The organism is Marinobacter panjinensis (assembly GCF_005298175.1).
Taxonomy (GTDB): domain Bacteria; phylum Pseudomonadota; class Gammaproteobacteria; order Pseudomonadales; family Oleiphilaceae; genus Marinobacter; species Marinobacter panjinensis.
Genome location: NZ_SZYH01000001.1, coordinates 519044 through 575825 on the forward strand (window position 1 = coordinate 519044; position 56782 = coordinate 575825).

The following is a 56782-nucleotide window of genomic DNA, read 5'->3' on the forward strand; positions in this document are numbered from 1 at the left end:
TTTGGTGACGACCCCATCACGATGCGGGATCTGCTGAAAGCTCAGGAGGACCTGGACTTCTATGTCTAGAGGTCAGCTAAAGCGATCCAGTGGTAGCATCGGCTTGTTATGGGTGACCACCCCACCCCGCAATCCATTTTGAGCCGATCGCCACATGCTTAACGAAAGTGTCCGCTTATTCTTAAGTGGACACTTTTTTTTGCTAAAAACCCCACTAATGAGGCGAGCTGAGTCTTCTATTCAGCAGGCGCTGAAAAAATGCCTTAGGGTCGGGTTGAGCAACATAGTGCCGGTACGCCTTCACCGCAAAGACTTCCGGGTCCAGCTGTAGGAAAATCCGGTTGATCTGCTTTTCATGCTGGAACGCCTGATTATCGAAACCCTCCAGCAACTGCTGCCGGAGTGTCTCTGGGAGTGTTGCGAGTTGTACGACATAGGCAATGTATTCATGGGCCTCAAGTGACGGCTTCAGCACTCGGAAGTTAGCTTGGGCCACCGCGTGAGCTACCTCGTGTGCCACGAAGCTTTGCCACATTGCACGGCACATGCTCCTCCCGAATGGCGGGTGGCGTTGCGCCATCAATTGCGCCTGGCTAAAACTGGGAACCTCGATATGAAAGCGCCGGGCATCGTAGGTGCCCTTAACTTCCTTCCCATGCAGGCTGAGGGGGCGATCCACCAGATCAAGGGTAAATCGAACATTGACGCGGAAACCCAGGTCACGCATGAATGCCAGTGCTGTACCAACCGCCTGGCACGCCAGTTTGCCGTCGTCCACGCGGTCACTGAACACGGTGACGCCCTGAACAGGGCACGCTACGCGGGTGGCGGAATAACCCGGGGCATTTGCCAGCGATAACAGGGCAACCAACAGCAACCGCATGCTAATTATTCCGTACCGGATGTTATCGACCCCATCGACTTGGCGCAAACGATCTCCTTTCGGTTTTTCTAGAAGGACCATGCTTCTTGGTCTAGATTTACTAATGAGGTAGCAGTATTGGTCAAGGCCTTTGGCAGTAATCTCGAACGATAATTTAATGATCGCACGAAAGGAAGCCGATATGAAAAGGACAATCGTATCAACTGCGCTTGCAAGCTGCCTCTGCCTCGGCTCTGCAATGGCACTGGCAGAATCCCATGGCAAAAGCACTATGCAACTGGCTGAAGAAAAACAGTGTATGGCTTGTCACACCGCCAGTGACGACGTACCTCGTTCGCCCTCTTTCCAGAGCATCGCCCAGAGGTATACAAAGGACGATGCAGACAAGCTTGTTCAGGTCGTTCTGACAGGTGGCGAGGATCACTGGGGTTCAGCAAAGATGCCTGAAATGGATGCTCGTGCTGAAGTCAGCGAGAAGGAGGCAAGAAAGCTGGTGAACTGGATTCTGGATATGCGTTCAGAAACAGAGTGAACCTCCGCAAATTCCAAACCTAATCAGGCCGGTGGCAATTGAATTGCCCCGGCCTGCACTTCCACTCGGCAGATTCGACTGAATTTCAGAAAAACTCGAACTCCAGATCCTGGTAGACCCGCCCCGCATTCTTTGCAGCAAGCTCCTCGAAGGTATCGAGGTAGGACCATTGGGACTGGTCGATGTTATAGGCCTCGTCCAGTCCACCCCCCTGCTCCAGAATTTCCTTAACAGCGTTCCGCAGGAATACGAGATATCCACGGGTTTCTTTGGTAACCACGTCCATGGTGGTCGGCTTACCGTGCCCCGGGATCACAACCTCCGGGTCCAACTGTGCTGTCATCTTGTCGAAAGATTCGACCCATGATCCGGTATCGGTATCCTCGAAAACAGCCAGCAAGCGCTGGTGGAAGCCGAGATCTCCGGTAATCAGCAGTTTTTCCTCTGGCATCCAGAGTGCAAGATCACCGGGTGCATGCCCCGGACCGAAATAATGCAGCTCGATCTTTATGTCACCCATGTCCAGGTCGTACCGGTCCTCAAAGCCGATATCAGGCACCGCAACGTAAGTACCTTCTGCTTTATCCTTGTTTCTGCGCTGCATGGACGCCAGTTTGGCAGCACCCTGGTGTTCGAATTCCTCAATCGCCTCGTTTTGGGCGATGATCGGAACGCCCTGGTCCCGCCAGTAACTGTTGCCCAGCATGGAGTGGCCCTGGGCGTTTTCATTGACCACGTATTTGACGTCTTTGTCGGTGATGCTGCGAATCGAATTGTGAAATGACTTCGCCAGCAGGTAGTTGTCACCGCCATTGAACACCACCACACCCTCCTGCGTGATGATGAAACTGAGATTGTTGTTATGACCGTGGTTTTCGTAAGTGCCCGGAGCGGTCGCACCTATTGCCGAGTAGACCCGATCCGATACCTTGGTGAGTTCCAGTCGGTCCGGAATGTCGCTGCTTGCAGCAACAAAGCCCGGCAGTAACAGTAAAACCAGAAACAGCCCACGAAAGCCCATTGTAATTCTCCTTCTTTCGAACTCACTGGAGCGAATGTCCATGCTATTCCGGGACTCTGAAAACCGCCTCGGATAATGCCGAGTCATCAGGCAGTCCAACGATCTTGCGTACTTCTCCATTCGAGTCTTTGTAAATAACGGATGGCGTTACTGCTACAAACAGACTTTCCATCAGCCGGTTATTGCTTTGGACCAGTTGCCGCAAGTCCTGAGGTATATTTTCTTCCGACTCAAGCCAACCTCCTGGAAACTGACTGTCATGGAATTCAAGCTTCCTGACCGGATCCTCTGCCCCAAGCACGCTGGCCGCTTTAGCCAGGCTGGATGGTTGTATGATACCGACCATGATATGTCGCAACTCGACGCCCCGCTCCAGATAAGGCTGCGCCTTTTGCCGGAACACCACACAGTAGCCGCAGTTGGGGTCTGAAAAGACATAGACAATACGTTTGGCGTCAGTGGGTCCTTCTGATACCCAGGCCGCATCCGCCAGTTCTTGCCAGGCACCGGTCAAATCCGGCTTAGGCAGCCAGTTTCTGAGGTGCGCGGCGCTGAGGTCCTGGCCAAAACCATCCACCATCTTGCCGATAATAACGTGTTCGCCGTCCGGCATAAGGTACAGCGAGATTGAATGTCCGTTTCTGCGGCCAACAAAGCCTTTGACTCCCCCCGGCGCGTCGAAGCTGGCCTCCACCTTGAGACCTTCATCAACCAGTACCTGGACAGCATCCGGATAAGCCGCAAAAGCCATGGAAGGCAACAGTAGAAATGTGGAAACAACTTTAATTACGGAACCTAACATATTGATAACCAGCGATTCCTTAAAAGAGAGATCAAAACGACGCCATTTCCAGATCCATTTCCACTGCAGCAACGCCTGCCAGAGCGCAGTTTTCATCAGTCTCGCCGGAAGGTGCGCCACTCACGCCGACACCACCGATGGTTTCACCGCTAGCCTGGATGGGAACTCCTCCGGCCGAGAGCAATACCTTCTCGACCTTGCCGACGGAAAACGGGCCGGTAAAGCGGTCTTCCAGGGCCGAGGTGGGGCTGGTAAACGTCATGGCGGTATAGGCCTTCCGGTAACTCACTTCCAGGGACAGATCCATAGCAAGTACGTCCCGCAATACCACCTGGGGATGCCCGCCCCGGTCCACCACCGTGACCGAGACCTGCACGCCCTGCTCCCGGCAGGTGTCGATTGCCGTTTTCGCGATGGTCAGGGCGGTATCCATCGAGAGTTTCTTGATCTGGACCATCACCGGCTGGTCACCGTCCTGCGCGCCGGCAATACCAGTGGTAGCAAGGGCTGAGACGAACATAAGGGATTTTGACAGCTTGGTTTTCATGGCACGCGTCCTTTTCAGGGCCAGACGATCATGGGTGAACGAGAACATAGCCTTTCTCGACCTCGTCCAGAATATGGGCAACCCCCACATCGACCGGGATGCTTTCAGGATGGAGAACCGGCCGATTCCCGGTGTCTCTTTCGATGGTATTGATGGTGTTCATGCACACGGTGAACCGGACGCCCTGGGCCATAAGGCTGGTGATTTTTTCCCGCCGGCTGTTGTCTGCATACATCAGGCGCACCCCCGGCCCGAACGTGGTTATCTCGATGTCAATCGTATCCGGGCCGTAGTACTCCAGCAGGTTGGCAGCAACGCTGAGCACCTTGTTCTGCTTTTCAGCCTCACCATCACTCAGTTGAAGGAGCAGGAATTTTTCGGCAAATGGCTTGCTCTCGCTCATCGGTTCGGCATGAAGGGTGCCCGCCGCTGCAAGCAGCACCAGGCCCAGCAGCACTGTTATGGATCCGCCAAAAAACTGTCTGCTCATCACTTATCCTGCGTAGTCTTCAATCCCCGGATTGCCAGCGACATTCTTGAGGGTCGGTGTGTTGAACTTGTCAATCCTGACTGTCTTTTCCGACCTCAGGTAGTCAGCAACCACGTCCCAGATTGGCCGCCCGGGCGCCCGAGAATTCACGGTGGCCCAGCCAGCGACCTTGTAGGATTTGTTGGCTTCGATCCGCTCGCCGTTATCCAGGCGCATGTCCGAGATCCGGCCGCTCATACTGGCTGTCGGGTCACAGGTGTAATCCATGCCACCAACGCGAACCATGTCACCGCCCTGCTGGTAATAAGGATCCTTGTTGAACAGGTTGTCAGCCACGTCCTCCATGATCAGTTTCAGGTCGGCACCCGACATCTCCCGGACATAGGTTTCCGGATAAGTGATGGCCGTGGCGTTCATAACATCCTCCATGGTGATGGAGTCGCCCGGTAGAACACTCGTCCCCCAACGGAATCCCGGTGACAGGGAGATCTGGGCATCAAGGACATGTCTCTGGGCATCACAGATCACCTGGTCCATGGTGCCGTTGAAGTTGCCACGGCGATAAAGCAGGTCGTCAGCGATGGCGAGTTTTTCGCCCAACTTGTCCATGTAAGGCGCCCGCACATCCTTGATAAAGCTGGTCATGGCCGCATCGGGTTTGATCAGGTCGGAAAAGACCGGCAACAGCTTGTATTCATAGCCCCTGACACCGTTATTCCCGATATCCAGGTCCAGTACGGCAACATATTTGCCGTTGGTACCGGCATTGCCTACCAGGGTAGTGCCGCCCGGATTTTTCACTTCAGTGGGCTGCGGCACTGCGTCATGGGTGTGGCCGCCCAGGATGGCGTCGATGCCGGTTACACGGCTTGCCATTTTGAGGTCCACGTCCATGCCATTGTGGGAAAGGACCACGACCGCGTTCACCTTTTCGTTTTCACGAATCTCATTCACCAGCGCCTGCATCTCGCTTTCCCGGATTCCCATGCGCCAATCAGGAATGAAATAGGACGGATTGGCAATGGGTGTATAAGGGAACGCCTGGCCGATGATCGCAACGCGCTTTCCACCAAGCTCGCGGATGGTATAAGGCTTGAAGACCCGTCCACTGGCCTCGTCGTAGGACTCAGCCCCCATGAACATGGCTTCATCGGACAGGAAAACGTTCTGGGCCAGGAATTCTCCCTTGAAGGCACTGAGATTCTTGCGAATCTGCTCTTCGGGATAGGTGAATTCCCAGTGTGCCGTCAGGATATCAATGCCAAGGCGGTTACTGGCTTCCACCATATCCTCGCCATTGGTCCAGAATGCGGTGCCGGAGCCCTGCCAGAGATCGCCACCGTCCAGCAGCAGCGAGTTACCGGCTCCAGCCTGGTCTCTCAGTTGATCAATAAGGGTCTTGAGATGGGCGAATCCGCCCAGTTTGCCGTACTCCTCGGCTGCCTCGGTGTAATCGAGGTAGGTGAACGCGTGGGAGCGTCGGGTACCGGATGGAAGTCCGAAATGATCCAGGAAGTGACTTCCCACCAGGTGCGGCACCTTGCCCTTGCTGGGACCAATTCCCAGATTGACGTTGGGTTCACGGAAACGTACCGGTAACAGTTGGGCATGAATATCGGTGAGATGAAGCAGTCGAACATTGCCGAATTTCGGTGCGTCGTACAGTCCCTCGCCGCCTTTGGCCAAAGCAAGTTTCGGAACGAGCCCGGCAACAGCGGCCGCTTGCATTGCCATCAGGAAGTCTCTGCGGGAAATTGTCACTACACTCTCCTTTCTTGTCGTTATCGGAGCTCGCCGGCTGCCCGGGGTTCCATGCCGGAAAGCCGGTCTTGTCAGGCATACAGGGTCAGTTACCTATGGCGGCGTTACGCCAGACCTCCTGTTGTTTTTTGCGCTGTGCGACGGACTCTTCAGCAAGTTTCAGGGCGTCGTCGGCCATGGCTTTGGCCTGCTCATGCTCACCATTGTCGGCGGCAGACTTTGCTGCCTTCAACCGGGCCGAAGTGACAGTCCACTGGAAGGTACCGGCGTCCTGATGGGTGCTTTGGGCCCTGGAATAGACCTCATTGGAGTCCTCTTTGGGGCCCGCCTGGGCGGCTAGCGGCACAGATAGCGCAAGCGAAATACCGATTGTCAGTAAAAGCCTGTTCATTGCGATTCTCCCTTTCCATTGCTGACTAAGGCCGGGTTGCCGGTCCGACCACGGGCAGACCATTGCTCATATAGGTCAGAAAATACTCGAGATTGCGGTATTCCTCACTTTGTGCCGGCAACGGCTCCGCGCGTACGTTGTTGTTACATCCGGCGAAACGGCGATGCAGCGTACCAAGCTCACCCCACTTCGAGCGGTGTACCGGAAAGTTTGCCGGTTGCCCCAGGGTCGGAGACAGCAGGTCTGCCCTGATCCATTTTCCCGGGTTCTGGACATGGCAACTGGCACAGGAGAAGTTCAGCTGGCCACGGCGGCTGTAATAGAATTCCTTGCCGTCCTGGTAGGCAGCCATCGCATCGGGGTCATCCGGAACCTTGATATTGATGGGTTTGCCCTGGGAGGTGGACGCCATATAAGCGGAAATTGATGCGATAGCCCCCTTCTTCCATCCCAGAGGCTTCTCGCCATTGGCTTCGCGGCAGCGATTTATGGCGAGCTCAAGGGTGATGACTTCATTTTTCCCGGCGTCGAAGTACGGGTAGTTCTGACGAATACCAATGCCGCCATTATCAAAACAGCTGGCGTAGGTCTTGCCATTGGCAAACGGCGTCTCGAACATCTCCTGACCTTCAGCAACGGCAAATTCATAGGGCGGAAAATCCTGCATGGATTCCCATTGGCTGCGGCGGTCTTCGTCCAGAGCGTACTGGCCATTGACGAATTCTTCGATCGCGACGTCCGGGAACATCTGCTTGAAGTATTCAACCGTTTCTTTCCGGTCTTCCTCCGGCGTAGAGCCCGCCAGAGCCTGAGGCACTGCCAGCGCCGCCCCGAGAGCGACCAGAATGATTTTCGCTTTAAGCATGTCCAATCCTCCTATTCGGCGATCCAGAGCTTACCCGGGCGCCGAAAATCTTCAGCCAATCGTTGCGGTGGTTGAATCGCTTTCGCCCTCGTTATCGACCCAGCTGATGGTGACCTCGTCCCCCTTTTTGCCGCCCTTGAATCGAAACTCCAGGAACGGATCTTTGGACACTGCCGGTCCCCAGTTGGCAACAAATACATTTTTGCCTTTATGGGAAACGGTCAGAACCTTGATGAAGTGGGGCGGAATGACATTACCTTCCGAATCCTTTACAAACCCTGAATCCATCGGGTGTCGAACCAGGGCTTTCAGCGATGTGACACCGCCACTTTCTACTGCACGAACTCTGATACTGGACGCCATTGTTGTTCTCCTGTCCGGTTAGCTGTCAGCCGCCGCAGCCGCCAACGGTCACTTTCACGTTCTGGGAGGCCTTGTAAGCCTTGCCGTCAGAAATCACGACGGCGACCACATCCGTCGTCTCCGCCATCTTCAGGCGATTCGACACGAACGGCAGTGCACCCTCCTGAATATCGAAATAGGCCGCCAGGGCGTTCGGGTTCTTGGCTACAAGCAACGCCATGCCGGTCACGTTCGGAAGTGTGGTTTCGACAGTCACCGGCACCACCGCGCCGTTTTGCGCAATGGTTGGTAAATCCATGGTGATCTGATCGGATTCACTCGCTTCCATGCCGTAGAGTTCAGCAATGGATTCATCCACCCCCGGAGTACTGAACGCCTTCTCCGGCCAGCCGGACGCATCGGGGGCGGTAGCCGCCTCGACTCTCAATGGCACGATGCCGGAACCCAGCGCAAAGCCGGCAACCCCTATACCCAGCATCCCCTTCAAAAAGCCTCTTCGCCTTTGGTCAGTCACGGTAACTCCTCCTCCGCATTTAGAGCGTATACAGGTAATCTATGATCCGGTTTATTTCTTGTTTACTCAGGATCATGTGTCGTCCGAATGGCGGCATTACCGTCATCGGGTTGAACTGGGTTTCGTCCCAGACGCGTTTGAATAGCATTTCCCGGTCGGGAAAGCGGGCCTTCATGTCTGCCAGTTCCGGGCCGATGTTGCCGGTCAACTTGCCGTCATCCATCTGGTGGCAGGCCAGGCAGTTACCATCCTTCCGACTGAAAGCGAGTTCCTTCCCCCGGTCAATATCAGCCTGGGTAGGTTCGGCAAACACCGGTGCCGTGGCACTCAGTGCGAGTGTGGTCAAGCACGCGGACATTAACGCTTTTCGCATCACGCATTCCTCCTGGTCAGCCATTATTCTGTTATCCCCTCGTCAAGGGGCCCGGTGGTGCTTGGCGTCAGGTTCTTGCCTTCAGCCGAGTCGGACACCGCTACCTCGTCTATGCAATCCTTCATGCAGCGCTCGTTGTTCACGACCGGCCGCGGGTCTTCCCAGATAAAGCCATCGCGATTGGGCATCTCTACCTTCGGTAGCGTCTCTTTGTTGGCAACAAAGTCCCCGTCCACGATGTAATTGAGATTCAGGACATAGGCGGTCAGCGCATAAACCTGGTCATCTGACAAAGATTGAGGTGCAAAAAACGGCATGGCTCTGTGGATGTAGTCCCAGAGTGTCGAGGCGTAAGGCCAGTAACTTCCCACCGTCTTTTCCGGACGGTCCTCGGCGAGACTGCCGTCGCCGCCTGCAAGCTTGGGGTAGCGGCCCATGCCTTCTCCGAAGGCACCGTGACAAGAGGCGCAATGAGTCTCGTAAACGGCCATGCCTTCATCGACGGTACCGCTGCCCTCGGGCAGCCCCGTGCCATCAGGGCGGATATCGATGTCCCAGGCGGCGATCTGTTCATCGGTCGGGGATTCCCCGTACCCGTAGTACCCGGCCTGCTCTGCAGAACCGGCAACGGGCATTGCTGTCAGAAGGATGCCGCAACAGGTGCTGGCGAGCAGGCGTGGTGTGTTATGAAAGCTGAACATTGACCACGCCTCCGTCGCCGTTGACTTTCCAGGTCTGGATCGAATTCTTGTGATAAATCGAGTTGGTGCCACGAGCCTGCCTGAGCTGGCCCAGTGTCGGTTGCACATACCCGGTTTCATCAATGACCCGTGATTGCAGCAGTGCCGGATTGCCATCCCACTTCCACTCAAGGGAGAACCGGGTCAGCGATTTGGACATAACCGGCTCCCGCAATTGGGCCTGCTGCCAGTTCTGACCACCATCAACCGAAACATCCACAGCTTTCACCTTGCCTCGGCCACTCCATGCCAACCCTTCAATCTGGTGAATGCCCTTGCCGCGCAGTGGCATTTCGGGACACGGCGATGTGATAACCGACTTGGCTTCCATAACCCAGGTGAAGCCATGGGCCGTGCCATCGGGCATCAGATCAGTGTACTTGGACGTTTCCTCGCGCTGCATCCAGGGCTTGTCGCCCACTTCCAGCCGGCGCAGCCATTTCACATGGGTATTACCCTCCCAGCCCGGTACCACCAGACGGATCGGGTAGCCCTGCTCGCGGCGCAGTGCCTCACCGTTCTGGGCATAAGCGACGATGACATCATCCAGGGCTTTCTCGAGTGGAATACTCCGGGTCATGGCGGCTCCGTCTGCGCCCTCGGCCAGCACCCACTTGCCTTGTGTCTTGATGCCAGCGTCCTGCAGCAGTGTGGAGAGCCGAACACCAGTCCATTCGGCACAGCTCACCATGCCGTGGAGGAACTGGAGGGAGTTGAGCTGGGCGCCACGCCATTCCATGCCGCCGTTGGCCGGACACTCTATAAAGTTGATCTGGGAAACGCTGGGGAACCGTTGCAGATCTTCCATGGAGAGAATGATCGGTCGTTCCACAAGACCATGAATCATCAATCGGTGTTGCTGAGGATCGATTTCCGGTCGGCCGGCGTGATGGCGCTCGAAGAAAAGACCATTCGGAGTGATGATGCCTTTCAGGTGCTGGAGTGGGGAAAAGCTGATTGACGAGACTTTGTCGGCGGTCAGCCAGGGTACGTTCCGGCGGATGACCTCCTTTTCAAAGGGAGACGGCACACCATACGGATCGGCAACCACACCTGGCCCGAGAGTTCGGGTCCACGATGGAATCTCTGGCGGATACTGCGTCGCTGCCAGGGCCTTCGGAGCAATGCCTGCAAGGGCACCTCCAACCATGGCACCACCAGCAGTAAACAGGCCATTCCTTAGAAAGCGTCTGCGTTCTGCTGAGGGTAAGCGTTCTGACTCTTCCAGGGCTAGTCTGGATACATCCCGGTCGAGTCGGCGAAGTTTGCCGAACATATTATTTTCTCCTCCTTCGATACCCTCGGGGGGCAGTCGGCCGACACTTCAGTATGGAACTGACGGACGGTCTTGTTGTTTCTGTTATAAGGATATAACTTTTGTTATAGACCCCTCGCGATCAGGTTACAAGTGGTTTTTGAATACGGATTCATTAGACCTTCGTGGGTAAAACCGGGTTCTGGATGCTGTTAATACGACGTGAACCATGGCCAATACAGGCACTTACTAGGTCGCAGAAAAATTGAAGGAGAATCCGAAATGCCTGCAAAAAAAATTAAAATCTTGATCAGTTCCGCCGGTACGGCTGCCGCAATGCTGATCGGTTCAGGAACGCTGGCTGCCGAATCCATGCCGGAATATCCCCCACTCACGATTCCATTTGAGGCAGACCCCGTGAGCGTGGACAACGTTTACTATTTTTCAGGCCACTCCGGGGTGCCGGGAGAGCAGAACGAAGGTTTCACGGCCAATGCCGGATTCGTAATCACCGAAAAGGGTGTGGTGGTGTTCGATGCCCTGGGAACGCCAAGCCTTGGCGCAGCAATGGTCGATAAAATACGCGAAATTACGGAATTACCCATCACTCAAGTGGTGATCAGCCATTATCATGCGGACCACGTATATGGGCTCCAGGCCTTCAGGGAACTGACGGAAGCGGAGGTCATCGCTCAGGAAGCCTCCAGTGTTTATGTCAACAGCTCGGATGCCGGCCAACGCCTCGAACAGCGTCGGAAGGCTCTCTCTCCCTGGGTAGACGATAACACCAGGTTAGTCGCCCCTGATGTCACCTTTCAGGAGGAAATGGTTCTGGAATCCGGTAGTTACCGGTTCCGTATCGTGCATGCAGGGCCCGCCCACTCGCCGGATGACAGCCTGATGATGGTTGAGCCTGCCGGTGTTCTGTTTTCCGGCGATATTATTCAGAATGACCGGGTTCCATACCTCGCCAGCTCCGAGGTGGACACCGGTAACTGGATGAACGCCATTGATAAGGTCAGGGAACTGAATCCCCGAATCCTGATACCGGGCCACGGCAAGGCATCGGAAAATGCCATGGAGGCCCTCAACTTCACCTATGACTATCTGGCGTATGTCCGGGATCGCATGGGGGCTGCGGTTGAGGGGTGGGTTGAGTTCGAAGATGCCTATGAGCAGTCGGACTGGTCCCGCTATGAGAACCTGCCGGCATTCGATGCGTCCAACAAGGCCAACGCCTATCGTGTTTACCTTGAAATGGAAAAAGCTGCGCTGGGTGGCGGCTAGAACAGAAGATCAGCGGACTGCAGTTGCCCGGGTGAATTTGTTCACTGAACTGATTTCCTCGCCGTTCCATATGAACTCATAGTGCGCACTCTGGATGACGCTGCGAACGTGTCTGGGCGTGAACAGTCCCCAGCACGTTGCACCGGGCTTCCTGACTGAGTGATATTGCAGCCCTTCGGAACCTGCCTGGTAAAGTTTGCGCCCGAAATTCCGTGAAGCAGCGTAACTGTCGGTGTCGTAGATAGGATCTTCAAAGGAGATCGTCGTGGCATCGTGGAGCGCCGTCTGCCCTACCTTGCATTTCAGCCCCCTGAAAACCAGTCGGTCGTAGTCCAGGCCATGAACGCCCTGCCAGTAGCGCGACTGGTGATAGGCAACTTCGGCAATGGCGGTATCAATGCTGTCACCCATGTACAAAACACCGTACTGGCCATCACTGAAGCGGCTACCTTCTGGGTTGACATGGGTAAACGGGCCGGTGGCGTAGGAGCATCCGGGGATCCCGAAAGGTATGTCTTCTTTTCGCACCAGGTTGAGATTTCCCAGCTCTGTCTGCAAACGGGGGTTGGTCATCGCCTGGAGTTCATACAGGGCCTCGAATTCGTCCTCATCGGCCACATCGTCAAACAGGCTGATGGGTGGGAATTTCGAGTTGATCAGGCGATACCCGTTCACAGTGTCCAGTCTGATGATGGGCGGCAACTCCTGGCTCACCAGAGGCCTCCGCGCAGAACGTCGATACGTTTGAAGGTTTCATAGAGCGCTGAGAACTGGCCGGTACTGATAACCTCCAGCGGGCTCTTGCCATTGAAATACGGGTTGTCGTTTTTCAGGCCCATAAAGCCGTAAACGTTCTTCGGATTCTCGAAGATCATCCGCAGAGACCCGTGAATGTTCACCAGGTAGCTCAGACGCTCGATCTGGTCGTGGGTCAGGTTGGCCTGCGCCGGGTTCTTACGGTACTTGTAGTACGCCGGTCGTGATATCTGCAGGATTTTCTGTACCTGCTCCGGCGTACAGCCCCAGCGGTCCAGAATCGTGAATACGGTTTTCAGGCCAACACCGGGGGCTCTGCTTTTCTCAACGGGTTCGAGCTTCTGTGCATTTGTCATAGTTGATACCACCCATTTACGCTTCTTCAGCCTGTCCAAGATGGTATCAGTATATACTTTTCGGGAAAATATGTCTATCTGGAGACTTCTGGGCCGGCTCAGTTGAGGTGTTTGTCGGCCAGTTCAGTCAGCGTCTTGTGTTCACACTCTTTTTCCGCGAGGAAGGCTTCTGACGAGTCGATCAGGATATTGTCATCACTCATGAATCGACGCCCCAAAAGCGCCGGATAGGAAAACTTGCCGCGGTCTGTAAGCGAAAACTCGGTGCTGTGCGTGGTGCCGGCAATGCAGAACTCCATATTGACCACGTAACGTCGCTGGGATGACGCACCTTTGCGTTTGATTTTAACGGTACGCTCCACCGGTAAACTGAACTCCAGAATGACTTCCTCCAGATTGGCTCCGTCGGCATTTTCCTGGTCCTGATGGTCAGCCAGCGGCAACTGGAAACTCACCCACTCCTCATCACCTTTTTCAAAGGGTTCGACATTAATCGCATGCAGGGATGACGTTTTTGCTCCAGTGTCCAGGCGAGCTTTCAGGCGCAGGCCGGTTTCTTCCAGTACCACCCACTCTATAAACCCGAGTCGTTCAGGGACGCTGTTTTCTTCATTATGAGCATCAGCCAGGAGTGTTGCAGGGCTCAGGAGCAGCGCTGCGGCAATAAACTTCACGGACTTCGGCAGCATTATGGGTCCTCTTTGGCGAAGTGTCTGAGTTCGGGAAAAAATCGCAAAAAACGGCGCTCCAACTCTTCGTCGTGTTCCTCGATTTCTTCAATAATTCCGCTGAACGCGTTTCTGAACCGGATACGACCGGCCACGCGGTCCAGAGCGTATCCGATATTTTCAAGATCCCTATAAGAGTGGAACCAGTCGTGATGCACAATCTGCCGGGTCACCCGTTGCATGGGTTCCGGCATCAATGAGGAATTGGCATCAAGCTCCCGGTATACCTGGTCAATAAAGGTATCAGATTCCACATGGCTGAAGAGTTTCCAGTTTCTTAACAGATAGTGATCGTAAAGAATATCCAGCGCGACACCGGCAAAACGGCGCCGTTGCGTGGAGAAAAGCCGTTTGCTGGCGAGGACTTCCGGGTGGCCATCGGTGAACGCGTCCACCGCACGGTGATGGTACAGCCCTTCCCTGACCTCGGCCGGCAGCTCCGAGGCAACGACGCCCCGGGCAAAATCTCCGAGCAGGCTGCCAACGCGGGCCTGGGGGCTGTCCGGTGCGAGAAAAAGATGGGCGAGATGATTCAAATGGGCTCCTGGAATTCTGGCTGCAAACAGGTAGCTGCCGCCAGAAAACCAGGCCGGGAATTAACCGGATCAGAAGCTGAAGGTTACCCCGAGACCAAGGCCATCAACGGTAGCGCCGTCTTTGTCATAGTAACGCATGTATTCCAGGTTGCCAGCCACTTCCGGGGTGATGTCGACATTGACGCCGGCACCGTACGAGAAGTCAGTTTCATCTTCGGTTGTTGTTCCCCGGACTGACTGTGCTTCCAGTTCAACGCGAGTGAAGCCGAAAACCAGATAGGGTGTCGCCGGGGATTCGTTCGCCAGGTTAAGAGTAGCGTAACCCCCGAAAAAGTTGTCCAGTGAGTAATCAACGCCACTATGGCGATCGTCATCAACACCGAAGCCGGCACGGGCTTCCAGGCCGAAGAATGGCGATACCAGTCCTCCTACTTTGGCAGAAAGCGCGCCAACGTCCAGTTCGTCACCGCCGTTTTCAATGTCGATAAAGCTGTAGTTCAGGCCTGCATAGAGGCTGCCACCACCAGACTTGTACATGTCAGCGGTCGCAGTCTGGGAAACGCCCAGCGCCGAAACCGAGGCAAGGCCCAACATCAGTGCAATTCGCTTCTTCATGCTCAATACTCCTTTTGGGTTGTATAACCACACTCACTATCGGAAGGTGCACCAGCCAGACGCCAAACACCAGCCGCAGGGTCCCGATTTACGCGGAATTTACAGTGATTTAATTAACCGGTAAGGCCCTGACACTTCGGGGGTTCTGCCTTGCGAAAGCGCTATGCCGCCTGTATTCTGTCGCGATCTCTTTGTTCAGCCGGCTTGAGCATCCTTTGAGAAACCTGAACCCTGTAATCTTCATTATCAGCGTCATGTTTATACTTCTGAGTATGTTCATGGTGTTGCCCGTGCTTCTTCTGGCAAATTCTGAAGCGCCGAATGCGATGGCGTTTGCCGAATCTGCTTCTATCTGTTTCGGGGTCGGCCTGCTGGGGATACTGACGACTTACCGTCAGGCGCGGGATCTCAAGCCCCGCTATATGTTTGTGCTCACCGTTTCCAGCTGGTTTATCATCGCCCTGCTCTCGTCCATTCCGTTCTATCTCAGTGACCTGGGGCTGACACCAGCCGAGGCGGTATTTGAAGGCACCTCCGGCATAACTACCACTGGCGCAACCGTGCTCACCGGCCTCGACACCATGGACCAGGATCTCCTGCTGTGGCGTTCGATACTGCAGTGGATTGGTGGTATCGGAATTATCGGTATGTTCGTTGCCGTGATGCCGTTTCTGCGCGTAGGGGGCATGCGGTTGTTCGCAACAGAGTCGTCCGAATGGACAGACAAGGCTCTGCCTCGAATGAAAACGCTCAGTCGCGGCCTGCTTTTTGTCTACGTCGGGTTTACGGTGATTGCCGTGACCACCTACTCGTTCTCCGGAATGAGCCTTTTTGACGCCTTCAACCATGGCCTGACCAGCATAGCCACCGGGGGGTTCTCCACCTCGGATTTGTCCATGGGCAAGTTTGATTCAAACCTGATCCTGCTGCAGGCAACGCTGTTCATGATGATTGGCAGCCTGCCTTTTTTCCTGTTTGTACGCGAGTTGCACGGCCAGCATGGGGTGCTTTTTCGTGACCAACAGGTACGCCTGTTTCTGACCATTTTGCTGGTTATTCCTGCACTGCTAACCGTTTATCGCTGGTATGTGTCCCCTGCGGAATTTGATCTGATAAACGGCTACGTATCTACCCTGTTCAATGTGACTTCGGTGGTCACAACAACCGGCTATGCTTCCGAGGATTACTCCGCCTGGGGCCCCCTGGCTTTCGTTCTGTTTTTCTTCCTTATGTTTGTGGGCGGGTGTTCCGGATCTACGGCCGGCGGGATGAAGATTTTCCGGTTTCAGCTTTCGCTCATCGTATTGCGGGAACAGCTGATGCGGCTGCTGCACCCCAGGGCCGTATTCACCCGGAACTATAACGGCCGTGCAGTGAGTGATGAAATCATCTCCTCGATGATCGCTTACACATTCATTTTTTTGCTGTGCCTGCTCATTATCACGATCTCTCTGGCAGCGCTGCAGCTCGACTTCATCACCAGCCTGTCAGGAGCCCTGACGGTTCTCACTAACGTGGGGCCCGCCCTCGGTGGCACCATTGGCCCGGCCGGCACGTTCGCGCCACTGCCCGAAGCTGCCAAATGGATTCTGTCTGTGGGTATGCTGATGGGGCGTCTGGAGATTCTCAGTGTGGTGATTGTGCTTTCACCGGCTTTCTGGCGCAGCTGATACTTATTTCAGCCACAGTACGGCAGAATTTTCCAGCGGCAGATTCAGGCGCTCGTCCCTGATCCGCAGGCGCGGGGTGTAGTGCCCGTCAGGGCGTGACGGTACCCTGCACTCATACAGGTAGCTGTGGGCTGATCCGGCGAGAGGGTGCTTCATGGCCATTTCGGTGACCATTCCCGGCCCATATGTGGAAGCCTCCGCCACTAATTCCACGGTAACACGCTGCTCATCAACCCCATCCAGATAGACTTCTACGGTGTAGGTCTGGCTGCCCTCCGACTCACTGGCATTGATGGCACTGAACCTCAGTCTTGGCCAATGCCTGAGGATTTCCCGGTACTCGGACACGATGGCTGCCGCTGTTTCCGGGGTACGCTGCTTCCCCTGCTCCATCATCGGCAAATAGAACCCTTCAACATACTCGCGCACCATCCGGTTGGCCGAATAAGTGGCAGTCAGCTGGTCCATGCTGGCCCGGATTCGCTGCAACCACTGCCGGGGGATGCCCTCGTTGTCGACATCGTAGAAAGCGGGGATTACCTCGTGCTCCAGCAGATCAAAGAGCTCTCCGGCATCTGACAGGTCGTGTTCGCCCGAGCTGCCGAGCTCCTCGAATGTAGCTCCTGGGCGGATGGCCCAGCCTACGTCGCTATTCCATGCCTCGGCCCACCAGCCATCGTACTGGGAAAGGTTAAGCCCGCCGTTTACCAGCACCTTCATACCACTGGTACCACAAGCCTCCCAGGGATGCCGGGGGCAGTTCAGCCACACGTCCACGCCCTGTATCAGTTGGCTGGCAACGCCTAGATCGTAATCTTCGATAAAAACCACCTTGCCTTCGACATCCGGGCGACGGGAAAACGCCTTCCATTGTCGGATCATGTCCTTGCCACGGTGGTCATAGGGGTGAGCCTTGCCGGCCAGCACAATCTGCAAGGGTCTGTCCCGGCTGGCCAGCAATCCCAGCAGCCTTTGCTGGTCTTTAAGCAACAGGCCTGGTCGCTTGTACTCCGTGAATCGTCTGGCGAATCCCAGGGTCAGGGTTTCATTATCCAGTAACAGTCCGCAGGCTGACGCGTGATTATTGCCAGGGCTCTGCTCGCAATGCTGGCTCGCCAGACGACGTCGCAGGTAATGCACCAGACGGCTCCGCTGTAGTCGCCGCATTTGCCAAAGGTCCTCGTCAGAGACATCATTCATCGGGCATGAAATCTGTAACGGGCGCCGCCACCGGTCTTTGCCGCAAGCCCGTGTCCAAAGCGCATCCGATTCCGGAGAATCCCAGCTGGGCGTGTGGACACCGTTGGTGACAAATTCCGCCGGAATATCCTCGGCCGGCCAGCGGGGAAAAAGCGGTTGGAGGATGTTCTGAGAGACTTTCTGATGGATGCGGCTGACGCCGTTGACTCGCCCACTCATGTTCAACGCCAGAAACGCCATATTCAGGCTTTGGTCGCTGTTTTCAGTCCCGGGTGTTGGACTCGACGAGCCAAGCTTTACCAGTTCTTCAACGGTGAGATCTCTGGTTTCGAGCCAGGGGCCCAGGTAAAGCCGAAGGAGAGATTCGGCAAAGTGGTCGAATCCAGAGGCTACCGAGGTGTGGGTAGTGAACAGGTTGGTCGCCCTGATGGCCGTACGGGCAGTCTGAAAATCCGTGTGCTGCTGCTCCTGCCAGCTGAAGGCCCGTTCAATCAGCGCCAGAGCGCAGTGGCCTTCGTTGAGATGACAAAGCGCAGGCTGAATATCCAGTTGCCTGAGCAGGCGCCACCCGCCGATCCCGAGTACCATTTCCTGCTGCAGGCGCTTTTCCGGATCACCGGTATAGAGCTCACTGGTGATCCCCCGGTCCCCGGGTTCGTTTCGCGGGTCGTTACTGTCAAGCAGCAGCAACTGGCACCGGCCCACTTGCGCCTTCCAGGCCCGCAGCCGCAAAGGTCGGCCCGGGAAGGGAACAACCACCCTCACCCACTGGCCGTCCTCGTCCCTCAGCGGCGAAACAGGAAGCATGGTGGGGTCGTTGTACGGATAGAACTCCAGCTGCTCGCCATCGGTGCTGATGGCCTGGCGGAAATACCCTTGCTGATACAGCAATCCAACAGCGGTCACGGGAATGCCGAGGTCACTGGCGGCTTTGAGGTAGTCGCCGGCGAGAACGCCAAGCCCGCCACTATAAAGTGGAAGGGACTCACATAGCCCGTATTCCATGCAGAAATAGGCAATTCCCTGGCCGAGATCACCAGGGCAGTCGTCGGAATACCAGGTGTTGGCGTGAACGAATTCGTGGTGGGCATTGATCTGATCTTCGTAGCTGTTCTGGAACGCCGGGTCCTCGGCCAACTCCTGCAGTCTGTCATCGGAAACACTGTTCAATACCAGCCAGGCGTTGCGGGTAGCTTCCCAGGTATCTTCGTCCAGAGCACGCCACAGCTCATCACTGCCGTGATGCCAGGTCCACCGGAGATCCAGGGCGAGCGTAAATAGCCCGCTCAGGGATTCCGGCAAGGATCGCGGAGTGTAGGCTGCCAGGGGCATAAATGAGGCTCGATCAGGTCTGAGATACTATCAATGAGCGGTGTAACCACCATCTATAACCAGTTCACTGCCAGTCACGAACGTGTCTGCAACCTTGTCCAGGGCCTGTTTGACCTCCTGCTCCTTGCTGACGTCGCAATGCCAGTAGCCGGCCTTCAGGCCACGCTCTGTCAGCTGGGTGTTTCAGTCTGTCCATGGACCTCTTCTCCTTGATGTCTCAGTAGGCTTGCTGGCGAGCGGGAAAGTAGTTCACTGGCCTATGGTGTTTGTTCAGCCATTGAATGAGTGACGATACGGTGAAGCTATCATTTTCAACCCCCTCGAAATCGACACCAATACCCTTGTCTGACTTGCGAACAACATGGACCGTAAGCCGGCGAAACTTTTTTTCGTGTTTATCTGGAAAGCGAAATTCAAGCTCCAGAGGCTGGTTCAACTGAACGTCTGTGTAGTCTGTGGCAATGAAAAGCCCTCGTTTTGAGGCATCCCGGATCTGACCGGTCGCCACGGGCATTCCACGCTTGTAAATCAGCAAGCCAAGCTTTCCGTGTATGCGTTTGCTGAGTCTGTGTTCCATGTCGCCCCCCCGAGTGACTCATAAAGAATGCTGATTGTTGAAACTGCCTGTTACTTATAGCGGAGTGTTGCTTACACCTATTTGATGTTGATCAAAAAACAACCGGACTTTATGGCAGACGGCGATGCTGCTGCACCAGTTCATCAACTTTTCTTGACAGGTCCTGGCTGCAAAGATTCCATTCCAGCTGCCATACCCAGTTGTTCACCACGGTTCCCGGTGTGTTGAACCTGGCCTCTGTTCCAAGCCCCAGAAAATCCTGCATGGGAACAATAGCCAGCGAGCAGACGGACCGGAAAGCGGCTTCAATCACCGACCAGGGCATGTCGTCGCCCGAAACACCCAGATAGGCATTAACGTAGCGCCGTGTGTGATCATCAAGGCTCTGGTACCAGCCAAGCGTGGTGTCATTATCGTGGGTTCCTGTGTAAACAAGATCCCGTGGGTGGTGATTGTGCAACAGGTGCGGGTTATCCGAGCTGCCGTCAAACCCAAATTGCATCACCGTCATCCCCGGCAACCGGAACCGTTTACGCAGCTGTTCCACATCATCGCTGATAATGCCCAGGTTTTCGGCAACCAATGGCAAATCCGGAAAACGGGTGAAACAGGCTTCAAGGAAGTGTTCGGCCGGCCCGGGCACCCAGTAGCCGAACCGCGGTTCCGGTGTCTTTGCCGGGATCTCCCAATAGGCCTGTAGTCCGCGGAAGTGATCGATGCGAATCAGATCGAACAGCTGGCGCTGGCTCTCAAGCCGCTGCAACCACCACCGGTAGCCTTCCAGGGCCATGGCTCCCCAGTTATAAATCGGATTTCCCCAGTGCTGACCATCGGGAGAAAAATAGTCCGGGGGAACCCCGGCGATCACCGTAGACTCGCCTCGGTCGTCAAGCTTGAACAGGTGCCGGTTGGCCCAGACATCCGCGCTGTCGTGAGCCACGAAAATGGGGATGTCGCCAAACAGCAATACGCCTTTTCGTCGGGCATAGTCCCGCAGGGCCTGCCATTGGTGGTGGAATAGAAACTGCTCGAAGCGGATCCTGGCAAGCCGGGACTGGCTTTGGTCAATAAAGTCCTGCAGTGCGCCGACATCACGGTCTCTCAGGGACTCCGGCCACTGAAGCCAGCTCTGAGACGACTGAACTTCGCGAATGCCACAGAAAAGGCAGAAATCGTCCAGCCAGTATCCGTTGGTTTCGCGAAAGCGTTGGTAGCCAGCCTGGTCAAACCCGTTTACCCCCTTCCCTTCATTGTTAAAGAAACGCTGTGCTGCCAGGGTGAATAACTGGTGCCGGGTGTGGGGGGCTGGCAGCACCAGTTCCTCCTCGGTCAGCAGACCCTCGTCCACAAGTTCCGACAGGTCAATAAAGTGCGGATTGCCAGCGTGGGCACTGAGGGACTGGTAGGGAGAGAGATCCGGGTGCGTTGGCCCGATGGGCAGTGTTTGCCAGATGGTTAGGCCGCTGTCGGCGAGAAAGTCGACAAAGGTGCGGGCGCTCGCACCGAGCACGCCCCAGGTACCCGGCAGACAGGTCGGGTGTAACAAAACGCCGGCCCGGCGGATACTGAACAGATCCTCGGCGCTGCTGTAAGTCATGCCGGTTTATCCGCTTCATGCCCGGGCCGCATGGCACCGCCGCGGGCCGGTTCTCCGCTACCCTGGCTCAGCTGCTGAAATACGGACGGCGGTGCCGGATAACCGATCATCTCGTACAGGTTAACCAGGTGTCGGCGGTACAGGTGCTCGAAATCGCTGACAATCTGAGCCGGGTTATAATCCCCGAACCACCAGAACCAGTCTGAGCCCTCGCAGATGGCCAGCTGTTTTTTCGCGGACTCTTTCTGCTCTGCATTGAGGCTGCCGTTATCCATCACCCGGTCGTAATGGATCTTGGCCTCACAGAGCAGGTCCCAGGCGCGATTTTTATCCGGATCACCAATCCAGGTGGAGAAGGTGCCGTAAATCCAGCTGCCGGCCACCAGATGGGGCAAGCGGATCGGTTCGGCTACCGTGTGCCCGATCAGATCGCTGTAGGTGGTCAGTTTCAGCTGCGAGTGGTGCGCAAGTACCCGGTACAGCTCATTCAGAAAATGAAAGCCGTTCTCCGGGTAGTATTCCCAGGCGTTCTCGCCATCCATAATGACGGAAATAACAGGGCTGGACTGACCCCTGGCCTGCCGGGCGATATTCTCCATGTGATGCACCAGGTCGCCAACAGCATCCTCCGCATGCCAGTCCGCGTAGTTAAAGCCGATCAGGTCAGACAGACCATCATCCCGGAAGAACACCGTCACCGGGGATTCACCGAAGGCGTATGGCTGATGGATGCCCGTATCTGGCAGCTCGGGATTCTGCTCCCTGGCCAGATTGAGGCTATTGTAAACCACGGAATCACCGCTGGCGGTCCAGCGGAAGTTGTGTTCACCAAGCAGATCCAGGGTGGCCTGACTGAGTCCTCCTTCGGAAGCCCAGCAGCCAACCGGCCCAATGCCGAAAAATCGATGAAAAACCGCTTTTGCCTGATGCAGCTGCCAGCCAGCTCGTTCGCTTCCGCCGGGGTAATCACTGTGTACGGGTAATATGATCTCCGGCATTGCTTCCCGGGCCGATTCCAGTTCCAGCAGCAACGGCAGCATGGCGTGTGTATAGGGGCTCATGGAGAGCTCCACCTGTCCCTTTTCGGCCAGGCGCCGGTATCTTGGCCCGATGCCGGACAATACATCGAAAATGACATCCAGCAGTGCCCTGCGTTCGTCCATGGTGAAGTTATAGCCTTTCTCCTGAAGGCTCTGAATGCAATGGTTGTCACGGCGGATGGTTTCACCCATCCAGCCCAGGTGGTACCAGACCAGAAGGTCCGACAGGAACCGGCTGGAGATGTACCTCTGCAATTCCGGTTTTTCCCGGTAGACATCGGCCAGCTCTGCCAGTTGCGTGAAAGCCGGATAGCGCCCGATGACCCGGTCGGCATTGGCGCGCAGGCATTTCTCCATCACTCCCAGAAAGGCCGGGGTACCTGGCTGCGGCAGTTCCTCTGCGACCAGAGCGGCCAACAGTGGGTCACCGATGTCCCCCGCGCCGTGGCGCCATCGTTCAATCTGCACCAGGTAGGTTTCGATCTGCTCAAGCAGGATCGGCGCAAAGTTGACCACTGCCCTTGCCTCAGGCTCATGTTCCAGGTGCGCCGCCATGTCGCTGTAATCCTTGATGGTGTGCAGGTACACCCAGGGAAACAGAAACTGACCTGTATGCATGTCCTGATAGGAAGGCTGGTGCATGTGCCAGCACAGCACGACCGGAATTCTGGTATCAGAGGCCATGGGGGTAATCCTGCCCGAGCATCTCGGGCGTGATCAGCACAATACCTTTTGGAGAAACGTGAAACCGCTTTCGGTCTTCTGCTTCATCGAAACCGATACGTGAACCCTTCGGAATGCGGCAGCCACGATCAATCAGAGCATTACGGATATGGCAGTGACGACCAACTTCCACATCCGGGTAAATGACCGAATCTGAGATGTCACTATAAGAATGAACTCTAACCTGTGAGAACAGAAGAGAATGTTTCACAACAGCACCGGAAACAATACAGCCGCCGGCGACCATGGAATCCACCGCCATTCCCCGGCGATTTTCGTCATCAAATATGAACTTGGCAGGGGGCAACTGTTCCTGGTAGGTCCATATCGGCCAGTGGGAATCGTAGAGATTCAGTTCGGGGCTGATGCCGATCAGTTCCAGATTGGCTTGCCAGAGCGCATCAATGGTACCTACATCCCGCCAGTAGGCAGGTTTGTCTTGCACCGGGTCGCGGAACGGGAATGCAACCACCCGCAGGCGCCTGATCACTGAGGGGATAATATCCTTGCCAAAATCGTGGGAAGAGTCGCCAACCGTCTGGTGATCGCGCATCAGTTCATCGAACAGGACCTGGGTGCTGAATACATAGATACCCATCGAAGCCAGTGCCTTATCCGTATGGCCGGGCATGGGCTTCGGGTTCTGAGGCTTTTCAACGAACTCGGTGATTCTCAGCTCGTCGTCTACGGACATGACCCCGAACGCCGAAGCCTCATCAATAGGGACTTCAATGCAGCCAACGGTGATATCGGCTTCGTTCTCGACATGGGCGGCCAGCATGGTGCCATAGTCCATCTTGTAGATATGGTCGCCAGCGAGAATCAGGACATATTCCGGTTTATGGCTGCGGATGATGTCGAGGTTTTGCAGAACCGCATCTGCCGTGCCCTCGTACCAGGAAGTTTCGATGCGCTGCTGTGCCGGTAGGAGTTCGACAAATTCATCAAGCTCACCGCGAAGAAATCCCCAGCCCCGCTGAATGTGCCGAATCAGGGAATGGGATTTGTACTGGGTGATCACCCCTACCTGGCCGATGCCGGAATTGATGCAGTTCGAGAGTGGAAAATCGATGATCCGGAACTTGCCGCCAAAAGGGACTGCCGGCTTGGCACGCCACTTGGTGAGGTCGTGGAGACGTGAACCCCGACCTCCGGCAAGTACCAGTGCGAGAGTTTGACGAGTAAGACGACTGACGAAACGTTTGGCCGTATGCATAGCTGCTTCCCTGAAAAAACCGCGCGCATGAGTTGCACTCGAAACGCGAGGCTCTGCCATGTATTTGACGCCTGTAATCATATTAGAACACTATCATGGAATTATGACGTAAAATTGCTGTGGGTCATTTTTCAAAAAGGCCCTGTGACGTCCAATGGAATTCCACCTGGTCAGGGGAAAGCAAGGTCTATGGACAGCCCAACGCTCAGCGAGTTTGACCTCCATCTGTTTGCCGAAGGCCGGCATTGGCACATCTATAACGTATTGGGCGCCCATGTTTGCAAAAACCGGGGGGTTGAGGGCGTACGATTTGCGGTCTGGGCCCCACACGCCCAGGCAGTCAGCGTCGTAGGAGAGTTCAATCACTGGGATTCCAGCACCCACCCGATGAGCCTGCATGACAGCACGGGTGTCTGGTCCTGTTTTATCCCGGGCATCAGTACCGGAACCCTTTACAAGTTTTCCATCACCACCGAAGACGGCCGCCAGCTGTTAAAAACCGATCCCTACGGCCAGGCCTTCGAATTGAGGCCCGATACCGCAGCCATTGTGGCCGAACGCGGCCATTTCCGCTGGGGTGATGGAGATTGGCTGGCCCGGCGTGCCCAATGGAACTGGCAGGACTCCCCCATTTCAATTTACGAGGTTCACGCGGCTTCCTGGCGCCATCACGGCTCCGGACGATGGCTGACCTATCGCGAGCTGGCCGACCAGCTGATTCCTTACGTGGTGGAACTGGGTTTCACTCACATTGAGCTGTTGCCGGTCACCGAGCACCCGCTGGACGAATCCTGGGGTTATCAGACCACCGGTTACTATGCGCCAACGAGTCGCTTTGGCACACCGGATGACATGCGCTATCTGGTGGACCAGTGCCACCGGAACAACATTGGCGTGCTTCTGGACTGGGTTCCGGGGCACTTCCCCACCGATGAGCACGCCCTCGCGCTGTTCGACGGCAGTGCCCTGTACGAGCATGAGGACCCGCGCCAGGGCCGACACCAGGACTGGGGCACCCTGATCTACAACTACGGTCGGCATGAAGTCCGGAACTTTCTCATTGGCAGTGCCCTGTTCTGGCTGGATGCCTTCCATATTGATGGCTTACGCGTGGATGCCGTGGCCTCAATGCTCTACCTCAACTATTCCCGCAAGGAAGGCGAATGGCTGCCGAACGTTCATGGCGGCCATGAAAATCTCGAGGCGATTGAGTTTTTGCGGGAACTGAACCGTGTCTGCCAGAGCCGATTTCCGGGAACCCTGATATGCGCTGAGGAATCCACCTCCTGGCCGCGGGTTACCCGCCCGCCAGAGATTGGCGGCCTTGGCTTTAACCTGAAATGGAACATGGGCTGGATGCACGACACCCTGGAATACCTTCAACAGGACCCTGTCTACCGCCAATACCACCACGACAAGCTGACCTTCGGCCTGATCTATGCGTTTACAGAAAATTTCCTGCTACCGCTGTCCCACGACGAGGTCGTACACGGTAAAAGCAGCCTGATCAATAAAATGACCGGGGACGAGTGGCAGCAGCGCGCTTCATTACGCTTGCTGCTTACCTACATGTACAGCTATCCCGGCGCCAAGTTGCTGTTCATGGGCGGCGAATTCGGCCAGCGCCGGGAGTGGAGCGAATCCAGGGAACTTGACTGGTCATTGCTCGCCTATCCGGAGCATCAGGGCCTCAAGCGCCTGGTGCAGGACCTGAACGGCCTTTACCGCCGGGAGGTGTCGCTACACGGTGAGTGCTTCCGGCCTGAAGGGTTTGACTGGATTGATTGCCATGACTCGCCCCAGTCCGTGATCAGCTTCCTGCGCACAGCCAACGGTGAAACATCGGTCATTGTGGTCAATTTCACGCCGATGCCACGACACCATTACCGCATAGGGCTGCCTCAGAGTGGCACCTGGCAGGAGATTTTCAATTCCGATTCCGAGTATTACGGTGGCAGCAACCTGGGTAACCCCTTGCCGATGCCTGCGGACGAAAAGCCCTGGATGAACCGGAACTGGTCCCTGGAGCTGACCTTGCCACCCCTGGGCGCGATCATTCTGAGGCCGGCGGTATGATCCGGGTTCTGTTCGCCACCAGTGAAGTCTACCCGCTGGTCAAAACCGGTGGGCTTGCGGATGTGTCTGCCAGCCTGCCCGAAGCACTCTGTAAGCTTGGATACGACGTCCATATTCTTCTGCCAGGCTACCCGGCCGCTGTCAAAGCCGCCAGAGACGCGGGTTCTCGCAGAAAAACCCGCTTCCGGATCGGGCAATACGAAGTTAGCCTGTGGCAGACCCGGCTTCCTGGCACGGCGGTCACACTCTGGCTGGTGGACTGCCCGCCATTGTTCGACCGCCCCGGCAACCCCTATCAAAATGAAAATGGCCAGGACTGGTGGGACAACGCCCATCGTTTCGAGCTGTTTGGCAGGGTCGGTGCCATGATGGCCGTTGGCGAAGCCGGGGTGAACTGGCGGCCGGACCTGGTGCACTGCAACGACTGGCAGACCGGGCTGATCCCTGTGTTTCTCGAGCACTACTCCCATCGGCCGGGGACGGTATTCACCATCCATAATCTCGCTTATCAGGGCATTTTCTCTCACGAAACCTTTCGAGCCCTGGGGTTGCCCGATTCACTCTGGCGCTGGGACCAGCTGGAATTTTACGGCCAGCTGTCCTTTATTAAAGGCGGTCTTGTTTTCAGCGATCGCATTACCACCGTCAGCCCGGAATATGCGCGGGAGATCCAGTCGACGGAATTCGGTCATGGTCTTGATGGGGTTCTCAGACACCGGGCCCACAGGCTCACCGGGATACTCAATGGTATTGATACCCGCGTCTGGAACCCGGAGGAGGATCCGGAACTTGCGTTCCATTACGGCCGCGATCACCTTAAAAACAAAACCCAGTGCCAGGCCCAGTTGCAACAGGAACTCGGCCTGGAGGTCAACGGCGGCCCCCTGCTGGGATTTATCGGGCGTCTGGTGGAACAGAAGGGGGTGGACTGGCTGATTGCAGTCATGCCCGAGTTACTGGATCGCGGCTGCCAATTCGTAGTGCTTGGCTCTGGTGAAGCCCGTTACGAGGAACCGCTAAAGCAGATCGCCCGGCAATGGCCCCGCCAGATGTCCCTGACACTGGGTTACGACGAAGGGCTTTCCCACCGCATTACCGCCGGATGCGATATTTTCCTGATGCCCTCACGGTTCGAGCCTTGTGGCCTGAACCAGATGTACAGCCTTCGCTACGGCACCATTCCCGTGGTACACGCGGTTGGAGGGCTTTCTGACACTGTAAACGACCCTCTGGAGGCAGGCATCGGTAAAGCCAACGGTTTCCGGTTCATCAAGGCCGATGAGCAGGCCCTGTTGGCAACGATAAACCGGGCATTGGAGAATTTCAGGAACCGGAAGTCGTGGCGCCGGCTCCAGGAGAATGGTATGGCAGCGGACTACTCCTGGAAACAGCGCGCCCGAAGCTACGGCAACCTGTATCAGAGCATTCTCAAAGAGCGTGACATCTAAAGACTGGATTAGCGCGAGCGTGTGCCCGCCCGGAGGCAATTGATATGGATAAAGCAACGGAATTCAGACTCGAGGCCCACCCCTTGGTTCCGGAGGCCCTTGAGCGTCTTGAAGAACTGGCCAACGATCTGTTCTACAGCTGGGATCACGGGGTTCGTAGCCTGTTTGCCAGGATAGACCTGCGCCTATGGCAGAAGGTTGAGCATAACCCGAAACTCTTTCTAAGGCGGGTTGCCCAGGACCGGCTTGATGAGACGGCGGAGGACCGGGCTTTTCTGGCCGAATATCGACGGGTACTGAGCAGTTACGACGCCTATCTGGAAGCGGGTCCCGGACCGGAAGTCACTGAGAAACTGGATCCGGAAACCGCATTGGTGGCCTACTTTTGCGCCGAATTCGGTTTTCACGAAAGTTTTCCAATCTACTCCGGGGGGCTTGGCATTCTCGCGGGGGATCACTGCAAGGCTGCCAGTGACCTCGCACTGCCCTTCGTGGCCATCGGCTTGCTGTACCAGCAGGGCTACTTCGTACAGAGCATTGACGCCCTGGGCCAGCAGATCGCCCGGTATCAATCCCATTCGAGTGACGAACTGCCAATAACCCCCGTTGAAAAAGATGGTGAGGTACTCAAGGTCTCGGTGCCCTTCCCCGGCCGTAATGTTGTTGCGCGGGTGTGGGAGGCGCGGGTAGGCCATATCCGTTTGTACCTGTTGGACAGTCACACCGAGGAAAACAGCCCCGAAGACCAGGAGCTGACACTGCAGCTTTATGGCGGGGACGAGTCCACACGGATCAGTCAGGAGATGCTCCTGGGTATCGGCGGGACACGAGTGCTTGAAGCTCTGGGGCTCCAACCAACAGCCTGGCATATCAACGAAGGCCATGCCGCGTTTCAGATACTTGAGCGATGCCGACAGGTTATGGCCGCCGGTCTCGGCTTCGAAGCCGCCCTGGAGGCCGTTGCCGGTGCAACTCTGTTTACCACCCACACACCGGTAGCCGCCGGCCACGACATCTTTCCAAGAAGCCTGGTTCAACATGCCCTGGGGCGATATCTGGAAGAGTCCGGCCTGGACTTCGAGAAAGTATTTGCCCTGGGCGCCAAGGACGATGACGACACCTTCAACATGACCGGCCTTGGCCTGCGCGGCTCACGCTTCCACAACGGTGTCAGCAGGATTCACGGTGGTGTGGCGTCCCGGATGGAGGGCGATATCTGGCCCCAGGTTCCACCGGAGGAAAACCCGCTGGGCTACATTACCAATGGCGTGCATGTGCCTACTTTTCTGGCACCGGAATGGTCAAGCCTGTTCGACATCCAGGCCCCTACCTGGAAGAGCGAACAGCGAAACCCGGATTTCTGGGAATTTATCGACCGGATTCCGGATTATCACTACTGGAGTGTCCACAAAGCACTCAAACAGCAGATGGGCGAGTTCATTGTTCGCTGCCTCAAGCGTCAGCACAAACGCAACGGCACCGGTCATTCAGTGACAGAGCGGATGACCCGGCAACTGATCTCTACGGAGAAGGACACTCTGGTGATCGGTTTTGCACGGAGGTTTGCCACTTACAAGCGCGCCACCCTGATTTTTTCCGATCTTGACCGGCTGGAGCAGATTATCACCAACGCAGATCGCCCCGTTGTGCTCGTCTTCGCCGGCAAGGCACATCCCCGGGACAACCCGGGCCAGCATCTGATCAAGGTTATTCACGACCTGTCCATGCATCCCTCGCTGATGGGGCACCTCATTCTGCTGGAGGACTACGACCAGGCCATGGCCAGGCGACTGGTCAGTGGCGTGGATGTGTGGCTCAATACGCCGGAATATCCCAAGGAAGCCAGCGGTACCTCCGGTGAGAAGGCCGCCCTGAATGGGGCCCTGAATCTGAGCGTTCTGGATGGCTGGTGGGGTGAAGGTTACGACGGCAAGAATGGTTGGGGCATTCCGCCCAGGGATACCGAGCTGGATGCCGAATTCCGTAATCAGGAGGAAGCACGCGACCTGCTGGATCTGCTGGAATTCGAGGTGGTACCGCTATACTACGATCGCGCCTCCCAGGGTTATTCAAAGGGTTGGGTAAAACGTTCCAAGGCTTCCATGAAAACCATTACGCCGATGTTCAACAGCCAGCGTATGGTAATGGATTACGTCAACAACTATTACCAGACGGCATCCACGCAGGGCGCCCGGCTGATGGCCGACGGCGGCGAGATGGCCACGGGGCTTGCAGACTGGAAAGCAAGGGTTCGGGAAGCCTGGCCCGGGGTAGAGATAAACGTTGTCGGGTGTGTCGAGTGCCGTTGCCCGCATGACGGTGCTGTAGAGCTCAGGGTTGAAGCATGGCTCAATGGCTTGACCGCTGCCGATGTACGCGTGGAGTGCCTGGTCAGCCCGGAATGTACCGGAACCCATAAAAACTCCGGCCCCCCGAGCTTTTTCCTCGAGCAGGAAAGCGAGGCGGATGGCCGGACCGTTTTCGCCACGCAGGTCCAGCCTTCCTACCCCGGGCTGCAGACCCTCAGGCTAAGAATGTATCCGTACCACGAGGCGCTGACACACCCCCTGGAGATGGGCGCCATGCTCTGGGTCTGAGCCCGTGCATGGCACGGCTTTAAAGAACGTGATTGCGGATAAAACGGCCGATATCCTGTACTTCCTCAAGGCACACACTGTGCTCCATGGGGAAGGTCTGATAGGAAGGCTTGAAGCCGAGTTCCTCAAGCTTCTCCATGCTCAGCCGGCCGAGTGACTCCGGCACCATCGGATCATGGGTGCCATGATAGATGTTGATGGGGATGCCACGATTGGCCTCTGAAATCTCAACGGTTTTCGCGGTCGCAAAGTAGGTAGACAGCGCCAGAATACCGCCCAGGCGCTTCGGATAACTCAGCCCCAGTTCATAGGCCACAGCGCCCCCCTGGGAGAAACCCGCGATAACGATGTTCTCGCTGTTTACACCGCGTTCAATTTCACGGTCCACCAGTCTGGCTACGGCGTCGGATGACGCCATCAACTGGTCCGTATCCACTATCCGGTCGATGTCCATGGCCTTGATGTCGTACCAGGCCGGCATTGTCATGCCGCCATTGATGGTTACAGGTATATTGGGCGCGTGGGGAAAGATGAAACGGACCGCGGCCTCTTCCGGTAATCCGAGTTCCGGCACTACCGGCTCAAAGTCGTGGCCACTGGCACCCAGGCCATGAAGCCAGATAACCGATGCAGTCGGATTGGGTCTGGTTTCCAGTTCAATGTATTCGAGTTCTTTCACAAAATACCTCGGGTATCAGGAATGTTCCGATGATGAATTCGTCTTGCCGTTGTGGGCTTCCAGGGCCGTTACCACCGGGTTGGCGTACATATCCAGCAGGTACGGGCGGATGGCCGGGTCGCACGCGTCGAGCCTTCGTTCCATTTCGGCTTCGGCCGCTTCTATTTCTGCCGCTGACCATGCCTCTGCTGTTACCACCGCATCGCTCACGGAATCCCTTGTAGCGTGTGAATCCGGGTGGATGCCCCTTTGTTGGTACGCCACCAGGTTTGAGGTATGCAGGTGGTAGTTGGCGTGCATCTCACGGTCTATCCGCGCAGCCAGATCTTTCGGGTTGTCTTCCGCGTCAGCAATGGGGGCACCGAAATGCACATGCACGTGCCCTTTGAAGCCGGTCAGGCCCTTCATGATCTGATCCGTATCCTCTCCTTCCCGCTTGGTGTACTCGCCTGTCCGGTCATGCGTCTCCAGTGCGCGAGCCTTGTCCACATCGCAGGGGTCGTACTCATAGGCAATGGACACCGGAACAATATGCAGCCGGTTCATGGCCTCGGAAAATGCCAGCCCGCTTTTTTTCTTGCTCATGTAGAACATCTTGATTATGGCGGGATCGGTGAAATCCAGACCATTCTTGGCGCGGCCTTCCCGCTGTGCAATCCAGATGCTTTCGTTATTGTCGATGCTGTGACTGATAAAGGACGAGAGCATGATATAGGCGTCGCGCATTTCCCGCGGGCTGGTCATGTTGCGGCGCACTACAAAGCTTTTATTGAGCCTCATCATTTCCGCGAAAACACGGTTGGCCAACAGATTGTCGCCAATGGCAATCCGGGTGGTCTTGAAGCCGTTGGCAAACAACAGGTAGTTCACCACCATGGGATCGAAAACGATATCCCGGTGGTTGGAGATAAACAGATGAGCACTGTGTTTGTTCAGGTTCTCCAGCCCGCTGTGGGTGACACGGGTGGTCGTGTGGTCAACCAGTTCGCCGACATAGCCTGACAGCCTGGCCTGGAGATCATCAATGCGGGTAATGCCGGCAAAGTGACTGAGCAGCCAGCGCTTCACCCATATCCGGAGTATGGAGGGTGCCCATTTCGCCAGCGTAGGCGATTTGAAGCGGCCAATCATATCCAGAAATTCCGGGTCCCGAACCAGTTTGTTGATCGCATTTCCGGTTTCATCGTCCGAATAGGGACGAATGGCGTCAAATTCCTGCATGGAGATCCTGTTTGTTGGGTGCAGAAAAAAGCCGCATTGTAGCCGTTAAAAGGTTTGTTTGTCTCCGCCGATTCCGTGACGTGATTCTGGTATCATGCACAGCCTGCCAGAACGGCACATTTTTACCGTCAACCAACACCGCCGGCCAAGTCATGGATTTTGCAGAACTAAGCACAGTGCGCCCCCGTGTTTCAGATCAGGACCCGGAAGAAGTCCTGCATCGCATATTCGGCTACGAGACCTTCAGACCACTGCAGGGTGACATTATCCGTGAGGTGGTCAACGGCGGTGATGCGCTGGTGTTGATGCCCACCGGCGGCGGTAAATCACTGTGTTACCAGGTGCCTGCCCTTGTTCGTGCCGGGACCGCGATCGTGATATCTCCGCTGATTGCATTGATGCAGGATCAGGTGGCCGCACTGAAAGAACTGGGAGTGCGGGCAGCTTTTCTGAACTCCACGATGGATTTCGAGCAGGCCCGTGATACGGAAAACGCCCTGATGACCGGGGAGCTGGACCTGCTGTACTGTGCACCGGAACGCTTAATCCAGCCGCGCACCCTGGATTTGCTGCATCACGCCTCCATTTCCCTGTTTGCCATTGATGAGGCGCACTGCGTATCCCAGTGGGGCCACGATTTCCGTTCCGACTATCTTGAATTGAGCCGGCTGGCCCATGAATTCCCCACTATACCCCGCATCGCACTGACGGCCACGGCAGATGAGCGAACCCGCAAGGAAATTGCTGAAAGGTTGTCACTGACCGAAGCCCGCCACTTTATCAGCGGGTTCGACCGCCCGAATATTCAGTATCGCATTGCGCCTAAAACCAACGCTAACAAACAATTACTGGACTTTATTAAAGCAGAACATGATGGTGACTGCGGCATCGTCTATTGCCTCTCCCGCAACAAGGTAGACGCAACGGCGAAGATGCTCAGCGACAAAGGCTACACCGCACTGCCCTATCACGCCGGTCTGAATGCCGGAGACCGGTCGCGGCATCAGGAGCGATTCCTGCGTGAAGATGGTGTGATCATCGTGGCCACCATCGCCTTCGGCATGGGGATCGATAAACCGGACGTGCGGTTTGTTGCCCATCTGGACCTGCCCAAAAGCCTGGAGGCCTACTATCAGGAAACCGGCCGTGCCGGCCGTGACGGAAAGCCTTCGACTGCCTGGATGGTCTATGGCCTGCAGGACGTCATCAAGCTGCGCCAGATGCTTGAAGGTTCCATGGGTAACGACCACTTCAAGCGGGTCGAGCGCCAGAAGCTGGACGCCATGCTGGGCCTGTGTGAGGTGACCAGTTGCCGCCGCCAGGTCCTTCTGCGCTACTTTGGCGATACCCTTGAGCAACCCTGTGGCAACTGCGATACTTGCCTGAACCCGCCGGAAACCTGGGATGGCAAGCTTGCCGTTCAGAAAGCCCTTTCCTGCGTGTTCAGAACCGGACAACGGTTTGGTGTTACCTATCTGATAGACGTTCTGCGGGGCTCAGAGAACGAACGCATTCTCCAGTTCGGGCATCAGGCCGTGTCCACCTACGGCATAGGTACCGAGTTGTCGGCCAACGACTGGAAATCGGTGTTCCGGCAACTGGTGGCCAACGGCTACCTCAGGGCAGATCCGGAAGGTTACGGTGCGCTCCAGCTCACAGAGGAATGCCGGCCATTGCTCAAAGGCGAAGTGCCGATCCAGTTGCGTAAGGACCCGGTGGTCAAATCCTCCGGAGGTCGCAATTCCTCAGGCACATCGGGGCGTCGCAAGATTGCCGACCAGATAACCGACAAGGCTGGATGGGAGGCTTTACGGGCCTGTCGTAAGGCTCTGGCGGAAGAAAAAGGCGTGCCGCCCTACGTGATCTTCCACGATGCCACGCTGTTCGAGATTCTGGAAAAACGCCCGAACAGTCTGGCTGAAATGGCCGAGATCAACGGTGTGGGTGCTGCAAAGCTGGAGAAATACGGAGATACTTTCCTGGCCGCCCTGCGGGAGCTGGACGGCCTGTGATTCGATGAATTACGAAGCCTTGAATCCCTTCTTGCGAACCCGGTACTGGGCAACAGAAGTCGCCACGTGATTGCCCTGTTGGTCGTACAGAGTGCCCTCCAGTGCAAACGCAGCCCGGCCGGTCTCATCTGCTTCGGCCTTGATGGCTTCAACCGTCGCTTTATCCAGCGAAAACTCCACAAACACATCTGAATTGGCCGGCTGCAGGAATTGCAGGGTCATCTCCTTGAGGATCGGGGTATAGGCCGGGCCCAGATCGAACAGGGTAAGTACACCACCGGGTATTTCAGCCACCAGAAAATAGGCGCCGGCATAAAGGCTGCCAAAGTGGTTTTTGTTGCCTTTCAGACGTATTTTCGCTTTTACGAAGCCTGGCCGCACTTCTTCTACACTGAAACCATTGCGGGGCGCGAACGGGATCGAAAGCCCGATAATCCGGTTTACAGCTGCATAGCCACTGGTTTTTCGCAGCCAGGCCAGCGGCTGTGTAATGCGGGCTTTCGGGTCGGACGCAGATACCCATTGTCCCGTCACTCCGATCAGATTATCGATTAACGCCATGTTTTGCTCTCTCCTGAATACCTCTATTTCCGGCAGGCCGGACCAACAGGCGTAGATAATTACAGCTCGGCGAAAGCATCCGCAACTATTTTTGCCGATTTCGGTCAGCAATTCCTGTTACGTCCGGGAAATTCGCCTAAACTGCTCTGGTGTCGCAGAAAGCCAGGGCAAGGAGAGTGCGAATGAATGCAGGAGGCAGCGCCCTATGAAATCGGGACGTACGGGTTGGATGTTGGGCCTGGTGTATTTATGCTTCGGCGCCGGTATCGTATTGTCTGCAGAACGGCCCGCCTTCATCGGCGCGGCCAATGTCTCCCCACATAACGAGTACCGCCTGTGGTATCGAAACTACGACAGCCCCCCTATCCGTGCCCTGGTTTCTCTGGCGTTTGAAAAAACCCCCGAATACGGTTCCTTCAGCATAATCCGCAGCCCCGAAATGGCACAGGGTCGGGTTGTCCGGGAGCTGGAACAGCCGGTATCCACGCTGGTCGATATTGCCAATGTCGCCACATCCGATAAGCGCGAGGGCAACCTCCTTGCCATCCCCCTTCCTATAGACGGCGGGTTACTGGGGTTCAGGGTCTGTGTGGTACTGCAGGAATCACTGCCAATGTTTGAAGGCATCAAGAGCGTTTCAGATTTGCAGGAAGCCGGAATCCGGGTTGGCCAGGGTACCCACTGGCCGGATACCGACATACTTGAGGCCAATGGCGTAAAGGTGATTACCCATTCACGGTACGAAATTCTTTTCCGGATGCTGGAGAATCATCGGTTTGAGTGTTTCGCGCGAGGGGTCAGCGAAGTGCTGTTTGATCTGGAGATGCAAGGCAACATGAACCTGGCCATCGAACCGGACTTGCTGATTGCCTACCCCATGCCATCCTACTTTTTTGTCAGCCGCCGTGACCACGAAACCGCCCAGCGTTTACAGCTGGGCATGGAACGGGCCATCAATGACGGCAGTTTCGGCAAGTACCTGGACCATTTCTACGGCAGGGCAATGAAAGCACTGGACCTCGGAGAGCGAAAAATGCTCGTACTGAACAACCCATACCTGACCGAGGAATCCCTGGCCATCGGCCGCCACAGCCTCATGAATCTGCAGCGGCGCATCAATAACCTGTCTTCGTCAGACGAAGCCGACTCAGACTTTGAACCTTGAAACATTCTGGCTGAGGGCTGTTCCGATCGATTCTATCTGCCCACTGTAAACGTCGTTTTCACTGGCAGCCTTGGCAGCCTCCTGCCCCTCATCTGCAATGCGCGTGATGGACGAGTTCAGCTCTTCGGTGACCGATGTCTGCTCCTCAGACGCAGTCGCAATCTGGGACGTCATCTGGCTGATAGACGTGATGGCATCTGCAATCCGGTTTAGCGCTTCCATGGCGTCCTGAGCCTTTTCCATACTGACATTAGACACAGCCGTTGATGCCTTCATAACGTCAACTGCATTGTTGGCACCACTCTGCAGACGTTCAATCATGTTGTTGATTTCTTCAGTGCTGTCCTGGGTGCGGCGGGCCAGATTGCGCACTTCGTCAGCCACCACCGCAAACCCGCGACCCGCATCTCCTGCCCTTGCCGCCTCAATCGCGGCATTCAGAGCCAACAGGTTGGTCTGCCCGGCAATACCCTGAATCACCTCCAGCACCGAGGTAATGTCGGTCACGTCTTTGCCGAGCTTATCGATAACTTCTGCGGCGGCGCTGATCTCTTTGGACAGTTTCTGCACGGCGTCCCTGGATGCGGCGACGGTTTCCAGCGAATCGCGGGAGTCAGAGTCGGCGGTATTGGCAGCATCCGCGGTCTGTTGCGCGTTTTGGGCAATCTCGCCGGCCGCGGCAGACATTTCGTTGATGGCCGTGGCCACCATATCAACTTCAGCCTGCTGTTTTTCGACGCTGCCGCGGCTTGTGCTGGCGGTCTCCCGCAGAGACGCTACGTTTTCCCCAAGCTCTGCGGTGCCCTTCTGAACATCCCGGACAACGTTCTGGATGTTTTCAACAAAGCTGTTGAATTCCCGGGCCAGTGTGCCGAATTCGTCACTGGCGCTATCATCCAGGCGCTTGGTCAGATCGGCCTCGCCACTGGCGATGGACGACATGGCGCGGTTCAGCTTTCTGACCGGAGCCATCAGCACACGTATGCCGAGATGCAGAACAACCAGCGATACCAGCAGACCAATAACCGCAATCATAAGCCCGGTCACTCGTGCCGCCTGTACCGGCGCGTTGATTTTATCTTCATTGATAAAGGTGCCGAGATACCAGTCAACGCCACGGGCGCCGGCAATGGGGTGAAAACTCGCTGTCCAGCTGACTTCGTCCGACTCATAGCGGTGGGTATCGCCGCCGAGCTGGGGCGCTTCGCCCAGCAGCACGCTGATGTCCTTGCCTACCAGATCCTGGTTCGGGTGAAAAAGAACGGTACCGTCATCACTGATCAAAGCCGCATAGCCGGTATCAGCCAGGGTAATGGCAGAGAGGGCCTGTTCGATGGTTTTCAGTGCAATATCACCTCCGATCACCCCTTCATAGTCTCCGCGTTTCACAGGCGCCAGGGTTGAAATGATGGTTCCGCCCGTGCCTGCATCCAGGTAGGGTTCAGTGAAGGAGGCGGTTCCGGTCTGTTTCGCCTGCTTGAACCAGGGGCGGGTGCGTGGGTCAAAGCCATCCGGAAGAGTGGCTTCCGAAGCATCGTCCTTCATCAGCATATAGCCGTCATCCCGGCCGACATACACGTCGATAAAACCACCCCCGGTTGTGGCTGCAGCCAGTATCACCCGAGCCTCCTGATCAGTAGTGACGGATTCCAGTGCCTTTGCGGTTGCTTCGGTCATGGTCAGGCGGGTATTGAGCCAATCAGCGATACTGGACGTACTCTGGGCCACTGCATCTTCGATCAACGCATCTACATAGGTATCGGTGGTGCTCTGCAGCCTCAGGTTGCCACTGAGGGTAAATGCCCCCATGACCAGCACCAGCAGTATTCCGAAGGCAATGAGCAACTTCTGGCCGAAACTCAGATTCATTATGCGGATCCTTTTGATTCATTCGATACAGGGTATGCGAGCCTACCGCCTTCGCACCCTGTGTTCTGTATAGTTTTGTTTTCGGCTTTTGCTGCGAAGTCTTTAGCGCGATCTGATAAAATAGGAACTTTAGTCAACGCATTCTGTCTGCGTATTTTTCCCTGAATCCAACCGGAGCCGCCGTATATGGCCCATGAAGAACTGCATCTCAACCTTCGGAACCTCACCATTGATGACTACCCCCAGCTCCAGAAGCTAATGGACAGGGTTTACGATGATATCGGCGGTGCCTGGCCAGAAGACACGATCAAGGCGCTGGTTGAGCAGTTCCCGGATGGCCAGATATGTATAGAGGAATCCGGCGAGCTGATCGCCATAGCGCTGACGGTCTGTGTCAAGTATGAGCGTTTCAGCAACCCCCACACTTACGACGACCTGATCCTCCGCAACGAGAAGCTCTGGCATAACGACAAGGGCGATTCCCTTTACGGCCTGGACGTATTTATTCACCCTGATTATCGCGGGTATCGCCTTGGGCGGCGCCTTTACGAAGCCCGCAAGGAACTCTGCCGTTCGATGAACCTGCGCGCCATCCTGGCAGGCGGTCGGATACCGGGGTACCACAAGTATTCCGATCGGTACTCGCCCGAGGAATACATCCAGCGGGTGGATCGTAAGGACATTTACGACCCGATTCTGAGCTTCCAGCTGTCCAATGACTTCCAGGTTACCCGGTTGATGCACAAATACCTGCCGGAAGACGAGAAGTCACTGGGTTACGCCACCCTGCTGGAGTGGCGGAATATTCTCTACACCCCACCCTCGCCGGTTCTGAGTGTCAAGAAAACCCAGGTACGGCTGGGTGCGGTGCAGTGGCAGATGCGTGAATTCACCTCCGTGGATGAGGTTCTCGAGCAGGTTGAGTATTTCGTCGATGCGCTGTCGGATTACAAGAGCGATTTTGCGTTATTTCCGGAGTTCTTCAACGCCCCACTGATGGGCCTGACGGATCAGATGGATCAGACCCGTGCTATCCGTTTCCTGGCCGGTTTTACCGAGCAGTTCCGCAACCAGATGTCGGAAATGGCGGTCAGCTACAACATCAACATCATCACCGGTTCCATGCCACTGCTGGAAAACGACCGGGTGTACAACGTGTCCTACCTATGCCATCGGGATGGTCGCGTGGATGAGCAACGCAAAATCCACATCACGCCCCATGAGCGGCGTGACTGGGTTATCGAAGGTGGTGAAAAGTTCCAGGTCTTCGAGACAGATGCCGGCCGCGTTGCCATCATGATCTGCTACGACATCGAATTTCCGGAACTCGGGCGTCTGGCCGCGAGTGACGAAGTGGACATCATCCTTGTGCCCTTCTGGACGGACACCAAGAACGGCTACCTGCGGGTTCGCCACTGCGCCCAGGCCCGAGCCATTGAAAACGAGTGTTACGTGGTGATCACCGGCAGTGTGGGTAACCTGCCCAAGGTGGAAAATCTCGACGTTCAATATGCCCAGTCCTCTGTGTTCTCTCCATCGGACTTTGCCTTTCCCCACGATGCAGTCATGGCAGAAACTACACCGAACACCGAGATGATCATGTTTTCGGACATGGATCTGGAGAAACTCAAGCTGGTGCGTAACGAAGGATCCGTCACCAACCTGAAAGACCGCCGCACCGATATATACGCGCTCAATACGATTCAAAAGGACCAAAATAATCCAGACAGTTGAAGAACTGTCTGAGAGATTTATCGTATGACACTGAGCACGTTGCCAAACAGCCCGAGTGTGGCTATTGTTTAACCATGTACCGTCAGGTCGCTTCCACGGAACAACCCAGAGATCACTTGTAAATGAACGAAGCACTACCGGACCTTGTTGCACAGTTTCATGTCAAACGAGGCCTGTTCCGCCGTGAACGGGTCGAGGCGGCTCTGTTCGAGCTCGACAACTTTGGCTGTGTGATGAAAACCGACAAAGTGTTCAACCCGGGCGATACGGTTGTTCTCGACCTGATCATGGAAATGCCATTTGATAACATCCGGGCCGATGGCATATCCGGCCTTGTCACCGAACGTAGAAAACACTGCAGCAATTTCTTCTATTCCATTGATTTCGTGCAAATTAATGATCAGACGTCACCGGCTCTGACAGACAAGCTCAAACGAATCCGGGATGTGGTAAGAAAAAAGCAGTTACTGAAATCCAGACGTTCATCCGGGCCTTCCTCCGGGCTCCGGCAAATGGCCTGAAATCACAAGCGCTCACCAAACAAACCGCACTGTAAGGAGACAATCCTCATGGCCAAGAAAGCCAACAAGCAAAATGTTGATAAAGTTGTGAAGAAAGTTAACAAAGAGTTTGACAAGACGTCATCGAGAATCGAAAAGCTGATAGACGATGCCCTCAAGCAGTTCGACGGCCTTCAGAACCAGATTCAGGAGCCCGTGCGCAAGCTGCTGAAAGAACTGGATGAACTTCGTGACCGTGAAATGAAGCGCTTCAGCGACGAGTATGAGCGCCGCCTGGGAGAATTCCACGAACTGCAGAACAACGTTCTGGACCGACTTGGCATGGCCAGCAAAGAAACCAAAGGGGAAGCGAAGAAAGCCACCAATAAAGCGGCCAAAAAACCTGCAGCCAAAAAGACAGCAAAGGCAAAAAAGGCCGCCAAGCCGAAGGCAGCCACTACCGCTAAAAGTTCGGCTTCTGCCGCAAAATCTGCTCCCAAAAAGGCAGCTACCTCGGCAAGAAAACCGGCTGCAACAAAGCCGAAAGACAAGGGCGATCTGACGCAGGTCAAAGGCATTGGCCCAGCCACTGCCCGGAAGATGAAAGAAGCGGGTATCACCTCGGTTGACCAGATTGCCAACCCATCTGCAGACGATCAGGAAAAACTGCAGGCATTTTCCAATGTGAAGGGCTTCAGCACCTTCAGTGATGAGGCCAAGAAAGTCATTTGATGCAACAATCCGAGCAGCCTGTATTACGGGACATCGTTCTGGTTGGCGGCGGGCACAGCCACGTCGGGGTTCTCAAGCGTTTCGCCATGAATCCCGTGCCGGGTGTCCGCCTCACCCTCATCTGCCGAGACACCCATACGCCCTACTCCGGCATGTTGCCCGGCTACGTAGCCGGGCACTATACCTATGACGACGTTCACATCGACCTGAGTAAACTGGCGGAGTTTGCTGGTGCCCGATTCTACAGGGATGAAGCCATTGGCATTGACCGCAACAGCAAGCGGGTCAATTGTCGGTCCCGGCCCGATGTCCCCTATGACATTCTTTCGGTCAATATCGGCTCTTCCCCTCGCGTTGGCGAAGTGGATGGTGCACGGGAGCACGCGGTGCCGGTCAAACCGATCAATGGATTCAATAATCGCTGGCTGTCGTTGCTCTCCCGGCTGGAAAATCACGAAGGCCCGATGTCGGTAGCGGTGGTCGGCGCCGGTGCCGGCGGTGTGGAGCTGACCCTCGCCATGCAGTTCCGGCTCCGTAATGAACTGGAAAAACGGGGTCACGACCCGGACCAGTTGCACTTCCACCTGTTTGATGCCGAAAGCCAGATACTGCCCACCCACAACGACAAGGTGCGTGCGGTCTTTGCCGACAAACTCGCAAGCCGCGGGGTAAAAGTTCATCTGGGAGCGGCGGTCTCGAAAGTCGAGGCAGGCCACCTGACCACGGAATCCAGTGAGTCACATGCGGTGGATGAGGTGCTCTGGGTAACCCGGGCCGGTGGCCCACAGTGGCTGGAGGATACCGGACTGGCTCTGGATGACGGTGGCTTTATCCGGGTAAGGGACACTCTGCAGACAGAAACCGACGACGATATTTTTGCCGTTGGCGATATTGCCAATGTTGTTAATCACCCCCGTGAAAAAGCCGGAGTATTTGCCGTCCGTCAGGGCCGTCCATTGGCGGATAACCTCAAGCGTTACGCCCTGGGCAAGGCTGTCAAACCCTTCAGCCCACAGAAAAAGTGGCTGGCACTCATCAGTACAGGCGACAAGTTTGCTGTAGCGTCCCGTGGAGATATGTCCTTTGCCGGCAAGTGGGTATGGCGCTGGAAAAACCAGATCGATAAGCGCTTCATGGCGAAGTTCAACGACCTTCCGGCCATGAAAGAGAACTCTGCCCTACCCGACACCGGTGCGGCACAGAATGCCGAGGAAGCGTCCCAGGCCATATCCGCGGTCGCCATGCGGTGTGGTGGATGCGGTGCAAAAGTCGGCAGTACGGTATTGTCACGGGCACTGGGTGAGCTGCGCCCAATCGAGCGGGATGACATTCTGATCGGCCTGCATGCGCCGGACGACGCTGCTGTGCTGACGGTACCGCCCGGCAAAGCTGTGGTGCATACGGTCGACTTCTTCCGAGCGTTTATTGATGACCCCTACCTGTTTGGCAAGGTTGCTGCCAACCATGCACTGGGTGACGTCTTTGCCATGGGTGCTGAGGCCCAGAGTGCTACGGCCGTAGCGACCGTACCCTATGGCATTGAATCCAAGGTGGAAGACGTTGTTTACCAGATGATGTCTGGCGCGGTAGAAGTGCTCAACGAAGCAGGTTGCGCGCTGGTGGGTGGCCATACCGGTGAAGGCCGTGAACTGGCACTGGGCTTTGCTGTCAACGGCCTGATCGATCCCGACGAGGTTATGAGCAAAGGCGGCCTGCGGGCCGGAGATGTGCTCATTCTGACCAAGCCTATCGGTACCGGCACCCTGTTCGCGGCCCATGCAAAACTGGAAGCAAAGGGGCGCTGGATTGATGTGGCACTGGCCTCGATGGTGCAGTCCAATAAGGAAGCCGCCCAGTGTCTGCGCCGGTATGGCTCAAAAGCCTGTACCGACGTGACCGGATTTGGTCTGCTTGGGCATCTTGTGGAAATGACTCGGCCATCCGGCGTAGACGCAGAGCTGGATCTGGGGGCGATTCCAATTCTGCCCGGCGCCGAAGAAACCGCAGCAGCTGGCATTCTCAGCTCGCTGCAGCCTGCCAACATCCGGCTGCGGCGCGGTATCCGTGATCAGGAGAAGTGGGTGAAGCACCCTCGCTACCCGTTGATTTTTGACCCCCAGACGGCAGGCGGCCTGCTGGCCAGCGTGCCGGCGGATCAGGCTGAAGCCTGTGTCAGCGAACTCAAGGCGTTGGGTTACCCGCATACAGCGGTTATAGGCCGGGTACTGCCCCAGGATGAGACGGGTCCTATCGAGCCGATTACTTTGAGGGAGTGAGCCGGGTACGCTCGGCTACTGCCTTTTCAATCGCTGCCAGTAATGAAGCCTGCTCCGCCTGCGGGGTAAAACTGCCGGCCAATGCTTTGACGCGATCCTCTAGCTCCCCCAGAAATTCTGGGGATTGCTCCACTCGCTGTAACAACCTGGCCAGATCGGTGTCATTACCCACACGGAAATACCCCGGGTAATCGTCGCCCAGTAGGCCAATATTGCCAGAGATATCCGAGGCGATGACGGGCAGGCCTGCGCGGCAGGCTTCAGAAACAACATTGGCGCCCCCTTCCATTACTGAGCTGATTACCATCGCACGGGAGTGGTTCATCAGGTTCTGGATGGTGGGTTTATCCACCTCCCCGAGCCATTGGAAACGGGGGTTTGCCTTCTGTTCAGCAAGGGCTTTTTGTTCCCATTCCAGTGTGTGGGCCTTGCCGGCGTTGATCACTCGAATGGCGGAGGTCTCAGGTAACTGCCTGGCAGCCAACGCAGCGCGAAGGGGATCTTTTTCGTCGCGGAGGTGACCGATAACGCAGATATCAAAATCCTGCTTCAATCCTGATGCCCTCGCAGGTTTGTCTGCTGACTGAAGTACTGTCGTCAGCTTCCGGGTAAAACGCTCGGGGATATCCTGGCCGGCCCGATGATGAAGCCCTACAAGGCAGTCAGCCTGCGCCATGGATTCGTGGGTAACCTCAGGAAAGCGGTGTTGATGGTCGTAGATATCGGTGCCAGTAAGCACAATAATCAAAGGTGTAAGCGGATGCTGCGCCCGGAAGCGCCCAACAGCCTCGTGACTTCTCCAGGCGTGCAGCGCAATGAACAGGTCGCATGGCTCACCATGGTATTCCGTGACTATGTTCACCTGGTGACCGGCAGTTTCAAGCAGCTGGCCCCAGCGCTCAGCCGTTGCCCGATTACCTGCCCTGGAGCCCGGAGCTGCTGGCGTTATCAGGGTAATGTTCATGGACGGAGGGCTCCGGAAAATTTCTTCATTAATGATGGATAGCCATAACCTGTTTAGTCAATTGAATCGTATAGATGTTCAGAGTTGAGGTAAATCACGTTATCCTCACCCGCTGAATCCAAGATCTAACACAAGGAAATTGAAATGCGACTGAATCTGATACGGAAATTGGCTGCAGCCAGCTTACTCATGTTTCTTGCTTCTGCGACAGCTTCTGCTCAAACGCTGGTGTTTACAGCAATCCCGGATGAGGACGAAACCAAACTGGTAGAGCGCTTCAGGGGCATTGCGGACTACCTGTCCGGAGAGCTGGACGTAGACGTTCGCTATATTCCGGTGAAGTCCTATGCGGCCGCGATTTCGGCGTTTCGGAACAATCAGGTGCAACTGGCCTGGTTCGGAGGCCTCTCAGGCGTACAGGCCCGGGAACTGGTTCCCGGATCAGAAGCAATTGCCCAGGGCGTCGAAGACAAGGCGTTCTACTCTCACTTTATTGCCCATAAAAGCACCGGACTCGATGAAATGGAGAGCCTGTCTGACGAGCTCCGTGGCAAAACCTTTACCTTCGGCTCCAAGGGTTCCACTTCCGGCCGCCTTATCCCTGAATACTATGTTCGTGAAGCCTTTGGGGAGAGTCCTGAGGAAGTCTTTAGCCGTGTTGGATTCAGCGGTAACCATACCCGCACCCTTCGCCTTGTTGAGGCGGGTACCTACGACGTCGGTGCAATCAACTTCTCGGTCTGGGACAAGGAAATGGAGAACAACACTATTGATACGGATGCTGTTAAAGTCATCTGGACAACGCCTTCCTATCCTAACTATCAGTGGACGATTCGCGGCGATGTCGACGAACGTTTCGGCGAAGGATTTTCACAGCGTGTTCAGGAAGCACTGTTGGCAATGGATGATCCTGAGCTCCTGGAAAGCTTCCCTCGCAGTGGTTTCATTCCGGTTTCAAATGACGCCTACGAGCCAATTCGTGTTGTTGGTAAGCAGATCGGAATCATCGATTAATGTCAGGATTTGATCTGACTGGCCTGACCGCATCGTTTGGCGGAGAGCGGGTTATCGGCCCGCTCTCCCTGAAGGTCAAAAAGGGCGAAAAAATTGCTTTGGTCGGTCGTAGTGGTGCTGGCAAATCCACGCTGATACGGCTTGTGTACCAGGAAGTCAAAAGCCTGGCGTCTCTGGTGCCCCAGGATCTTGGGCTGGTGAATGCCTTGCCGGTGTTCCATAACGTGTACATGGGCCGCCTGGATGCGAATCCCACCTGGTACAATGTAGTTTCGCTGATGCGACCGTTTTCTAGGGACAGTCGCGAAGTGGAAGACCTTCTATCCGAGCTCGGGATGCCGGAAAAGGTATGGATTCCCGCGGCGTCGCTGTCCGGCGGACAGCGACAGCGAGTTGCCATTGCCCGGGCACTTTACCGAAAGTCCGGTCTGTTACTTGCCGATGAGCCGGTATCGGCGCTGGACGGTCCTATGGCTCATCAGATTATGGGGCTACTGAAAGCGCGTTTCGAAACCAGCGTAATTGCACTTCACGATGTGGAGCTGGCGTTGGCCTATTGCACACGGATTGTCGGCATCCAGGATGGGCATGTTGCTCTGGATGAGCTCAGCGAAAAGCTGACCCCGGCAGATATCATGCCGCTTTACTGAACCAGACCCCCTATCTATGTTGTCTTCACCAACCGTGAGAACCAGTCTGATTTTTACCGCCATTGCCTTGGTGGGTCTGGTGTTTGCGGATATTGCCATCACGGCGGCCAACCCCTGGAAAGACCTGGGCCGCTTCTTCCTCGGCATTGTCACTCCCGATTTTTTCAGTACCGAAGGGCTGGCAACCGCCCTGCTCCGTACCGTCGCATTTGCGTTTGTGGGTGTGGCCCTGGGCAGTGTGTGCGGGTTCCTGTTGGCGCTGGTTTACCGTGCCTACCCGGTACGGATATTCTGTGCCTTTATCCGGGCCATCCATGAACTCTTCTGGGCCCTGATCTTTCTGCAGTTTTTTGGCTTCCATCCGCTGACTGGCGTACTGGCCATTGCCATTCCCTATTCCGGCATTTTTGCCAAGGTCTATTCCGAGATTCTCGAAGAAGCAGACCCGGAGCCGGGGCGCCTGCTGCCTCCCGGGACCGGCGTGATCTCAGCCTTTTTATACGCTCGTATTCCGGATTGCTGGGTTCAGATGCGCACCTATACCGCCTATCGCCTTGAGTGCGGCCTCAGGTCCAGTGCCATTCTTGGCTTCGTGGGTTTGCCAACACTCGGGTTTTACCTGGAATCCGCATTCTCCCAGGGGCATTACTCCGACGCCGGCGCCATGCTGATCCTGTTTTATGTGCTCATTGCCACCCTGCCGCTCTGGGTCAAGCCCAGACTGCTACCGGTATACATCCTCGGTGCGCCCTTTTTCCTGGGCGACGGCATGCCCATTATCTGGGGCAACGTCACCCGGTTCTTTACCGAAGATATTGTGCCTTCCCCCCTGAAAAGCGAAGAGGGCTGGGCAGGAATGGGTGCCTGGCTAGGTGATCTGTTTGTCACGCAGGCCCTGCCCGGAATCTGGAATACGGTGATACTCACGCAGATCGCATTGGTTGCCACCGGTATCATTGCCCTGCTGGCGTTTCCGTTGATTTCCACCCACTTTGGCGGCCCGGTGCGTCGCACGAGCGGCCATGTGTTCCTGGTGATCCTGCGTTCAACACCGGAATACATCCTTGCCTACATTCTGCTGCAGCTGTGGGGGCCTTCAATGCTGCCTGCTGTGGTAGCGCTTGCTTTGCACAATGGCGGTATTATCGGCCATCTGATTGGCCGCCAGTCCAGTTTCATCCGTCTGCGGCCAGATGCGCCCACAGGTCTCAACCGATACACCTACGAGCTTGTACCCCGGGTTTATCGATCGTTTCTTGCATTCCTGTTTTACCGGTGGGAAATCATCATGCGGGAAACAGCCATTCTGGGCATTCTGGGCATCTACACGCTCGGCTTTTATGTCGACAGCGCCATCCAGAACATCCAGTTCGACAAAGCGATGGTGCTAATCCTGATTACCGCCTCGCTGAACATCGGTGTCGATATCCTCGGCCGGTTTATTCGCAAGAAGCTGGCGCTGCAAACCATGCCGACCTGTTAGTTACTCCAGTGGATACCACGTCACAGTTCCACCATTTGCAGACCAGATTTAACCCGGTTCCCTTCGTGTCCCGAGATACATATGGTTACAATCCGGATTAATGATGTAACAGTCACCCTCAGGCAATCCGGAACGCTTATGACAACCAGCATCGTTTTACTGATTGAAGTCGCGCTCATTGCGTTGTTGTTGCTGCTTGCCTTCCGGATGCTCACGCTGGTGCGACATGATCCCTTCGTGCCGGCGGCACCCACCGCTCATCCTGAGTTTGCATCACCTGCCCCTGCGCGGCAGCCGATCGGTCCCAACCGTGTGGGTGCTGGCCAAGGCCTTGTCAGTCGCGGACTGGACAAATGCGGGTTGATTACCCAGTTGCATATATTATTGAGCATTCAGGAAAGGGATTGTCGCGAGAAAGGATTGGAGCTTGATACAGCCCCTAACGCCGTAAAGGAATACGTGACTGCCTGGCTGTATGGTGCTGCATGCGCGCTCTGTGACAAGTCACAACGTCATTCAGGTGCGTTGGTCAATCTGGTGAGTCAACTGGCCAGCCGAAAAATCGGGCTGCGACAGCCTGAAGCGGTCCAGGCACTATCAACGCTGACGGGCAGTGCCACCTTGCTGGCCTGTTTCCGTTACGGCGTGGGTGGTGCGGAGTACTGGAGCGAACACCGCTACGTTCTCCGGGACCACAGCCTCTACAGTGCTATTACGTCAAACGCGTTTGTCTGAACTGCGGCTCATTGAGGTACGGACTGCCGAATCTTCGAGTGTCCAGCCTGTGCCCATATCCTGTGCTTCTGCGGTTTCCGGGGCATCGGCCGGAGCGCCGGTGATAGCCGGCCTGGAAAAGCTGCCGTCTTCCTGTCGCTCCATGCTGTCTACATCCACAGACCGTACGATGTAGCTCTTGCCGTCACACTCCACCCTGGAGCGATGGGTCAAGCCAAAAATAAAACGGCAATAATCCAGCTTCAACTGGAGCAGATCCTGTTCCGCTTTCTGGATTTTTCTGAGCAGAACCTTTTGTACGCTATCGCCATAATCCATATGTGCTTCCCTGGCCAATCATTGCAGTTCGATGATTTTACACAATCCTGACCGGCTGTCATCCCATGGTCAGGCCCGACCCTCTGCTTTGAAGGTCAGCTTCACGGGCAGATCAAGTTCTGCCTCCATGCCTGTTTGCAAGTCGATTCTCCAGGTCATTTCCGGATCCGTCGTACAGAAAGGCGCGGTAAATCGTGCTTCCCAAAGCTGGCCGCTACCATCCTGCGCTACCCCTGCCCTGGTCATCGGTACCGGATATTCTCCCAGGTACATGGACTCGCCTCGTAGCACAGCCAGCAACCGTGGCGGGTTCATGTTTGTTTTTACCGACAGGCGATATTCAGTACCATCTTCCTGAGCACCATCTTTTACCAGATGAGCGTCCCAGTGATTGCCCTGTTGGGTCCATCGACACGTATTATTGAGCACATCACACCCGACAATGCCCTGATCAGACCGGCTATCGGCATCCAACATAAGCCAGCGTGGGCCGAAAACGCCAAGGGCAACCACCGCTGAAATGGCAATTACAGCCACTAGCGCTTTCAACACAACCATCCCTCCAAGGTTAATGACGCATTATGGAGATTATTGCTGCCAAGGCAAAGCTTTCTAATTCAGTGCCGGTCGTGAGAAAATACCGCGCTTTAACTCTCCGCAGATTCACCACCAACAGGATAAGCCCGTGCAACCGGACATCTCCGTAAAGCACCTCAACAAAACCTATGCTGATGGTTTCAGTGCCCTCAAGGACATCAACCTTGATATTGAACCGGGAGAAATTTTTGCGCTCCTCGGACCCAACGGTGCCGGCAAGACCACGCTGATCAGCATCATCTGTGGCATCGTGAACCTTTCTGACGGCGAGGTAAAAGCCGCGGGGTTCGATATCGTCAAGGATTACCGCAAGGCCCGGGAAAGCATCGGCCTGGTGCCCCAGGAACTCAACACGGATTCGTTTGAAACCGTCTGGGGTGCCGTGTCTTTCAGCCGCGGTCTTTTCGGCAAACCGCCGGCACCGGACCACATCGAAAAAGTCCTGAAGGATCTGTCCCTCTGGGACAAACGCAATAACCGGATCATGTCTTTGTCCGGTGGCATGAAGCGCCGTGTAATGATCGCCAAGGCCCTGTCGCACGAACCCCGCATCCTGTTCCTCGACGAACCAACGGCAGGCGTGGACGTAGAGCTGCGTCGCGATATGTGGGAAATGGTGCGCAAGCTGAGGGAAGACGGCGTTACCATCATCCTCACCACCCATTACATCGAGGAAGCCGAGGAAATGGCTGACCGCATCGGCGTTATCCGCCAGGGTGAAATCATCCTTGTGGAGGACAAGTCGCGATTGATGAGCAAACTGGGCAAAAAGGAACTGCGCCTGCAGCTGCAGAACCCGCTTGAGCAGATGCCCGGGCAACTGGCTCTCGAGCCTGTAGAGCTGTCGGAAGACGGCTACGAGCTGATCTACACGTTTGACTCCCAGCAGGAGCAGGCCGGCGTGGCGAACCTGCTGCGAACACTGGGCGACCTGGGCATTGAGTACCGTGACCTCCAGACCCGGGAAAGCTCCCTGGAAGAGATTTTCGTGGGCCTGGTCAATGAATAACGCGGGAGTAATGCAATGAACCTGTACGGTGTCCGTGCAATCTACAATTTTGAAATGGCCCGCATGCGCCGCACCCTGATGCAGAGCGTAGCCTCACCGGTTATCTCCACATCGCTGTATTTCGTGGTGTTCGGCTCTGCCATAGGCAGCCGCATGGGTGATATCGACAATATCAGCTATGGGGCCTTCATCATTCCAGGGCTGGTGATGCTGTCCCTGCTGATGCAGAGCATCTCCAACGCCTCTTTCGGCATCTACATGCCGAAATTCTCCGGCACCATCTATGAGTTGCTGTCCGCACCGGTCTCCTATCTGGAGGTGGTACTTGGCTATGTCGGGGCTGCCGCCACCAAGTCGGTGATACTCGGCATTATCATATTGATAACGGCCAGGCTGTTTGTGGATTACGATGTGTTGCATCCGTTCTGGATGTTCGCGTTCCTGGTGTTGACCGCCATCACTTTCAGCCTGTTCGGTTTTATTATCGGGATCTGGGCAGACGGCTTTGAAAAGCTCCAGATCGTGCCGCTGATGATAGTCACCCCGCTGGTCTTTCTGGGTGGTACTTTCTACTCCATCGATATGCTGCCGGAAGTCTGGCAAACCATCAGTCTGTTCAACCCGGTGGTGTATCTGATCAGTGGTTTCCGCTGGGCATTCTACGGTGTGTCGGATGTGCACGTGGGCATCAGTGTGGGCATGACCCTGCTGTTCCTCACAGCGTGCATGGTCGCTATATGGTGGATCTTCAAAACCGGCTACCGGCTGCGGTCCTGATGGCCAGGCAAACACCAGAGCGCAGCCTGAGGGCCCTGTTTCCAGTCATGACCCTGCTGTTCTCCGGGTGTCTGGCCGCCCTTCCCGACAATCAATCGCTTCCTGTGAAACAGGCTTGCCTGATATCTGAGGAGCGGGCTATCCCCATCACTCTCGAGATTGCCAGGAGCTCTGAAGAACGCAGCCGCGGGCTGATGGAAAGAGAAATGCTTGAGCCCGATGCCGGAATGCTGTTCGTGTACAGCAACGAGCGAAGGGCGGACCATGGCTTCTGGATGTATCGCACACTGATTCCGCTGGACATTGCCTATCTGGACCGCCAGGGCACCATCCGGGCCATACGACAGATGGCACCCTGCCCGTCAGGCCAGGGCCGGGATTGCCCCACTTACCGGGCCGGTGTTCCTTTCTACCTGGCCCTTGAAATGAACCAGGGATATTTTCAAAGCCGGAAAATTGAGGTGGGAGACCGGCTTTCCCTGGAGCCGTCAGACTGTCACTAGCACGGTCTATTTGTCTTTCCAGTCCGGTTTGCGCTTGTCCAGGAATGCACAGATACCTTCCTGCGCGTCCGCAGCCTGCATGTTCTTCGCCATCACTTCCGAGGTAAAGTCGTAGGCCTCCGTCAACCCCATTTCCAGTTGCTGGTAGAACGCCTCTTTGCCGATCTGAAGGGTGTGACCCGATTTACTCGCTATGGTTGCCGCCAGGTGGTGTACGGTTTCATCCAGCGCCTGCTCGTCGACCACCCGGTTCACCAGCCCGATTTGCTCCGCTCTGTGGGCACTGACCATTTCGCCAGTCAGTAGCATCTCCATGGCGTGCTTGCGAGACACATTGCGGGACAGTGCCACCATGGGCGTGGAGCAGAACAGGCCAATATTCACACCTGGTGTGGCAAATCGGGCGGTATCCGCGGCTACGGCCAGGTCACAACTGGCTACCAGCTGGCACCCCGCCGCGGTGGCGACACCGGCCACACGGGCAATCACCGGCTTAGGCAGGTTTACAATCTGCTGCATGACCTTGCTGCACAGGTTAAACAGGTCCAGCTGGAACTGATGGCTATCGAGCTGACCCCGAATCTCCTTGAGATCATGGCCGGCGCAGAACACCCGGCCACTGGCAGCAAGCACAACTACGCGCGTTTCCGCATCCCCCGCCCGTTCTTCGAGCTGATCCGACAGCGCCTGCAACATCGCCATGGACAGGCTATTGCGATTCTCCGGCTGATTGAGCGTCAGGGTGGTAATGCCATTGTCTTTGGCAACCGTAATCATCTCTTCCGCAGTCATGGTGACATCACTCCTCTCTTTTCTACCAGTATTGAGCAGCAGTACCCGTTAGTCGAGCCGACTTTCGTCGGGATCGTAGGGCGGGCGGGGTCGACCTGAACCCGAGATCGGACCTGTAATCCCTTGAATCCGCTCTCATGATGTATCCTGTACATCATGAGAGACTTAAAAAGACAACGTCGGGAACTGGAAAAACAACTCGCTGCAGCCACTTCCTATGCGGAATGGCACGCTACGGCCGAGCAACTGGATGACCTGGAAGGCACGCTGGCGTGGCGGGCGGAAGGCGGCTGCGAGCTGCTTCACGAGAAACTGATTCGCGAGCACATCGACGCCATGGTGCACTGCCGTAAAAAAGGTGACACCCGTGGCCTTACCCGCATGCTGCAGGAAAGCCTGTACCGGCACCTGGGTGAAATTGCCAATCCGGACCTCTATGCCATCGCCTGGACAGGCACCAAGTACCTGGTCACGGAATTCCTGGATGAAGTGGAACGCTCCATGTACTTCATCTGCGAGCATGACATGCCGGGCATCACCGAACAGCAGAAGCTCCGCCTGTTCCGGGATGCCGAACGCGTTTACGGCCGCCCTGCCCTGATGCTCAGTGGTGGAGCCGCTTTCGGTATCTACCACATCGGTGTTACCCGTGCGCTCTGGGAACAGGACCTGCTACCGGACGTGATTGCCGGTTCCAGCATGGGCGCCATCGTGGCCGGGGCGATCTGTATCCGAAACAATGAAGAGCTCGAACGTTTTTTCAACGAGCCCGGGGAGATCCACCTGGACGCATTCCGCTGGCTGGAGCCCAGCCGTATCTGGCGAAAACGCCACGCCATGGACCAGACCCAACTGCTTCATCACATCCACACCAACATCGGCAGTACCAGTTTCCGTGAGGCTGCGGAGCACAGCGGTCGCACCCTCAACATTTCGGTGTCGCCCACCCGAACCCGACAGAAACCCAGATTGCTGAACAGCCTTGCCTCGCCAGAAGTGTTGGTCGATTCTGCCATTCTGGCCTCCTGTGCGGTTCCTGGCATTTATCCGCCAGTAACACTCCAGGCCCGGGACAATGACAAGGGTAAAAACGGCAAGAAACCTTACATGCCGACAGAGCGCTGGATTGACGGCAGCGTACACGGGGACCTGCCCCTCCTGCGCATGGCCCGGCTTCATAATGTAAACCGGACTATCGTCAGCCAGGCCAATCCCCACGTGCTGCCGTTTATCAGCCACCATCACGAACGTGGCCCGGGGGCGTCCGCCAAACAGGCAGCGGCTTCAATCCTGCACGCCCAGGTCGCGACCACGCTGCAACTGACCCGGAACAGCTGGTCCTCAACCATACTCCGGCCATTGCTGGAGCAGGCCCATGCCATGGCAACGCAAACCTATCTGGGGGATATCAATATCCAGTTCCCCTTCCGCCCGTTGCTGTATCGCAAGGTGCTCACCAACCCCGGTCGCGAGGACCTGGAAATGTTTATCCGGCTTGGTGAGCAGGCCACCTGGCCACGCCTGGCGATGATCCGCGACCAGACCCGCATCAGCCGCACCTTCAGCAACTGTATCGCCAGGCTGGAAAAGGCCTGCAACGCCAACGACACTGCCGGGGAGTAGCCGCTTGCAGACTACCCGGATCAAAGGCCTGACCATCGCCGCCCTGGGCGTGTTGTTTATTGTCCCGGACGCGCTACTGGTCAAGATTACCTCCGTGGAGCCAGTGGTATTCCTGTTCTGGCGTGGCCTGCTGCTGGCTATCAGCTTCCTGGTCATCAGCTGGCTCAGGTACCGTTCCCGCCTGACCACCGAAATCAGGCGCTGCGGCCGGAAGGGATTGTTCTGCGCCGGAGCTTTCGCGATAAGCACGTTAGGGTTCGTTGTTGGCATGAAGAACACGGCTGCCGGCAATGTCCTGGTTATTCTCAACACGGCCCCGGTGATCGCAGCGCTTATTGCGTGGCTGGTGTGGAAGGAAACCCTGCCCTGGAGAACCTGGGCTGTCATCCTGGTGTGCGTGACCGGCGCGACCTTCATGGCCATCGGCGAATGGGGCAAGGGCGACCCCCTGGGACTGATGATGGCCGGCGTTGCTGCCACTGCCCTCGCCTCCAACCTCAATGTGGCCCGCTCCCGGCCCGACTGCGACATGAGTGTGATGCTGATGTTTGGTGCCCTGGCTCTGGCCATCGTGGCGGCTGTCATGGGTGGAGCACAGGCGCTCTCGCCAAGGGACGGATTTTTCATCGCCCTGCTCTGTCTGGTTTTCCTGCCAATGGCCTGCATCCTCATCCAGATCGGGCCACGTTACATACCGGCGGCGGAAGTCAGCCTGATGCTGTTGCTGGAAACCGTACTGGGGTCTTTCCTGGTATGGCTGTTTCTGAATGAGGTGCCGCCAAACCTCAGCCTGATTGGCGGCGTGATTGTCTTCTCGGCACTGGCTACCCATGGCTGGATAGAAGTAAGACGCTACCGGAAAGCCCGGGTTTCTGTTGAGTGACCTCGCCCGGTCAAGAAGAAAACCCACAAGGCTTAAGTCTGGGTGAATACCGTATTGGCGTGTGATGTTCACATTTCTTTACAAATTCTACACTGCTAAAATCCTAATGAAGCATTAGCAGAGACGAATCATGCCGCCAGATCAAGCCTCAGCAAAGCCCCGGCTCCCGCTTGACAAATTTCTCCGCCAAGAGCAAGAAACCATACTCCGGGAGTGGGAAAGCCTGGACCGGCAGACGCTCGCCTCCGCGCGGAAGCCAACAAGCGAAGAGTTACGCAATAACCTCCCGGACATTCTGAGTGACCTTGCTGACCAATATGTGCGTGCTCCGGACAAAACCCGTCATATAGATTTTCCACAACAGGGCCCCCGGAATCATGCGCAGCATCGCTGGGAATCCGGGTTTTCCCTGGAGGAGGTCGTCCGGGAGTATGGCTTGTTGCGGGTGATTATCCTTCAAATACTGTCTTCCCGGACCGGCGAACTTCCCGAAGGCGAGCTGGTCTTTCTCAATGAAGCCCTGGATATGGCCATCGTCGAATCAGTGACCACCTACGTGGAGAAAGCGAACAGCGAGCTTCAAAGTGAACGGGAACGCTTGCAGGTGACGCTGACAAGCATTGCCGATGGCGTAATCAGCACGGATACCGAAGGCCACATTACGTTTTTAAATCCAGCCGCTGAACGAATCAGTGGCTGGCTGAAGGCCGAAGCCGTCGGCCGACCCGTCGATGAGGTGCTGGTCACTCTGGATGAAACCACCCGGGAAATATGCAGTAGCACAACGCTCAGGGCTATAGACCTGGACGAACCCCAACGGTCGGGTAACATTCTGCTGCGCCGGTACGACGGTGGGTTACTCCCCATAGAAAAGCATTCCGCTCCGCTGCGGGATAGTCGTGGCGACGTTCAAGGTGCAGTAGCCACATTTCGGGACATCAGTGAAATCCGCCTGCTGACCGAAGAATTAAGCTATCTTGCATTTCACGACCCCCTGACTGGCCTACCGAATCGCGCCTTGTTATTTGAACGGTTGACCCAGGAACTGGCTTACGCCGAGCGCTACAATATAACAGCTGCCCTATTGTACCTGGATCTGGACTTGTTCAAGCAAGTCAATGATGTATTTGGCCATGGGGTGGGTGACGAACTTCTCAGACAGGTTGCCGAAAGGCTTTTGGGCTGCGTACGCCGGACGGATACCGTTAGCCGTCTGGGAGGCGATGAGTTTGCGGTTCTTTTGACCGGTTTCGACCACCAGACCTTTCCTGAGGAGTTGGCCACTAAAATAATCAAGCGTTTAAGCGAGCCTTTCGTCCTTAACCAGGAAACGGTGAATGTATCGACCAGTATCGGTATCAGCCTGTTTCCGGAGGACGGACAGGATGCAGAGTCGCTGGTCAAACACGCGGACACCGCCATGTATCAGGCAAAAGCACGGGGAAGGGGTTGCATCCAGTTCTTCGCTCCGGAAATGAACAGGCGCGCAGCGGAACGCCATGAACTGGAGAGCGATTTACGTACGGCGATTGCTCAGGATCAGCTGTCCCTGTACTTCCAGCCTCAGATTGCTCCCGGCACCGAGCAAATGATAGGAGCCGAGGCGTTATTACGCTGGCACCACCCACAAAAAGGCCTGATCCTTCCAGCCAGATTCATTCCGGTCGCGGAAGACAGCGGCCATCTGATGGTATCCATTGGAAACTGGGTGATAGAGAAAGCCTGCGCCCAGGCGAGGGCCTGGCTCGACGCCGGGTATCCTCCTGTGCGCATTTCCGTGAATGTTTCGATAGTCCAGCTCCGCAATAAGGATTTCTCGATCTATGTGGAAAACCTCTTGCAACGTTACCGTCTTACTCCGGACCTGCTTCAGTTGGAACTGACAGAGTCAATCATTATGAGCGACATTGCAGGGGCCGCCGAGCAAGTGAGAAAGATCAAAGACATGGGTATCCACATCGCCATTGACGACTTTGGAACGGGATACTCTTCCCTCAGTTATTTGAAAGACCTCCCGGTTCACGAGCTAAAGATCGACAAGAGCTTTGTGCATAACATACTGACAGACGTGAATAGCGCCGCAATCGTTAAGGCGATTATTCGCATGGCACAGGGCTTGGGGCTGCGGGTGATCGCGGAAGGTGTTGAGAATCAAGAGGCCATGGACTTTCTTATTCAAAATGAGTGTGAAGGCGCTCAGGGCTATTTCTTCGGTAAACCGATAACCCCGTCTGCATTTGAGGCGCAATTTTTTGGCTAGGGTTTAGCGACAAAAATGGGGTAACCGCTGATCAAACATTTCGGTGGTCAACGCCTTCCAGCGATGAGAGGACTCTCATTCAGCCAGCCAAGCTGAACGGGCACGCCCCCTAAGCATCTCTACATGTATCGCTC

At 56.0% G+C, this 56782-nt stretch carries 55 protein-coding genes (1 of these 55 only partly in view); 24 read left to right on the forward strand and 31 right to left on the reverse strand.

Features of this window, described 5'->3' with window-relative positions:
* A protein-coding gene (locus FDP08_RS02315) for an ATP-grasp domain-containing protein (protein WP_137434424.1) crosses the window boundary here: on the forward strand, window positions 1–69 show its final stretch. It extends 1239 nt beyond the left edge of the window; only the last 69 of its 1308 coding nucleotides appear in the window; the start codon falls outside the window, past its left edge; it ends in the stop codon at window positions 67–69.
* Between the two features lie 145 nt (window positions 70–214).
* Here FDP08_RS02315 and FDP08_RS02320 read toward each other — a convergent pair whose 3' ends face one another.
* A complete protein-coding gene (locus tag FDP08_RS02320; RefSeq protein ID WP_137434425.1) occupies window positions 215–883 on the reverse strand; it encodes a DUF6639 family protein in 669 nt (222 codons plus the stop codon).
* Between the two features lie 157 nt (window positions 884–1040).
* Between FDP08_RS02320 and FDP08_RS02325 the strand changes: the two genes are divergently transcribed.
* Entirely contained in the window at window positions 1041–1415 is a 375-nt protein-coding gene (locus FDP08_RS02325; protein WP_206077263.1) for a c-type cytochrome, read from the forward strand.
* Between the two features lie 85 nt (window positions 1416–1500).
* On the opposite strand, the gene FDP08_RS02330 is transcribed toward FDP08_RS02325, so the two are convergent.
* From FDP08_RS02330 to soxC, 12 genes are all read right to left on the reverse strand, one after another.
* Window positions 1501–2436 carry an MBL fold metallo-hydrolase gene (locus tag FDP08_RS02330; protein ID WP_137434426.1) on the reverse strand — a complete coding sequence of 312 codons (936 nt, stop codon included), beginning with the start codon at window positions 2434–2436 and terminating at the stop codon, window positions 1501–1503.
* A gap of 43 nt (window positions 2437–2479) precedes the next feature.
* Complete coding sequence (gene dsbG / locus FDP08_RS02335; protein WP_137434427.1) at window positions 2480–3334, reverse strand: thiol:disulfide interchange protein DsbG; 855 nt, start codon at window positions 3332–3334, stop codon at window positions 2480–2482.
* Window positions 3270–3785, reverse strand: coding sequence for a GlcG/HbpS family heme-binding protein (locus FDP08_RS02340; protein ID WP_170978958.1), 516 nt, complete (start codon window positions 3783–3785; stop codon window positions 3270–3272). Before FDP08_RS02340 ends, dsbG begins: the two co-directional genes overlap by 65 nt.
* 28 nt (window positions 3786–3813) lie before the next feature.
* A complete protein-coding gene (locus FDP08_RS02345; protein ID WP_137434428.1) occupies window positions 3814–4275 on the reverse strand; it encodes a DsrE family protein in 462 nt (153 codons plus the stop codon).
* Between the two features lie 3 nt (window positions 4276–4278).
* Window positions 4279–6036: a thiosulfohydrolase SoxB gene (gene soxB / locus FDP08_RS02350; protein ID WP_137434429.1), complete on the reverse strand. Its 1758-nt coding sequence runs from the start codon at window positions 6034–6036 to the stop codon at window positions 4279–4281.
* An 85-nt stretch (window positions 6037–6121) separates the two neighbouring features.
* Window positions 6122–6427, reverse strand: coding sequence for a hypothetical protein (locus FDP08_RS02355; RefSeq protein WP_137434430.1), 306 nt, complete (start codon window positions 6425–6427; stop codon window positions 6122–6124).
* A gap of 25 nt (window positions 6428–6452) precedes the next feature.
* A complete protein-coding gene (gene soxA, locus FDP08_RS02360) occupies window positions 6453–7292 on the reverse strand; it encodes a sulfur oxidation c-type cytochrome SoxA (RefSeq protein WP_137434431.1) in 840 nt (279 codons plus the stop codon).
* A 51-nt stretch (window positions 7293–7343) separates the two neighbouring features.
* A complete protein-coding gene (gene soxZ / locus FDP08_RS02365; protein ID WP_137434432.1) occupies window positions 7344–7655 on the reverse strand; it encodes a thiosulfate oxidation carrier complex protein SoxZ in 312 nt (103 codons plus the stop codon).
* A gap of 25 nt (window positions 7656–7680) precedes the next feature.
* A complete protein-coding gene (gene soxY / locus FDP08_RS02370; protein WP_206077264.1) occupies window positions 7681–8169 on the reverse strand; it encodes a thiosulfate oxidation carrier protein SoxY in 489 nt (162 codons plus the stop codon).
* A 19-nt stretch (window positions 8170–8188) separates the two neighbouring features.
* Entirely contained in the window at window positions 8189–8542 is a 354-nt protein-coding gene (soxX, locus tag FDP08_RS02375) for a sulfur oxidation c-type cytochrome SoxX (RefSeq protein WP_137434433.1), read from the reverse strand.
* Between the two features lie 23 nt (window positions 8543–8565).
* Window positions 8566–9243 (reverse strand): c-type cytochrome, encoded by a 678-nt coding sequence (locus FDP08_RS02380; protein ID WP_137434434.1) that lies wholly within the window; start codon window positions 9241–9243, stop codon window positions 8566–8568.
* Complete coding sequence (gene soxC, locus FDP08_RS02385) at window positions 9227–10558, reverse strand: sulfite dehydrogenase (protein ID WP_137434435.1); 1332 nt, start codon at window positions 10556–10558, stop codon at window positions 9227–9229. The genes FDP08_RS02380 and soxC overlap by 17 nt, the downstream gene beginning before the upstream one ends.
* Before the next feature lie 261 nt (window positions 10559–10819).
* Here soxC and FDP08_RS02390 point away from each other — a divergent pair, with 261 nt between their 5' ends.
* Entirely contained in the window at window positions 10820–11824 is a 1005-nt protein-coding gene (locus FDP08_RS02390) for an MBL fold metallo-hydrolase (RefSeq protein ID WP_137434436.1), read from the forward strand.
* Window positions 11825–11833: 9 nt separating this feature from the next.
* On the opposite strand, the gene FDP08_RS02395 is transcribed toward FDP08_RS02390, so the two are convergent.
* The 5 genes from FDP08_RS02395 to FDP08_RS02415 form a co-directional block, all read right to left on the reverse strand.
* Window positions 11834–12538 carry an RES family NAD+ phosphorylase gene (locus FDP08_RS02395; protein WP_137434437.1) on the reverse strand — a complete coding sequence of 235 codons (705 nt, stop codon included), beginning with the start codon at window positions 12536–12538 and terminating at the stop codon, window positions 11834–11836.
* Window positions 12535–12936 (reverse strand): antitoxin Xre-like helix-turn-helix domain-containing protein, encoded by a 402-nt coding sequence (locus tag FDP08_RS02400; protein WP_137434438.1) that lies wholly within the window; start codon window positions 12934–12936, stop codon window positions 12535–12537. Before FDP08_RS02400 ends, FDP08_RS02395 begins: the two co-directional genes overlap by 4 nt.
* Before the next feature lie 98 nt (window positions 12937–13034).
* The gene (locus FDP08_RS02405) at window positions 13035–13625 is read right to left on the reverse strand and encodes an ATP-dependent zinc protease family protein (protein ID WP_137434439.1); all 591 of its coding nucleotides are present in this window, start codon (window positions 13623–13625) and stop codon (window positions 13035–13037) included.
* Window positions 13625–14200, reverse strand: a complete 576-nt coding sequence (locus tag FDP08_RS02410) for an acyl carrier protein phosphodiesterase (protein WP_137434440.1) — start codon at window positions 14198–14200, stop codon at window positions 13625–13627. The genes FDP08_RS02405 and FDP08_RS02410 overlap by 1 nt, the downstream gene beginning before the upstream one ends.
* A gap of 69 nt (window positions 14201–14269) precedes the next feature.
* Window positions 14270–14815, reverse strand: coding sequence for a porin family protein (locus FDP08_RS02415; RefSeq protein WP_137434441.1), 546 nt, complete (start codon window positions 14813–14815; stop codon window positions 14270–14272).
* A 254-nt stretch (window positions 14816–15069) separates the two neighbouring features.
* Here FDP08_RS02415 and FDP08_RS02420 point away from each other — a divergent pair, with 254 nt between their 5' ends.
* On the forward strand, window positions 15070–16485 hold the full coding sequence (locus FDP08_RS02420) for a TrkH family potassium uptake protein (protein WP_137434442.1): 1416 nt from the start codon (window positions 15070–15072) through the stop codon (window positions 16483–16485).
* Between the two features lie 3 nt (window positions 16486–16488).
* On the opposite strand, the gene glgP (FDP08_RS02425) is transcribed toward FDP08_RS02420, so the two are convergent.
* Window positions 16489–19017, reverse strand: coding sequence for an alpha-glucan family phosphorylase (gene glgP, locus FDP08_RS02425; RefSeq protein WP_137434443.1), 2529 nt, complete (start codon window positions 19015–19017; stop codon window positions 16489–16491).
* Window positions 19018–19050: 33 nt separating this feature from the next.
* Here glgP (FDP08_RS02425) and FDP08_RS20285 point away from each other — a divergent pair, with 33 nt between their 5' ends.
* The gene (locus tag FDP08_RS20285; RefSeq protein WP_170978959.1) at window positions 19051–19230 is read left to right on the forward strand and encodes a hypothetical protein; all 180 of its coding nucleotides are present in this window, start codon (window positions 19051–19053) and stop codon (window positions 19228–19230) included.
* 4 nt (window positions 19231–19234) lie between these two features.
* Here the strand turns inward: FDP08_RS20285 and FDP08_RS02435 are convergent, their stop codons facing one another.
* From FDP08_RS02435 to glgC, 4 genes are all read right to left on the reverse strand, one after another.
* Window positions 19235–19552: a PilZ domain-containing protein gene (locus tag FDP08_RS02435; protein WP_228263214.1), complete on the reverse strand. Its 318-nt coding sequence runs from the start codon at window positions 19550–19552 to the stop codon at window positions 19235–19237.
* 151 nt (window positions 19553–19703) lie between these two features.
* On the reverse strand, window positions 19704–21191 hold the full coding sequence (gene malQ, locus FDP08_RS02440; protein ID WP_137434445.1) for a 4-alpha-glucanotransferase: 1488 nt from the start codon (window positions 21189–21191) through the stop codon (window positions 19704–19706).
* Window positions 21188–22915 (reverse strand): glycoside hydrolase family 57 protein, encoded by a 1728-nt coding sequence (locus tag FDP08_RS02445; protein WP_137434446.1) that lies wholly within the window; start codon window positions 22913–22915, stop codon window positions 21188–21190. The genes malQ and FDP08_RS02445 overlap by 4 nt, the downstream gene beginning before the upstream one ends.
* Complete coding sequence (gene glgC / locus FDP08_RS02450) at window positions 22905–24170, reverse strand: glucose-1-phosphate adenylyltransferase (RefSeq protein ID WP_137434447.1); 1266 nt, start codon at window positions 24168–24170, stop codon at window positions 22905–22907. Before glgC ends, FDP08_RS02445 begins: the two co-directional genes overlap by 11 nt.
* 189 nt (window positions 24171–24359) lie before the next feature.
* On the opposite strand from glgC, the gene glgB reads away from it, so the two are divergent.
* The 3 genes from glgB to glgP (FDP08_RS02465) are packed head-to-tail and all read left to right on the forward strand — an operon-like array spanning window position 24360 to window position 30291.
* Window positions 24360–26246: a 1,4-alpha-glucan branching protein GlgB gene (glgB, locus tag FDP08_RS02455; protein WP_137434448.1), complete on the forward strand. Its 1887-nt coding sequence runs from the start codon at window positions 24360–24362 to the stop codon at window positions 26244–26246.
* Window positions 26243–27694, forward strand: coding sequence for a glycogen synthase GlgA (gene glgA / locus FDP08_RS02460; RefSeq protein WP_137434449.1), 1452 nt, complete (start codon window positions 26243–26245; stop codon window positions 27692–27694). Before glgB ends, glgA begins: the two co-directional genes overlap by 4 nt.
* 44 nt (window positions 27695–27738) lie before the next feature.
* Entirely contained in the window at window positions 27739–30291 is a 2553-nt protein-coding gene (gene glgP / locus FDP08_RS02465) for an alpha-glucan family phosphorylase (protein WP_137434450.1), read from the forward strand.
* 19 nt (window positions 30292–30310) lie between these two features.
* Here the strand turns inward: glgP (FDP08_RS02465) and FDP08_RS02470 are convergent, their stop codons facing one another.
* Together FDP08_RS02470 and FDP08_RS02475 are read right to left on the reverse strand one after the other, a co-directional pair.
* Window positions 30311–30970, reverse strand: coding sequence for an alpha/beta hydrolase (locus tag FDP08_RS02470; RefSeq protein ID WP_137434451.1), 660 nt, complete (start codon window positions 30968–30970; stop codon window positions 30311–30313).
* A gap of 15 nt (window positions 30971–30985) precedes the next feature.
* Window positions 30986–32191, reverse strand: coding sequence for a 1-acyl-sn-glycerol-3-phosphate acyltransferase (locus FDP08_RS02475; protein ID WP_137434452.1), 1206 nt, complete (start codon window positions 32189–32191; stop codon window positions 30986–30988).
* A 152-nt stretch (window positions 32192–32343) separates the two neighbouring features.
* Here FDP08_RS02475 and recQ point away from each other — a divergent pair, with 152 nt between their 5' ends.
* Complete coding sequence (recQ, locus tag FDP08_RS02480) at window positions 32344–34203, forward strand: DNA helicase RecQ (RefSeq protein WP_137434453.1); 1860 nt, start codon at window positions 32344–32346, stop codon at window positions 34201–34203.
* 9 nt (window positions 34204–34212) lie between these two features.
* Here recQ and FDP08_RS02485 read toward each other — a convergent pair whose 3' ends face one another.
* A complete protein-coding gene (locus FDP08_RS02485) occupies window positions 34213–34764 on the reverse strand; it encodes a PaaI family thioesterase (RefSeq protein WP_137434454.1) in 552 nt (183 codons plus the stop codon).
* Window positions 34765–34969: 205 nt separating this feature from the next.
* On the opposite strand from FDP08_RS02485, the gene FDP08_RS02490 reads away from it, so the two are divergent.
* Window positions 34970–35929 carry an ABC transporter substrate-binding protein gene (locus FDP08_RS02490; RefSeq protein WP_137434455.1) on the forward strand — a complete coding sequence of 320 codons (960 nt, stop codon included), beginning with the start codon at window positions 34970–34972 and terminating at the stop codon, window positions 35927–35929.
* Here the strand turns inward: FDP08_RS02490 and FDP08_RS02495 are convergent.
* Window positions 35912–37798 carry a methyl-accepting chemotaxis protein gene (locus tag FDP08_RS02495; RefSeq protein ID WP_137434456.1) on the reverse strand — a complete coding sequence of 629 codons (1887 nt, stop codon included), beginning with the start codon at window positions 37796–37798 and terminating at the stop codon, window positions 35912–35914. The genes FDP08_RS02490 and FDP08_RS02495 overlap by 18 nt on opposite strands.
* A gap of 186 nt (window positions 37799–37984) precedes the next feature.
* Between FDP08_RS02495 and FDP08_RS02500 the strand changes: the two genes are divergently transcribed.
* The 4 genes from FDP08_RS02500 (at window position 37985) to selD (ending at window position 43040) form a co-directional block, all read left to right on the forward strand.
* The gene (locus FDP08_RS02500) at window positions 37985–39532 is read left to right on the forward strand and encodes a bifunctional GNAT family N-acetyltransferase/carbon-nitrogen hydrolase family protein (protein ID WP_137434457.1); all 1548 of its coding nucleotides are present in this window, start codon (window positions 37985–37987) and stop codon (window positions 39530–39532) included.
* Between the two features lie 122 nt (window positions 39533–39654).
* The gene (locus FDP08_RS02505) at window positions 39655–40053 is read left to right on the forward strand and encodes a hypothetical protein (protein ID WP_137434458.1); all 399 of its coding nucleotides are present in this window, start codon (window positions 39655–39657) and stop codon (window positions 40051–40053) included.
* Window positions 40054–40101: 48 nt separating this feature from the next.
* Entirely contained in the window at window positions 40102–40764 is a 663-nt protein-coding gene (locus FDP08_RS02510) for a helix-hairpin-helix domain-containing protein (protein ID WP_137434459.1), read from the forward strand.
* On the forward strand, window positions 40764–43040 hold the full coding sequence (selD, locus tag FDP08_RS02515) for a selenide, water dikinase SelD (protein WP_137434460.1): 2277 nt from the start codon (window positions 40764–40766) through the stop codon (window positions 43038–43040). The genes FDP08_RS02510 and selD overlap by 1 nt, the downstream gene beginning before the upstream one ends.
* Here the strand turns inward: selD and senB are convergent.
* Window positions 43024–44004 (reverse strand): selenoneine biosynthesis selenosugar synthase SenB, encoded by a 981-nt coding sequence (gene senB / locus FDP08_RS02520; RefSeq protein ID WP_137434461.1) that lies wholly within the window; start codon window positions 44002–44004, stop codon window positions 43024–43026. The genes selD and senB overlap by 17 nt on opposite strands.
* Before the next feature lie 144 nt (window positions 44005–44148).
* Here senB and FDP08_RS02525 point away from each other — a divergent pair, with 144 nt between their 5' ends.
* From FDP08_RS02525 to FDP08_RS02540, 4 genes are all read left to right on the forward strand, one after another.
* On the forward strand, window positions 44149–45018 hold the full coding sequence (locus tag FDP08_RS02525) for a putative selenate ABC transporter substrate-binding protein (RefSeq protein WP_137434462.1): 870 nt from the start codon (window positions 44149–44151) through the stop codon (window positions 45016–45018).
* Window positions 45018–45668: an ATP-binding cassette domain-containing protein gene (locus FDP08_RS02530; RefSeq protein WP_137434463.1), complete on the forward strand. Its 651-nt coding sequence runs from the start codon at window positions 45018–45020 to the stop codon at window positions 45666–45668. Before FDP08_RS02525 ends, FDP08_RS02530 begins: the two co-directional genes overlap by 1 nt.
* Before the next feature lie 16 nt (window positions 45669–45684).
* Window positions 45685–47151: a PhnE/PtxC family ABC transporter permease gene (locus tag FDP08_RS02535; RefSeq protein WP_137434464.1), complete on the forward strand. Its 1467-nt coding sequence runs from the start codon at window positions 45685–45687 to the stop codon at window positions 47149–47151.
* Between the two features lie 138 nt (window positions 47152–47289).
* A complete protein-coding gene (locus FDP08_RS02540) occupies window positions 47290–47886 on the forward strand; it encodes a hypothetical protein (RefSeq protein WP_137434465.1) in 597 nt (198 codons plus the stop codon).
* On the opposite strand, the gene FDP08_RS02545 is transcribed toward FDP08_RS02540, so the two are convergent.
* Window positions 47869–48204, reverse strand: coding sequence for a hypothetical protein (locus FDP08_RS02545; protein WP_137434466.1), 336 nt, complete (start codon window positions 48202–48204; stop codon window positions 47869–47871). The genes FDP08_RS02540 and FDP08_RS02545 overlap by 18 nt on opposite strands.
* A 69-nt stretch (window positions 48205–48273) precedes the next feature.
* The gene (locus FDP08_RS02550; protein ID WP_427901834.1) at window positions 48274–48756 is read right to left on the reverse strand and encodes a hypothetical protein; all 483 of its coding nucleotides are present in this window, start codon (window positions 48754–48756) and stop codon (window positions 48274–48276) included.
* A gap of 133 nt (window positions 48757–48889) precedes the next feature.
* Here FDP08_RS02550 and FDP08_RS02555 point away from each other — a divergent pair, with 133 nt between their 5' ends.
* The 3 genes from FDP08_RS02555 to FDP08_RS02565 are packed head-to-tail and all read left to right on the forward strand — an operon-like array spanning window position 48890 to window position 51090.
* Window positions 48890–49810, forward strand: a complete 921-nt coding sequence (locus tag FDP08_RS02555; RefSeq protein ID WP_137434468.1) for an ABC transporter ATP-binding protein — start codon at window positions 48890–48892, stop codon at window positions 49808–49810.
* A gap of 15 nt (window positions 49811–49825) precedes the next feature.
* The gene (locus FDP08_RS02560; RefSeq protein WP_137434469.1) at window positions 49826–50587 is read left to right on the forward strand and encodes an ABC transporter permease; all 762 of its coding nucleotides are present in this window, start codon (window positions 49826–49828) and stop codon (window positions 50585–50587) included.
* Window positions 50587–51090, forward strand: a complete 504-nt coding sequence (locus FDP08_RS02565) for a DUF192 domain-containing protein (RefSeq protein ID WP_228263215.1) — start codon at window positions 50587–50589, stop codon at window positions 51088–51090. Before FDP08_RS02560 ends, FDP08_RS02565 begins: the two co-directional genes overlap by 1 nt.
* A gap of 6 nt (window positions 51091–51096) precedes the next feature.
* Here FDP08_RS02565 and FDP08_RS02570 read toward each other — a convergent pair whose 3' ends face one another.
* Window positions 51097–51882, reverse strand: a complete 786-nt coding sequence (locus FDP08_RS02570; RefSeq protein WP_137434470.1) for an enoyl-CoA hydratase — start codon at window positions 51880–51882, stop codon at window positions 51097–51099.
* Between the two features lie 156 nt (window positions 51883–52038).
* On the opposite strand from FDP08_RS02570, the gene FDP08_RS02575 reads away from it, so the two are divergent.
* From FDP08_RS02575 to FDP08_RS02585, 3 genes are all read left to right on the forward strand, one after another.
* Entirely contained in the window at window positions 52039–53505 is a 1467-nt protein-coding gene (locus FDP08_RS02575; RefSeq protein WP_137434471.1) for a patatin-like phospholipase family protein, read from the forward strand.
* A 4-nt stretch (window positions 53506–53509) separates the two neighbouring features.
* Window positions 53510–54388: a DMT family transporter gene (locus tag FDP08_RS02580; protein WP_137434472.1), complete on the forward strand. Its 879-nt coding sequence runs from the start codon at window positions 53510–53512 to the stop codon at window positions 54386–54388.
* Window positions 54389–54518: 130 nt separating this feature from the next.
* The gene (locus FDP08_RS02585; protein WP_137434473.1) at window positions 54519–56648 is read left to right on the forward strand and encodes a putative bifunctional diguanylate cyclase/phosphodiesterase; all 2130 of its coding nucleotides are present in this window, start codon (window positions 54519–54521) and stop codon (window positions 56646–56648) included.
* Window positions 56649–56782 lie beyond the last annotated feature (134 nt).

Excerpts from the sequence above, each read along its gene's own strand:
- FDP08_RS02320 (WP_137434425.1), bottom strand. The coding sequence starts at position 883 with ATGCGGTTGCTGTTGGTTGCCCTGTTATCGCTGGCAAATGCCCCGGGT.
- FDP08_RS02325 (WP_206077263.1), top strand. The coding sequence starts at position 1,041 with ATGATCGCACGAAAGGAAGCCGATATGAAAAGGACAATCGTATCAACT.
- FDP08_RS02330 (WP_137434426.1), bottom strand. The coding sequence starts at position 2,436 with ATGGGCTTTCGTGGGCTGTTTCTGGTTTTACTGTTACTGCCGGGCTTT.
- dsbG (WP_137434427.1), bottom strand. The coding sequence starts at position 3,334 with ATGAAAACTGCGCTCTGGCAGGCGTTGCTGCAGTGGAAATGGATCTGG.
- FDP08_RS02340 (WP_170978958.1), bottom strand. The coding sequence starts at position 3,785 with ATGAAAACCAAGCTGTCAAAATCCCTTATGTTCGTCTCAGCCCTTGCT.
- FDP08_RS02345 (WP_137434428.1), bottom strand. The coding sequence starts at position 4,275 with ATGAGCAGACAGTTTTTTGGCGGATCCATAACAGTGCTGCTGGGCCTG.
- FDP08_RS02355 (WP_137434430.1), bottom strand. The coding sequence starts at position 6,427 with ATGAACAGGCTTTTACTGACAATCGGTATTTCGCTTGCGCTATCTGTG.
- soxA (WP_137434431.1), bottom strand. The coding sequence starts at position 7,292 with ATGCTTAAAGCGAAAATCATTCTGGTCGCTCTCGGGGCGGCGCTGGCA.
- soxZ (WP_137434432.1), bottom strand. The coding sequence starts at position 7,655 with ATGGCGTCCAGTATCAGAGTTCGTGCAGTAGAAAGTGGCGGTGTCACA.
- soxX (WP_137434433.1), bottom strand. The coding sequence starts at position 8,542 with ATGCGAAAAGCGTTAATGTCCGCGTGCTTGACCACACTCGCACTGAGT.
- FDP08_RS02380 (WP_137434434.1), bottom strand. The coding sequence starts at position 9,243 with ATGTTCAGCTTTCATAACACACCACGCCTGCTCGCCAGCACCTGTTGC.
- soxC (WP_137434435.1), bottom strand. The coding sequence starts at position 10,558 with ATGTTCGGCAAACTTCGCCGACTCGACCGGGATGTATCCAGACTAGCC.
- FDP08_RS02390 (WP_137434436.1), top strand. The coding sequence starts at position 10,820 with ATGCCTGCAAAAAAAATTAAAATCTTGATCAGTTCCGCCGGTACGGCT.
- FDP08_RS02400 (WP_137434438.1), bottom strand. The coding sequence starts at position 12,936 with ATGACAAATGCACAGAAGCTCGAACCCGTTGAGAAAAGCAGAGCCCCC.
- FDP08_RS02405 (WP_137434439.1), bottom strand. The coding sequence starts at position 13,625 with ATGCTGCCGAAGTCCGTGAAGTTTATTGCCGCAGCGCTGCTCCTGAGC.
- FDP08_RS02415 (WP_137434441.1), bottom strand. The coding sequence starts at position 14,815 with ATGAAGAAGCGAATTGCACTGATGTTGGGCCTTGCCTCGGTTTCGGCG.
- FDP08_RS02420 (WP_137434442.1), top strand. The coding sequence starts at position 15,070 with ATGTTTATACTTCTGAGTATGTTCATGGTGTTGCCCGTGCTTCTTCTG.
- glgP (WP_137434443.1), bottom strand. The coding sequence starts at position 19,017 with ATGCCCCTGGCAGCCTACACTCCGCGATCCTTGCCGGAATCCCTGAGC.
- FDP08_RS20285 (WP_170978959.1), top strand. The coding sequence starts at position 19,051 with ATGAGCGGTGTAACCACCATCTATAACCAGTTCACTGCCAGTCACGAA.
- malQ (WP_137434445.1), bottom strand. The coding sequence starts at position 21,191 with ATGACTTACAGCAGCGCCGAGGATCTGTTCAGTATCCGCCGGGCCGGC.
- FDP08_RS02445 (WP_137434446.1), bottom strand. The coding sequence starts at position 22,915 with ATGGCCTCTGATACCAGAATTCCGGTCGTGCTGTGCTGGCACATGCAC.
- glgC (WP_137434447.1), bottom strand. The coding sequence starts at position 24,170 with ATGCATACGGCCAAACGTTTCGTCAGTCGTCTTACTCGTCAAACTCTC.
- glgB (WP_137434448.1), top strand. The coding sequence starts at position 24,360 with ATGGACAGCCCAACGCTCAGCGAGTTTGACCTCCATCTGTTTGCCGAA.
- glgA (WP_137434449.1), top strand. The coding sequence starts at position 26,243 with ATGATCCGGGTTCTGTTCGCCACCAGTGAAGTCTACCCGCTGGTCAAA.
- glgP (WP_137434450.1), top strand. The coding sequence starts at position 27,739 with ATGGATAAAGCAACGGAATTCAGACTCGAGGCCCACCCCTTGGTTCCG.
- FDP08_RS02475 (WP_137434452.1), bottom strand. The coding sequence starts at position 32,191 with ATGCAGGAATTTGACGCCATTCGTCCCTATTCGGACGATGAAACCGGA.
- recQ (WP_137434453.1), top strand. The coding sequence starts at position 32,344 with ATGGATTTTGCAGAACTAAGCACAGTGCGCCCCCGTGTTTCAGATCAG.
- FDP08_RS02485 (WP_137434454.1), bottom strand. The coding sequence starts at position 34,764 with ATGGCGTTAATCGATAATCTGATCGGAGTGACGGGACAATGGGTATCT.
- FDP08_RS02490 (WP_137434455.1), top strand. The coding sequence starts at position 34,970 with ATGAAATCGGGACGTACGGGTTGGATGTTGGGCCTGGTGTATTTATGC.
- FDP08_RS02495 (WP_137434456.1), bottom strand. The coding sequence starts at position 37,798 with ATGAATCTGAGTTTCGGCCAGAAGTTGCTCATTGCCTTCGGAATACTG.
- FDP08_RS02500 (WP_137434457.1), top strand. The coding sequence starts at position 37,985 with ATGGCCCATGAAGAACTGCATCTCAACCTTCGGAACCTCACCATTGAT.
- FDP08_RS02505 (WP_137434458.1), top strand. The coding sequence starts at position 39,655 with ATGAACGAAGCACTACCGGACCTTGTTGCACAGTTTCATGTCAAACGA.
- FDP08_RS02510 (WP_137434459.1), top strand. The coding sequence starts at position 40,102 with ATGGCCAAGAAAGCCAACAAGCAAAATGTTGATAAAGTTGTGAAGAAA.
- selD (WP_137434460.1), top strand. The coding sequence starts at position 40,764 with ATGCAACAATCCGAGCAGCCTGTATTACGGGACATCGTTCTGGTTGGC.
- senB (WP_137434461.1), bottom strand. The coding sequence starts at position 44,004 with ATGAACATTACCCTGATAACGCCAGCAGCTCCGGGCTCCAGGGCAGGT.
- FDP08_RS02525 (WP_137434462.1), top strand. The coding sequence starts at position 44,149 with ATGCGACTGAATCTGATACGGAAATTGGCTGCAGCCAGCTTACTCATG.
- FDP08_RS02530 (WP_137434463.1), top strand. The coding sequence starts at position 45,018 with ATGTCAGGATTTGATCTGACTGGCCTGACCGCATCGTTTGGCGGAGAG.
- FDP08_RS02535 (WP_137434464.1), top strand. The coding sequence starts at position 45,685 with ATGTTGTCTTCACCAACCGTGAGAACCAGTCTGATTTTTACCGCCATT.
- FDP08_RS02540 (WP_137434465.1), top strand. The coding sequence starts at position 47,290 with ATGACAACCAGCATCGTTTTACTGATTGAAGTCGCGCTCATTGCGTTG.
- FDP08_RS02545 (WP_137434466.1), bottom strand. The coding sequence starts at position 48,204 with ATGGATTATGGCGATAGCGTACAAAAGGTTCTGCTCAGAAAAATCCAG.
- FDP08_RS02560 (WP_137434469.1), top strand. The coding sequence starts at position 49,826 with ATGAACCTGTACGGTGTCCGTGCAATCTACAATTTTGAAATGGCCCGC.
- FDP08_RS02565 (WP_228263215.1), top strand. The coding sequence starts at position 50,587 with ATGGCCAGGCAAACACCAGAGCGCAGCCTGAGGGCCCTGTTTCCAGTC.
- FDP08_RS02570 (WP_137434470.1), bottom strand. The coding sequence starts at position 51,882 with ATGACTGCGGAAGAGATGATTACGGTTGCCAAAGACAATGGCATTACC.
- FDP08_RS02575 (WP_137434471.1), top strand. The coding sequence starts at position 52,039 with ATGAGAGACTTAAAAAGACAACGTCGGGAACTGGAAAAACAACTCGCT.
- FDP08_RS02585 (WP_137434473.1), top strand. The coding sequence starts at position 54,519 with ATGCCGCCAGATCAAGCCTCAGCAAAGCCCCGGCTCCCGCTTGACAAA.